Annotated in this window: 63 protein-coding genes, 3 tRNA genes, 1 pseudogene and 1 riboswitch (1 of these 68 only partly in view); of the genes and pseudogenes, 5 read left to right on the top strand and 62 right to left on the bottom strand. The window is 68.3% G+C overall.

Annotation, left to right across the window (positions count from 1 at the left end; genetic code table 11):
* The 59 genes from thiO to B118_RS0100050 all read right to left on the bottom strand — a co-directional run.
* Positions 1–123, bottom strand: partial view of a glycine oxidase ThiO gene (gene thiO, locus B118_RS0100355; RefSeq protein WP_018222601.1) — the start only. It extends 1074 nt beyond the left edge of the window; 123 of the gene's 1197 nt are visible here — the first part of the coding sequence; it begins with the start codon at positions 121–123; its stop codon lies off the left edge, out of view.
* Positions 117–743 (bottom strand): thiamine phosphate synthase, encoded by a 627-nt coding sequence (locus B118_RS0100350; RefSeq protein ID WP_026185690.1) that lies wholly within the window; start codon positions 741–743, stop codon positions 117–119. The genes thiO and B118_RS0100350 overlap by 7 nt, the downstream gene beginning before the upstream one ends.
* Positions 738–847: riboswitch (TPP riboswitch) on the bottom strand. It overlaps the preceding gene by 6 nt.
* Before the next feature lie 142 nt (positions 848–989).
* Entirely contained in the window at positions 990–1958 is a 969-nt protein-coding gene (locus B118_RS0100345) for an aldo/keto reductase (RefSeq protein ID WP_018810191.1), read from the bottom strand.
* Between the two features lie 16 nt (positions 1959–1974).
* Positions 1975–3654, bottom strand: a complete 1680-nt coding sequence (locus B118_RS0100340) for an ABC-F family ATP-binding cassette domain-containing protein (protein ID WP_018222598.1) — start codon at positions 3652–3654, stop codon at positions 1975–1977.
* Between the two features lie 77 nt (positions 3655–3731).
* Positions 3732–4337 carry a class I SAM-dependent methyltransferase gene (locus B118_RS0100335; protein ID WP_018810192.1) on the bottom strand — a complete coding sequence of 202 codons (606 nt, stop codon included), beginning with the start codon at positions 4335–4337 and terminating at the stop codon, positions 3732–3734.
* A 38-nt stretch (positions 4338–4375) separates the two neighbouring features.
* Positions 4376–5206, bottom strand: a complete 831-nt coding sequence (gene truA / locus B118_RS0100330; RefSeq protein ID WP_018810193.1) for a tRNA pseudouridine(38-40) synthase TruA — start codon at positions 5204–5206, stop codon at positions 4376–4378.
* A gap of 68 nt (positions 5207–5274) precedes the next feature.
* Positions 5275–5847, bottom strand: coding sequence for a 50S ribosomal protein L17 (rplQ, locus tag B118_RS0100325; RefSeq protein WP_018222595.1), 573 nt, complete (start codon positions 5845–5847; stop codon positions 5275–5277).
* A gap of 32 nt (positions 5848–5879) precedes the next feature.
* Positions 5880–6902, bottom strand: coding sequence for a DNA-directed RNA polymerase subunit alpha (locus tag B118_RS0100320; protein ID WP_018217041.1), 1023 nt, complete (start codon positions 6900–6902; stop codon positions 5880–5882).
* Positions 6903–7000: 98 nt separating this feature from the next.
* Positions 7001–7627: a 30S ribosomal protein S4 gene (rpsD, locus tag B118_RS0100315; RefSeq protein WP_018222594.1), complete on the bottom strand. Its 627-nt coding sequence runs from the start codon at positions 7625–7627 to the stop codon at positions 7001–7003.
* 13 nt (positions 7628–7640) lie between these two features.
* Positions 7641–8048 carry a 30S ribosomal protein S11 gene (rpsK, locus tag B118_RS0100310; RefSeq protein ID WP_012015102.1) on the bottom strand — a complete coding sequence of 136 codons (408 nt, stop codon included), beginning with the start codon at positions 8046–8048 and terminating at the stop codon, positions 7641–7643.
* An 18-nt stretch (positions 8049–8066) separates the two neighbouring features.
* Entirely contained in the window at positions 8067–8447 is a 381-nt protein-coding gene (rpsM, locus tag B118_RS0100305; RefSeq protein WP_018222593.1) for a 30S ribosomal protein S13, read from the bottom strand.
* A 265-nt stretch (positions 8448–8712) separates the two neighbouring features.
* The gene (gene rpmJ, locus B118_RS0100300) at positions 8713–8826 is read right to left on the bottom strand and encodes a 50S ribosomal protein L36 (protein WP_012184307.1); all 114 of its coding nucleotides are present in this window, start codon (positions 8824–8826) and stop codon (positions 8713–8715) included.
* Between the two features lie 91 nt (positions 8827–8917).
* Positions 8918–9139, bottom strand: a complete 222-nt coding sequence (gene infA / locus B118_RS0100295; RefSeq protein WP_007073013.1) for a translation initiation factor IF-1 — start codon at positions 9137–9139, stop codon at positions 8918–8920.
* Between the two features lie 527 nt (positions 9140–9666).
* Positions 9667–10512, bottom strand: coding sequence for a type I methionyl aminopeptidase (map, locus tag B118_RS0100285; protein ID WP_018222591.1), 846 nt, complete (start codon positions 10510–10512; stop codon positions 9667–9669).
* Between the two features lie 79 nt (positions 10513–10591).
* On the bottom strand, positions 10592–11245 hold the full coding sequence (locus tag B118_RS0100280) for an adenylate kinase (protein WP_018222590.1): 654 nt from the start codon (positions 11243–11245) through the stop codon (positions 10592–10594).
* On the bottom strand, positions 11246–12571 hold the full coding sequence (gene secY / locus B118_RS0100275; protein WP_018810194.1) for a preprotein translocase subunit SecY: 1326 nt from the start codon (positions 12569–12571) through the stop codon (positions 11246–11248).
* A gap of 923 nt (positions 12572–13494) precedes the next feature.
* Complete coding sequence (rplO, locus tag B118_RS0100270; protein WP_018217048.1) at positions 13495–13938, bottom strand: 50S ribosomal protein L15; 444 nt, start codon at positions 13936–13938, stop codon at positions 13495–13497.
* On the bottom strand, positions 13938–14120 hold the full coding sequence (gene rpmD / locus B118_RS0100265; RefSeq protein ID WP_012015110.1) for a 50S ribosomal protein L30: 183 nt from the start codon (positions 14118–14120) through the stop codon (positions 13938–13940). The genes rplO and rpmD overlap by 1 nt, the downstream gene beginning before the upstream one ends.
* Positions 14120–14734 carry a 30S ribosomal protein S5 gene (gene rpsE, locus B118_RS0100260; RefSeq protein WP_018217050.1) on the bottom strand — a complete coding sequence of 205 codons (615 nt, stop codon included), beginning with the start codon at positions 14732–14734 and terminating at the stop codon, positions 14120–14122. Before rpsE ends, rpmD begins: the two co-directional genes overlap by 1 nt.
* A gap of 34 nt (positions 14735–14768) precedes the next feature.
* Positions 14769–15158, bottom strand: coding sequence for a 50S ribosomal protein L18 (rplR, locus tag B118_RS0100255; protein WP_018217051.1), 390 nt, complete (start codon positions 15156–15158; stop codon positions 14769–14771).
* Positions 15155–15697 carry a 50S ribosomal protein L6 gene (rplF, locus tag B118_RS0100250; protein ID WP_018222588.1) on the bottom strand — a complete coding sequence of 181 codons (543 nt, stop codon included), beginning with the start codon at positions 15695–15697 and terminating at the stop codon, positions 15155–15157. The genes rplR and rplF overlap by 4 nt, the downstream gene beginning before the upstream one ends.
* A gap of 16 nt (positions 15698–15713) precedes the next feature.
* Entirely contained in the window at positions 15714–16121 is a 408-nt protein-coding gene (rpsH, locus tag B118_RS0100245) for a 30S ribosomal protein S8 (protein WP_018217053.1), read from the bottom strand.
* Between the two features lie 93 nt (positions 16122–16214).
* On the bottom strand, positions 16215–16400 hold the full coding sequence (locus tag B118_RS0100240; RefSeq protein WP_007073023.1) for a type Z 30S ribosomal protein S14: 186 nt from the start codon (positions 16398–16400) through the stop codon (positions 16215–16217).
* 1 nt (position 16401) lies between these two features.
* Entirely contained in the window at positions 16402–16971 is a 570-nt protein-coding gene (rplE, locus tag B118_RS0100235) for a 50S ribosomal protein L5 (RefSeq protein ID WP_028192241.1), read from the bottom strand.
* Positions 16971–17291, bottom strand: coding sequence for a 50S ribosomal protein L24 (rplX, locus tag B118_RS0100230; protein ID WP_013288626.1), 321 nt, complete (start codon positions 17289–17291; stop codon positions 16971–16973). Before rplX ends, rplE begins: the two co-directional genes overlap by 1 nt.
* Entirely contained in the window at positions 17288–17656 is a 369-nt protein-coding gene (rplN, locus tag B118_RS0100225; protein ID WP_007073026.1) for a 50S ribosomal protein L14, read from the bottom strand. The genes rplX and rplN overlap by 4 nt, the downstream gene beginning before the upstream one ends.
* Positions 17657–17753: 97 nt before the next feature.
* Positions 17754–18029 carry a 30S ribosomal protein S17 gene (rpsQ, locus tag B118_RS0100220; RefSeq protein ID WP_012015117.1) on the bottom strand — a complete coding sequence of 92 codons (276 nt, stop codon included), beginning with the start codon at positions 18027–18029 and terminating at the stop codon, positions 17754–17756.
* Positions 18026–18262, bottom strand: a complete 237-nt coding sequence (gene rpmC, locus B118_RS0100215; RefSeq protein WP_012015118.1) for a 50S ribosomal protein L29 — start codon at positions 18260–18262, stop codon at positions 18026–18028. Before rpmC ends, rpsQ begins: the two co-directional genes overlap by 4 nt.
* Positions 18262–18687, bottom strand: coding sequence for a 50S ribosomal protein L16 (gene rplP / locus B118_RS0100210; RefSeq protein WP_007465292.1), 426 nt, complete (start codon positions 18685–18687; stop codon positions 18262–18264). The genes rpmC and rplP overlap by 1 nt, the downstream gene beginning before the upstream one ends.
* Positions 18688–18690: 3 nt before the next feature.
* On the bottom strand, positions 18691–19557 hold the full coding sequence (gene rpsC, locus B118_RS0100205; RefSeq protein WP_018810195.1) for a 30S ribosomal protein S3: 867 nt from the start codon (positions 19555–19557) through the stop codon (positions 18691–18693).
* Entirely contained in the window at positions 19557–20015 is a 459-nt protein-coding gene (rplV, locus tag B118_RS0100200) for a 50S ribosomal protein L22 (protein ID WP_018222585.1), read from the bottom strand. Before rplV ends, rpsC begins: the two co-directional genes overlap by 1 nt.
* A 40-nt stretch (positions 20016–20055) precedes the next feature.
* Positions 20056–20337: a 30S ribosomal protein S19 gene (gene rpsS, locus B118_RS0100195; protein ID WP_018222584.1), complete on the bottom strand. Its 282-nt coding sequence runs from the start codon at positions 20335–20337 to the stop codon at positions 20056–20058.
* A gap of 12 nt (positions 20338–20349) precedes the next feature.
* Positions 20350–21189 (bottom strand): 50S ribosomal protein L2, encoded by an 840-nt coding sequence (gene rplB, locus B118_RS0100190; RefSeq protein WP_018222583.1) that lies wholly within the window; start codon positions 21187–21189, stop codon positions 20350–20352.
* Between the two features lie 12 nt (positions 21190–21201).
* Positions 21202–21504, bottom strand: coding sequence for a 50S ribosomal protein L23 (rplW, locus tag B118_RS0100185; RefSeq protein ID WP_012015123.1), 303 nt, complete (start codon positions 21502–21504; stop codon positions 21202–21204).
* The gene (gene rplD, locus B118_RS0100180; protein ID WP_018222582.1) at positions 21501–22151 is read right to left on the bottom strand and encodes a 50S ribosomal protein L4; all 651 of its coding nucleotides are present in this window, start codon (positions 22149–22151) and stop codon (positions 21501–21503) included. The genes rplW and rplD overlap by 4 nt, the downstream gene beginning before the upstream one ends.
* Positions 22148–22807, bottom strand: a complete 660-nt coding sequence (rplC, locus tag B118_RS0100175; protein ID WP_018222581.1) for a 50S ribosomal protein L3 — start codon at positions 22805–22807, stop codon at positions 22148–22150. Before rplC ends, rplD begins: the two co-directional genes overlap by 4 nt.
* Positions 22808–22818: 11 nt before the next feature.
* Positions 22819–23127, bottom strand: a complete 309-nt coding sequence (gene rpsJ / locus B118_RS0100170) for a 30S ribosomal protein S10 (RefSeq protein WP_007073037.1) — start codon at positions 23125–23127, stop codon at positions 22819–22821.
* Between the two features lie 348 nt (positions 23128–23475).
* Entirely contained in the window at positions 23476–24669 is a 1194-nt protein-coding gene (gene tuf / locus B118_RS0100165) for an elongation factor Tu (RefSeq protein WP_018222580.1), read from the bottom strand.
* Positions 24670–24889: 220 nt separating this feature from the next.
* Positions 24890–26986: an elongation factor G gene (gene fusA / locus B118_RS0100160; RefSeq protein ID WP_018222579.1), complete on the bottom strand. Its 2097-nt coding sequence runs from the start codon at positions 26984–26986 to the stop codon at positions 24890–24892.
* 74 nt (positions 26987–27060) lie between these two features.
* Positions 27061–27531 (bottom strand): 30S ribosomal protein S7, encoded by a 471-nt coding sequence (gene rpsG, locus B118_RS0100155; protein WP_012015128.1) that lies wholly within the window; start codon positions 27529–27531, stop codon positions 27061–27063.
* Position 27532: 1 nt separating this feature from the next.
* Positions 27533–27907 (bottom strand): 30S ribosomal protein S12, encoded by a 375-nt coding sequence (rpsL, locus tag B118_RS0100150; protein WP_007465318.1) that lies wholly within the window; start codon positions 27905–27907, stop codon positions 27533–27535.
* A 472-nt stretch (positions 27908–28379) separates the two neighbouring features.
* Complete coding sequence (locus B118_RS0100145) at positions 28380–28751, bottom strand: hypothetical protein (RefSeq protein ID WP_026270435.1); 372 nt, start codon at positions 28749–28751, stop codon at positions 28380–28382.
* 348 nt (positions 28752–29099) lie between these two features.
* The gene (locus B118_RS0100140) at positions 29100–29471 is read right to left on the bottom strand and encodes a hypothetical protein (protein WP_018222577.1); all 372 of its coding nucleotides are present in this window, start codon (positions 29469–29471) and stop codon (positions 29100–29102) included.
* Positions 29468–29839 (bottom strand): VOC family protein, encoded by a 372-nt coding sequence (locus B118_RS0100135; RefSeq protein ID WP_018222576.1) that lies wholly within the window; start codon positions 29837–29839, stop codon positions 29468–29470. The genes B118_RS0100140 and B118_RS0100135 overlap by 4 nt, the downstream gene beginning before the upstream one ends.
* Positions 29840–29953: 114 nt before the next feature.
* A complete protein-coding gene (locus tag B118_RS0100120; RefSeq protein ID WP_018222574.1) occupies positions 29954–33847 on the bottom strand; it encodes a DNA-directed RNA polymerase subunit beta' in 3894 nt (1297 codons plus the stop codon).
* Between the two features lie 80 nt (positions 33848–33927).
* The gene (rpoB, locus tag B118_RS0100115; protein WP_026185688.1) at positions 33928–37359 is read right to left on the bottom strand and encodes a DNA-directed RNA polymerase subunit beta; all 3432 of its coding nucleotides are present in this window, start codon (positions 37357–37359) and stop codon (positions 33928–33930) included.
* A 579-nt stretch (positions 37360–37938) separates the two neighbouring features.
* Positions 37939–38325, bottom strand: a complete 387-nt coding sequence (gene rplL / locus B118_RS0100110) for a 50S ribosomal protein L7/L12 (RefSeq protein ID WP_018222572.1) — start codon at positions 38323–38325, stop codon at positions 37939–37941.
* A 55-nt stretch (positions 38326–38380) separates the two neighbouring features.
* Entirely contained in the window at positions 38381–38926 is a 546-nt protein-coding gene (gene rplJ / locus B118_RS0100105) for a 50S ribosomal protein L10 (protein WP_018222571.1), read from the bottom strand.
* A gap of 405 nt (positions 38927–39331) precedes the next feature.
* Entirely contained in the window at positions 39332–40048 is a 717-nt protein-coding gene (rplA, locus tag B118_RS0100100) for a 50S ribosomal protein L1 (protein WP_018222570.1), read from the bottom strand.
* A gap of 80 nt (positions 40049–40128) precedes the next feature.
* Complete coding sequence (rplK, locus tag B118_RS0100095; protein WP_018222569.1) at positions 40129–40560, bottom strand: 50S ribosomal protein L11; 432 nt, start codon at positions 40558–40560, stop codon at positions 40129–40131.
* 193 nt (positions 40561–40753) lie between these two features.
* Complete coding sequence (gene nusG / locus B118_RS0100090) at positions 40754–41482, bottom strand: transcription termination/antitermination protein NusG (protein ID WP_018217074.1); 729 nt, start codon at positions 41480–41482, stop codon at positions 40754–40756.
* A 38-nt stretch (positions 41483–41520) separates the two neighbouring features.
* Positions 41521–41898: a preprotein translocase subunit SecE gene (gene secE, locus B118_RS0100085; protein ID WP_028192240.1), complete on the bottom strand. Its 378-nt coding sequence runs from the start codon at positions 41896–41898 to the stop codon at positions 41521–41523.
* A gap of 210 nt (positions 41899–42108) precedes the next feature.
* Positions 42109–42181, bottom strand: a tRNA-Trp gene (locus tag B118_RS0100080).
* 125 nt (positions 42182–42306) lie between these two features.
* Complete coding sequence (locus tag B118_RS0100075; protein ID WP_018222567.1) at positions 42307–42699, bottom strand: MaoC family dehydratase; 393 nt, start codon at positions 42697–42699, stop codon at positions 42307–42309.
* 1 nt (position 42700) lies between these two features.
* Positions 42701–43147, bottom strand: coding sequence for a MaoC family dehydratase N-terminal domain-containing protein (locus B118_RS0100070; protein ID WP_018222566.1), 447 nt, complete (start codon positions 43145–43147; stop codon positions 42701–42703).
* A 112-nt stretch (positions 43148–43259) separates the two neighbouring features.
* Positions 43260–43427: a 50S ribosomal protein L33 gene (gene rpmG, locus B118_RS0100065; protein WP_012184342.1), complete on the bottom strand. Its 168-nt coding sequence runs from the start codon at positions 43425–43427 to the stop codon at positions 43260–43262.
* Between the two features lie 133 nt (positions 43428–43560).
* A tRNA-Met gene (locus B118_RS0100060) sits at positions 43561–43633 on the bottom strand.
* A gap of 24 nt (positions 43634–43657) precedes the next feature.
* Positions 43658–43730 (bottom strand) — tRNA-Thr (locus B118_RS0100055).
* 92 nt (positions 43731–43822) lie between these two features.
* The gene (locus B118_RS0100050) at positions 43823–46351 is read right to left on the bottom strand and encodes a putative bifunctional diguanylate cyclase/phosphodiesterase (RefSeq protein ID WP_027645719.1); all 2529 of its coding nucleotides are present in this window, start codon (positions 46349–46351) and stop codon (positions 43823–43825) included.
* Positions 46352–46754: 403 nt separating this feature from the next.
* Here B118_RS0100050 and B118_RS0100045 point away from each other — a divergent pair, with 403 nt between their 5' ends.
* Entirely contained in the window at positions 46755–47207 is a 453-nt protein-coding gene (locus B118_RS0100045) for a hypothetical protein (protein WP_027645718.1), read from the top strand.
* Positions 47208–47248: 41 nt separating this feature from the next.
* On the opposite strand, the gene B118_RS0100040 is transcribed toward B118_RS0100045, so the two are convergent.
* On the bottom strand, positions 47249–48502 hold the full coding sequence (locus B118_RS0100040) for an MFS transporter (RefSeq protein WP_018222563.1): 1254 nt from the start codon (positions 48500–48502) through the stop codon (positions 47249–47251).
* Positions 48503–48569: 67 nt separating this feature from the next.
* Here B118_RS0100040 and B118_RS0100035 point away from each other — a divergent pair, with 67 nt between their 5' ends.
* A complete protein-coding gene (locus B118_RS0100035) occupies positions 48570–49463 on the top strand; it encodes a 1,4-dihydroxy-6-naphtoate synthase (protein ID WP_027645716.1) in 894 nt (297 codons plus the stop codon).
* Here B118_RS0100035 and B118_RS0100030 read toward each other — a convergent pair.
* On the bottom strand, positions 49424–49810 hold the full coding sequence (locus B118_RS0100030; RefSeq protein WP_026184694.1) for a cold-shock protein: 387 nt from the start codon (positions 49808–49810) through the stop codon (positions 49424–49426). The two genes, B118_RS0100035 and B118_RS0100030, sit on opposite strands and share 40 nt — an antisense overlap.
* A gap of 208 nt (positions 49811–50018) precedes the next feature.
* On the opposite strand from B118_RS0100030, the gene B118_RS0100025 reads away from it, so the two are divergent.
* Positions 50019–52481, top strand: coding sequence for a helicase-associated domain-containing protein (locus tag B118_RS0100025; protein WP_028192239.1), 2463 nt, complete (start codon positions 50019–50021; stop codon positions 52479–52481).
* A gap of 46 nt (positions 52482–52527) precedes the next feature.
* Here the strand turns inward: B118_RS0100025 and B118_RS0100020 are convergent, their stop codons facing one another.
* A complete protein-coding gene (locus B118_RS0100020) occupies positions 52528–52764 on the bottom strand; it encodes a hypothetical protein (RefSeq protein ID WP_018222559.1) in 237 nt (78 codons plus the stop codon).
* Between the two features lie 421 nt (positions 52765–53185).
* Here B118_RS0100020 and B118_RS0100010 point away from each other — a divergent pair, with 421 nt between their 5' ends.
* Positions 53186–54865 (top strand): DNA repair helicase XPB, encoded by a 1680-nt coding sequence (locus tag B118_RS0100010; RefSeq protein ID WP_026185685.1) that lies wholly within the window; start codon positions 53186–53188, stop codon positions 54863–54865.
* A gap of 344 nt (positions 54866–55209) precedes the next feature.
* Positions 55210–55908: pseudogene (locus B118_RS0100005) on the top strand (hypothetical protein); the annotation flags it as partial.

Raw genomic sequence — 55908 nt, 5'->3', positions numbered from 1 at the left:
GCGGGCCGCGCACCGCCAGGCGATGGCCAGGCCGATCGGCCCGGCCCCGACCACCGCGACGTCGGGGGTGGACAGCGAGTTCCGGTTGCCGCCCCGGGGGGTACCCGGCAGTTTGCTCACCACGTCAGCGCCTTGATCAGTTCGGCGGTGGTCCGGGCGGGGTCGGCGGCGTGCGAGAGCGCGCCGATCACCGCCACTCCGTACGCGCCCGCGGCCCGCAGGGCCGGCACGTCCGCTGCGGTCACCGCCCCGATGGCGATCACCGGCACGCTGACCGCGGCGGCAACCGCCCGTACCCCCGCCACGCCGATCGCGGGCGGCAGGCCGTCCTTTGAGGTGGTGGAGTGGACCGGCCCGACCCCGAGGTAACTGGCCCCGGCGACGACCGCCTCGACAGCGGTGTCCGCGTACCGGGCGGTGGCGCCGAGGACAGCGGCGGAGCCGAGCACCGCGCGGGCCGCCCCGACGGGCAGGTCGTCGGCGCCCACGTGTCCACCGGCGGCACCAACCGCCAGGGCCACGTGTAGCCGATCGTTCACCAGGCAGGTCGCACCGTACGGGGCGCAGAGCGCGGTCACCTGGCGGGCCAGGTCGTACGCCTGCCGGTCGGTCGCGTCGTCGGTCACGCGGACCTGGACGACCAGTTCGGTACGGGCCACCGACAAGGCGGCCCGCACCACGGTGAGCGGGTTGCGCCCAGGTCTGGTGTCGGTAATCAGATGTAGACGCCCAAGGGACGACACGGCAACTCTCCTCCCTGCGCCGGCACTACCCGGATCAGGTTCAACGGTCGGGGGCTCTCAGCCCCCCTCTCAGCCCGGTTTACCGGGCTCCCGTGGGTTACTACCCACCACCGTACGGCAGGCGCCGTGTGGCTGCCAAGACGGCGTCCTCGGCGCAAGTGTGCGGACCGGCCGCTGCCGGAGCCGGCCCGGACACGAATCGGCCTCCCACCATTGAGACGATGGGAGGCCGAGATTCTCCACTCGCTAGCTGTCGAGTACCGCCCGCAGGGCGGCCAGGTCGTCGGCGTCGGGCACCCAGGCACCCGCCGCCGCGTTGGCCCGTACCTGGTCGGGGGTGGTGGCACCGGCGATCACCGAGGCCACCGCGGGCTGGGCGGCGAGCCCGCCGATGGCGACCTGAAGCAGGCTGAGGCCGCGCTCGGCCGCGTAGGCCTCGAGCGCCTCGATGGTGTCCCAGTCGGCGGCGGCCAGCCGGGCCGCGTACCGGCCGCCACCGGCGAGGCGACTGCCCGACGGCGCGGCCTCGCCGCGCTTGTACTTGCCGGTGAGCAGGCCGTTGGCGAGGGGAAAGAAGGGCAGCAGGCCCAGCCCGAACCGCTCACACGCCGGGACAACCTCGGCCTCGACACCCCGTTGGAGCAGCGAGTAGTGGTTCTGGGCGGAGATGAACCGGGTCGACCCGCGCGAGCTGGCGGTCCAGTCCGCGTCGGCGATCTGCCAGCCGTCGAAGTTGGAGTTACCCAGGTAACGCACCTTGCCGGCGGTGACCAGATCGTCCAGTGCGGCCAGCGTCTCGTCGATCGGGGTGCCGGGGTCCGGCTCGTGCAGCTGGTACAGGTCAATGTGGTCGGTCTGCAGCCGACGCAGCGAAGCCTCCACCGCCCGCATGACATAGCGACGGGCACCGCGGGCACCGTAGTCCGGTCCGTTATGGCCGTCCATGTCCATGCCGAACTTGGTGGCGATCACCACATCGTCCCGGCCTCCCTTGAGTACCTGGCCGAGGAGTTCCTCGGAGCCACCCGGCGGAGCACCATAGATGTCGGCGGTGTCGAAGAAGTTGATCCCGGAATCGAGGGCGGCCGCCACCACCGCCCGGGTCCCGTCCAGGTCGACCCGGCGGCCAAAGTTGTTGCAGCCGATGCCGACCGCGGACACCACGAGCCCGGAGTCGCCCAACCGGCGGTACGTCATCTCAGTCACGAAATCCACCCTATGCCGCCCGCGCTCAGGCCACCTCCCAGACCGGCTCGGCGGCCTCCACCACCTCGCCGTCCCCTTGGAACAGCAAGAATCGATCAAACGAACGGGTGAACCATCGATCATGCGTCACCGCCACCACCGTCCCGGCGAACGCGGCCAGCCCCGATTCGAGCGCCTCCGCCGAGGCCAGGTCCAGGTTGTCGGTCGGCTCGTCAAGCAGCAGCAAAGTCGCCCCGGACAACTCCAGCAGCAGCACCAGGAACCGAGCCTGCTGGCCGCCGGAGAGCGTACCGAACCGCTGGTCCCCCTGCCCGGCCAGCTCGTACCGGGACAGCGCGGCCATCGCCGCGTGCCGATCCATGCCGGCGCGGTGTTCGTCGCCCCGCCAGAGGATGTCGACCAGCGTCCGCTCCATCAGCTCCGGCCGGTCGTGGGTCTGGGAGAAGTGGCCGGGCCGGACCCGGGCACCGAGTCGGGCCACCCCGTCATGCCCGACGGGTGTGAGCCGCGTACCGCCGTCAACCGGCTGATTCGCCGGATCGGGGTCGGTTCCGCCCCGGGCGATCAGGCGGAGGAAGTGCGACTTCCCGGTCCCGTTGGCACCGAGCACGGCGACCCGGTCGCCGTACCAGAGCTCCAGGTCAAAGGGGTAGGTCAGGTCATCGAGCGCCAACTGCTCGCAGATCAGGGCACGCTTACCGGTGCGGCCGCCGGCCAGCCGCATCCGGATGTCCTGCTCCTTCGGGGGTACGGGCGGCGGCCCGGCCTCCTCGAACTTCCGCAACCGGGTCTGGGCGGCCTGGTAGCGGGAGGCCATACCCGAGTTGTACGCGGCCTTCTGCTTGTACATCAGCATCAGTTCCCGCAGCTTCTGGTGTTCCTCGTCCCACCGCCGACGCTGCTCGTCGAGACGGTCGTGCCGGGCGACGCGGGCCTCGTGCCAGCTGGCGAAGCCACCCGGGTGCACCCACGCGCCACCGCCCTCGACCGCCACCACCCGGTCCGCGGTGCGGGCCAGCAACTCACGGTCGTGCGAGACGTACAGCACCGACTTGCCGGACTCCCGCAGCCGCGCCTCCAACCAGCGCTTCCCGGGCACGTCGAGGAAGTTGTCCGGCTCGTCGAGCAGGAGCACCTCTTCCGGACCACGCAGGAGCAGCTCCAGGGCGAAGCGCTTCTGCTGGCCGCCGGAGAGCGTCCGGACCGGACGGTGCCGCGCCGTGTCCCACGGCAGGTCGAGCACGATCGTGGTCACCGTGTCGAAGAGCACCTCCGCGTCGTACCCGCCCGCCTCCCCCCAGGCGGCGAGCGCGTCCGCGTACGCGAGCTGGGCCTTTCCGGCGGCGGTGCTGTACTTGCCGCGCACCTCAGCCGCCCGCATCGCCGACTCCGTCCCGGCGACCCGCCTACCCGCCTCGCGCAGCCGGGGCGGGGCGAGGGAGAGGGCCAGGTCGGCGAGGGTTGACTCGTCGCCGATCATCCCGATGAACTGACGCATCACCCCCAGCCCACCGGCCCGGGTGACCACGCCGCGCTGCACCGGCAGGTCGCCGGCGACCATGCGCAGCAGCGTCGTCTTGCCTGCGCCGTTCGGCCCGACCAGGGCGATCTTGGCACCATCACCGACCCGGAACGACACATCGCCGAAGAGCTGTCGCCCGTCGGGCAGCCAGTGCCCAACGGCTGCCACATCCACGTAACCCACGTTGGCATCCTGCCGGGCCAGCCCGGCCGGGCCAACCCGTTTTACCGGACCAACGCGCGCTAGGGGACCAACCCGTCCTACCTGGTCACCCGCAGCACCCGGTAGCCCTTCTGGCTCGCCGGCCGCGCCACCTGCCAGCCCCGCTCGGACAGCCAGCGGTGTAGCGAGTCACCACCAAGGTGCCGGGCGACAACCAGCCAGGCCACCCCGTCCGGCGCCAGCCGGGGCAGCCAGCGCAGCAGGAGCTGGTGCAGCTCGTTCTTGCCGATCCGGATCGGCGGATTCGACCAGATCTGATCGAACGTCACCGCCGCTGGCACCGCGTCCGGCGGGGCGACCCGGACCCGGGCCGCCGCCCCGACCCGCGCGGCGTTGGCCGTGGTCAGCTCACGAGCCCGCTCGTTGACGTCGACGGCCCAGACGGTGGCCGACGGCACCGAGGTGGCGAGCACACAGGTGATCGGTCCGAAGCCGCAGCCGAGGTCGAGCAGGTGACCGGTGCTCTCCGGCGCCGGTAGCTCGGCCTTCCGCAGCAGCACCGCCGTCCCCGGATCAAGCCGCCCGGCGGAGAAGACACCGCCGGCGGAGGCCAGCGTGTAGTCGCGGCCGGCCGCGGCGAAGACCACCTCCCGGGGTTGGGCGGCAGTCGCCGGTTCAGTGGTGAAGTAGTGGTCGCCGGTCACACCGTTGATTCTCGCACCGGCCCCGCCGGCGCCCCGCCTCAGGCCGGGGGCGGCACCCGCAACCGGCGGGTCCGGGTGGCCCGCCGGCCGTACTCGGCCGGGTCATCCGGGTAACCCACCTCGACCAGGGTCAAGCCGTGTGCCGGGGCGACGTTCACCTCACTGGCGCGCTCCCGACGGGCGAGCAGCCCGGCCGGCCAGTCAGCGGGGCGGCGGCCATCCCCGACGGCCAGCATCGCACCGACCAGACTGCGCACCATCGCCTGGCAGAAGGCGTCGGCCTGCACGGTCGCCACGAGAATCCCGTCCGGGGCACGCCGCCAGTCCAGCCGGGTCACCTCCCGCAACGTCGTCGCGTTCTCCTTACGCCGGCAGTACGCGGCGAAGTCGTGCTCCCCCACCAGCCCGTCGGCGGCGGTGTTCAGCGCCGCCAGGTCGAGCCGGCTCGGCCAGGGCAGGGTGTCGTGGCGCCGCAACGGCTCCGCCCCCCAGGGCGCGTCTGTGACGCGGTACTCGTACCGCCGGAAGGTCGCCGAAAAACGGGCGTCGAAGTCGGCCGGCGCTCCCGTCATCGCCCGAACCCGGACGTCGGTGGGGAGCAGCCGGGCCAGCCGCCGCAGCAGGGTGTGCTCGTGCTGGTGCCACAGCTCGGTCCGCAGGTCGACGTGGCAGACCTGCCCGGTGGCGTGGACGCCGGCGTCGGTCCGACCGGCGACGGTCAGCCCGGTCGCCGCGCCGGCACCGAGCACCAGGTCAAGCGCCGCCACGAGGGCACCAGCGACCGTACGTCGCTGCGGCTGGACCGCCCAGCCGGAGAAGTCGGTGCCGTCATACGAGACATCCAGCCGTACCCGGGTGCGCTCCTGCACTCGTGTCCCCTTCCGCGCGTCGGGCCCGACACCCGGGTGGGTGTCGGGCCCGACGGGAGCCTGGCCGATCAGGCCTTGTTCTGCTCGTTGTTCTCCTCGACAGCGAGGTCGCTGTCCGCGCGGGCCGCAGCGGTGTCACCCGAGACCGAGACGGGCGCCTCGGCATCCTGGTCGCCGCTGCTCGGCGCCGGGGCCTCCGCGGCTGGGGCGAGGGCCTCGACCTTGTCCTGCTGCGCGGCCTTGCGGCCGGCGGTCTTCTTGTTCGCCTTCGGCTGCGCGACCGCCAGCTCCTCGACCAGCTCGATGATCGCCATCGGGGCGGCGTCACCCTTACGCGGACCGGTCTTCACGATCCGGGTGTAGCCACCGTTGCGGTTGGCGTACCGGGGCGCGATCTGGTCGAACAGGGTGTAGACCACGTCCTTGTCCTTGACAACCCCGAGCACCCGACGCCGGGCGGCCAGGTCACCGCGCTTCGCCTTGGTGATCAGCTGCTCCGCGAGCGGGCGCAGCCGCCGGGCCTTGGTCTCGGTGGTCTGAATCTTGCCGTGCTGGAACAGCGACATGGCCAGGTTGGCCAGCATCAACCGCTCGTGCGCCGGGCTACCGCCGAGGCGGGCACCCTTGGTGGGCGTGGGCATTCTCGGTGCTCCTCGTCAATCCTCAGCCGCGCTTACAGCTGCTCAGTCTCGCGGTAGTCCTCGGTGTCGTAGTCGGCCTCACCGAAGGCGTCCACGACGTTCGCCGGGTCGAAGTTCGGGGCCGAGTCCTTCAGCCCCAAGCCCATCCCGGCGAGCTTCATCTTGACCTCGTCGATCGACTTCTGGCCGAAGTTCCGGATGTCGAGGAGGTCAGCCTCGGTACGCCCAATGAGCTCACCAACGGTGTTGATGCCCTCGCGCTTGAGGCAGTTGTAGGAGCGGACGGTGAGGTCCAGCTCCTCGATCGGCAGCGCCAGATCCGCTGCCAGCTGGGCGTCCTGCGGGGACGGCCCGATGTCGATGCCCTCCGCGGTCTCGTCCAGCTCCCGGGCCAGGCCAAAGAGCTCGACCAGCGTGGAACCGGCCGAGGCCAGGGCAGTGCGGGGCCCCATCGACGGCTTCGACTCGACGTCGATGATCAGCCGATCGAAGTCGGTCCGCTGCTCGACCCGGGTCGCCTCGACCCGGTAGGTGACCCGGAGCACCGGCGAGTAGATCGAGTCGACCGGGATCCGACCGATCTCGGCACCCGCCTGCTTGTTCTGTGCCGCGGTGACGTAGCCACGGCCCCGCTCGACGGTCAGCTCCATGTCGAGCCGGCCCTTGCCGTTGAGGGTGGCGAGCTTCAGATCCGGGTTGTGCACCGAGACGCCAGCCGGGGGCTGGATGTCACCGGCGGTCACGTCGCCCGGGCCCTGCTTACGCAGGTACATGCTGACCGGCTCGTCATGCTCGGAGCTGACGCAGAGCTCCTTGATGTTCATGACGAGCTCGACCACATCCTCCTTGACCCCGGGGATCGTGGTGAACTCGTGCAGCACACCATCGATCTTGATCGAGGTCACCGCCGCACCGGGGATGGACGACAGCAGCGTCCGGCGCAGCGAGTTACCCAGGGTGTAGCCGAAGCCGGGCTCCAGCGGCTCGATGGTGAACCGGGACCGGGTCTCGTTGATCGACTCCTCGGAGAGCGAGGGCCGCTGGGAGATGAGCATCTCTTCTCTTTTCTTCCGGGGCGCCCGCCATATGACGCCCACGACACACACCGTTGTGGTGGCCCGCCCCGGGAGGGGGCGGACCACCACCCGAGCACCTACTTGGAGTAGAGCTCGACGATCAGCTGCTCCTGGACCTGGGTGTCGATCACCTGGCGGCTCGGGAGCGAGTGCACGAGCACCTTCATCTGGCTCGGAATGGCCTCCAGCCACGCCGGCACGCTCTTGGAGCCGGCCTCGGCCTGCGCCACCAGGAACGGGGTGAGCTCCTTGCTCTTGCCCCGGACCTCGATGATGTCGTGCTCCTTGACGCGGTACGACGGAATGTCGACCTTCTTGCCGTTCACCGTGAAGTGACCGTGCTTGACCAGCTGCCGGGCCATGTCCCGGGACTTGGCGTAGCCGGCCCGGTAGACCACGTTGTCCAGCCGCGACTCGAGGATCTGCAGGAGGACCTCACCGGTCTTGGCCTGCTTCGCCACGGCCTCGTCGTAGTAGCCGCGGAACTGCTTCTCCAGCACGCCGTAAACCCGGCGGGCCTTCTGCTTCTCGCGGTGCTGGAGCAGGTACTCCGTCTCCTTCGTGCGGCCACGGCCGTGCTGCCCGGGCGGGAACGGCCGGGACTCGAACGGGCACTTCGGGCCATCGCACTTGCTGCCCTTGAGGAACAGCTTCATCTTCTCCCGCCGGCAACGGCGGCAGTCAGCACCGGTGTAACGAGCCATCTCTTCCTACCTCTCAGACCCGGCGACGCTTCGGCGGACGGCACCCGTTGTGCGGCTGCGGGGTCACGTCGGAGATCTGACCGACCTCCAGGCCGACGGCCTGCAGCGAACGGATGGCGGTCTCCCGGCCGGAGCCGGGGCCCTTGACGAACACGTCGACCTTGCGCATGCCGTGCTCCATCGCGCGACGCGCGGCGGCCTCGGCGGCCAGCTGCGCGGCGAACGGAGTCGACTTGCGGGAGCCCTTGAAGCCAACCTGGCCGGCGGAGGCCCAGGAGATGACCGCACCGGTCGGGTCCGTGACGGACACGATGGTGTTGTTGAAGGTGCTCTTGATGTGCGCCTGGCCGTGGGCGACGTTCTTGCGTTCCTTGCGCCGGACCTTCTTGACGGCGGCTCCGGCACGAGCCTTCGGTGGCATAAGTCTTCTGCGCTCCTATTACTTCCTGCCGGGCTTCTTCTTGCCGGCGACGGTCCGCTTCGGGCCCTTGCGGCTGCGGGCGTTGGTCCGCGTCCGCTGACCACGAACCGGTAGACCCCGGCGGTGCCGGATACCGGCGTAGCAGCCGATCTCGACCTTGCGACGGATGTCCGCGGCGACCTCGCGGCGCAGGTCGCCCTCGACCTTGTAGTTGGCCTCGATGTGGTCGCGGAGCTGCACGAGCTCCTCGTCCGTGAGGTCCCGGGCGCGCTTGTCCGGCGAGATGCCGGTGGCGGCGAGCGTCTCCAGGGCGCGGGTGCGACCCACGCCGAAGATGTAGGTGAGCGCAATCTCCAACCGCTTCTCGCGGGGGAGATCCACGCCGACTAGCCGTGCCATGTGCGGGCGTACTCCTCGTGGTTTCTGGCGGAGGTGTGGTCCCGTCCCATCCCGCTACCGACCTCCCCGTCTCCGACGCCGATACCGACGCCGGCGACCGGTTCGGTCGCTGCCCGAGCGGGCCCCGGCCTCCGACCGGGGGTTAACCACGACGAGGTACGCGCTGCGCACTCCCTGCGGCTGGAACGAGCATGTGCTGTGTTGTGACGGAATCTGCGGCCGGGGCCGGTGTCGACCGGTCGCGTTGTCACGACCGGCCGGACAGTCAGCCCTGGCGCTGCTTGTGGCGCGGGTCGGTGCAAATGACCATGACCCGGCCGTGCCGGCGGATCACCCGGCACTTGTTGCAGATCCGCTTGACGCTCGGCTTGACCTTCACGGTTGCCTTACTTCCGATCTGGCCCGGCGACGCGACAGGCGCGACTCCGGGCGACGATGACGGACACGGGATCACCCGGCCGCCGTCAGGCTTACTTGTAGCGGTAGACGATGCGCCCTCGGGTCAGGTCGTACGGCGAAAGTTCGACGACGACCCGGTCCTCCGGCAGGATGCGGATGTAGTGCTGCCGCATCTTGCCGCTGATGTGAGCCAGCACCTTGTGCCCGTTGGCGAGCTCCACCCGGAACATGGCGTTCGGCAGGGGCTCGATAACCCGGCCCTCGATCTCGATGGCTCCGTCTTTTTTCGGCATGTCCTCCGCTGTCCTGACGTCGGTTGCTCCGGACGGCCCACAACGTCTTTCACGGGATGACTGATCGAAATCAGGTGACCCGCGCCAGCCGCGGCTCCAGCACCCGCCGAAGCGCGGGCGGGCATGCCGGAGTGGACGCTGTGCGCCGATCAGAAAGTGTACGCCGGCCCGTACGCCGTCGCCAAACCGACCACCCGACCGGGCAGTTGACCTCATCGAACCGGACGATCGAACAGTCATCGCCCCCGTCGGAGTGCTGGAAGGCGAGCCGCACCAACCCGTCACCCCCACCGGAGGCCCAGGCCGTCACGAGTCTGGACCGCGGCGGCGGCGTGGTCAATGCCCGCCAGGGCCCCGATGAAGATGCCGCCGCCCGCCGCGACGCCGAGCGCGTCGGCAACCCGAGGCCGGGCAACTCCTCGGCCGAGCCGGCCGCTCCCGGGCTGGCGCCACGCTGCCCACGGGCTGTCCCGGGCTGCTCGCGGTCAGCTGGCTGCTCGCGGGCCTGAGCTGGGTGGTCTCGGGCTTCAGCCGGCAACCGCTGGTTGCCGCGCGGTCACCAGGTCACCGAGGCGCTCCCGCCCTCCGTCAACCGCGGTGAGCACCCACACCCCGTCCGGCAACAGTGCCATGCTGTGCTCCACGTGCACCGCCCGGGAGCCGTCCCGCGTCACCACCGTCCAGCCATCGGCCAGCTCTGCCGTCCGGGGCGAGCCCAGCGTGATCATCGGCTCGATGGCCAGCGCCATCCCCGGCACCAACCGGGGGCCCCTACCCGGGCGGCCGTGGTTGAGCACGTGCGGATCCTGGTGCATCTCGGTGCCGATTCCATGACCGCCATACCCGTCGACGATGCCGTACCGCCCGCCCTTGCGGACCGCCGTTTCGACGGCGTGGGAGATGTCGGTGAGCCGTCCCTTGCCACTGGCAGCGCCGCGGGCGGCCGCGGCGATGCCGGCCCACATCGCGTCCTCGGCGACCGCGGCCATCCTCAGTAACGCCGGCTCCACGTCGCCCACCGCGACGGTGATGGCCGCGTCCCCGTGCCAACCGTCCAGCACCGCACCGCAGTCGAGGGAGATGATGTCTCCGTCCCGGAGCACCTGGGTGGGGGCCGGAATACCGTGCACAACCTGCTCGTTCACCGATGCGCAGATCGAGGCCGGGAAGCCGTGGTAGCCCTGGAAGGACGGGGTCGCCCCCGCCGCCCGGATCGTCGACTCGGCGATCGCGTCCAACTCCGCGGTGCTGACCCCGGGAGCCACCGCCTCCCGCATCCGGCGCAACGCCTCCGCCACCACCAGCCCGGCGGCGCGCATCTTCTCGATCTGGTCCGGGGTCTTCAGCTGGATATCCAGCTGGGGACGACGCATCGGGGTAAACCTCTCTCACCGAAAAGCGGGCACGCCGCCACGTACCCCGCTACCGGGGCTCTATCCGCGGTGCTGGGACTCAGCCGCCGTAGGACCGCAGAGCATCGATTGCCCGAACGGTGACATCCTCGACCGGGCCGGTGGCGTCGATACCCACAAGCTTGCTCTGGGCACCGTAGTAATCCACCAATGGCGCGGTCTTGTCCGTATACTCCCGCAACCGGGTGGCGATGGTCTCCGGCTTGTCGTCGTCGCGCTGGAACAGCTCGGCGCCACACCGGTCGCAGCGCCCCTCCTGACTGGGGGCGTCGAACTCGACGTGCCAGACCTTGCCGCAGCCCCGGCAGGTACGCCGGCCGGAGAGCCGCCGAATGACCTCGTCGTCGTCAACCACCAATTCCAGCACCAGGTCCAGCGCGGCGCCCAGGTCAACGAGGAGCTTGTCCAGCGCGACCGCCTGTGGGGTGGTCCGCGGGAAGCCGTCGAGAAGGAACCCCGCACCGGCGTCCGGTTCGGCGAGCCGGTCCCGGACCATGCTGATGGTCACCTCATCCGGCACCAACTCGCCGGCGTCCATATACCGCTTGGCCTGGACCCCGAGGGGCGTGCCCTGCGAGACGTTGGACCGGAAGATGTCCCCGGTCGAGATCTTCGGCACCGCGAGGTGCGCGGCGACGAACTCTGCCTGCGTGCCCTTGCCCGCGCCCGGCGGGCCAACCAGAACGAGTCTCATCTACCGCAGGAACCCTTCGTAGTTCCGCTGCATCAGTTGGCTCTCGATCTGCTTGGTGGTCTCAAGGCCGACACCAACCATGATCAGCACTGCGGTACCGCCGAACGGGAAGTTCAGGTACTGCTGACGGTCGAGCCAGATGAAGAAGAAGTTCGGCAGGATCGAGACGACGGCCAGGTAGAGCGCGCCCGGCAGGGTGATCCGGCTGAGGATGAAGTCCAGGTAGTCGGCGGTCGGCTTGCCCGGACGGATGCCCGGAACGAAACCGCCGTACTTCTTCATGTTGTCCGCGACCTCGGTCGGGTTGAAGGTGATCGAGACGTAGAAGTACGTGAAGAAGATGATCAGCAGGAAGTAGACCACGATGTAGATCGGGCTGGTCGGGTCGACCAGGTTGTTCTGGATCCACACCTGGGTCCGGCCCGGGTTGTTCTGGTCGAAGAACTGCAGGGCCAACTGCGGCAGGTAGAGCAGCGACGAACCGAAGATGACCGGGATGACACCAGCCTGGTTCACCTTCAACGGGATGTAGGTGGACGTGCCGCCGTACATCCGCCGGCCGATCATGCGCTTGGCGTACTGCACCGGGATCCGGCGCTGCGACTGCTCGATGAAGGTAACCGCGGTGATGATGACCAGCACCAGGGCGATGACGAGCAGGAACTTGGCCCAGCCCTGACTCTCCTTGATCGTCCAGCCCTCGGCGGGGAGCCGCGCCGCGATCGAGGTGAAGATCAGCACGGACATGCCGTTGCCGACACCGCGGCCAGTGATCAGCTCGCCGAGCCACATCACCACACCGGTGCCCGCGGTCATCGTCATGACCAGGATGCTCAGAGTCAGCCAGTCCGGGATTCCGGTGTTTTCCGGGATGATCGGGAACTGGTCGCACTGGTTCTGGAAGAGCTGGCCCGAGCGGGCGAGCGCGACGAACGCCGACGCCTGCAGAACGCCGAGCCCAAGGGTCAGGTAGCGGGTGTACTGCGTGATCTTCGCCTGGCCGGCCTGGCCCTCCTTACGGAGCTGCTCCAGCCGAGGGATCACCACGGTCAACAGCTGCAGGATGATCGACGCGGTGATGTAGGGCATGATGCCCAGCGCGAAGACCGAGAGCTGCAGCAGCGCCCCACCGGAGAAGAGGTTGAGCAGGTTCAGTACGCCGGTGCTGCCCTGGGTCGCGTCGATGCACTTCTGCACGTTGGTGTACGACACACCGGGGCTGGGCAGCGCGGCACCGAGGCGGTAGATCGCAATGATGCCGATCGTGAACAGCAGCTTCTTGCGCAGGTCAGGCGTACGGAACGCACTGAGAAAGGCAGACAGCAAGTTCTTCCTCCTGCGCGAAGGCCGCGTGGCCTTTCGCCAACACGGGCACCATCAGACTGGCGACCTAGACGACGCCGAAGTCACACCTTAACAGGCTTGCCCAACACCACACCACTGGGTGCCTACATGTCTCGTTCCGTCAGGCCGCGGCATACGCACCTGACAGACGAGGGAGCGAACCTCCACGGCCTCCCACATCGGGGCCCGGAGCAGCTTGCGCGCCCATCCGACGACCAGAGAGCGACGCGCCGATTTATCGAGCCTATAAGCTTCTATTGACCCCGGCACCACCCGTACGCTAGCGTGCAGAATTGTTGAAAACTATAGCGAACGGCTACCGGCGGCTCCCGCGCACCCCGACCTGACTCCGACCTCGATCCCCTGATCTGGGTCTCGGCCTCGGTCCGGGTCTCAGGCTCGGTCTCGCCACCGCCGTCACGCTGGTGCTCGCCACAGTCCAACCGGACCTCAGCCACGCCTCCACCCTGGCCGGTGAAGTCCGCGTCAGGTGCGCCACGCGAGCACGAAAGTGGTATCGCTGACCATTCCCGCATCAGGGCTTCGAGTCCGCCGGACCGTAACGCGGCAGCACCTGGAAAGAGGGTTACCCAGCCCGTCGGTCAATTCGAAATATTTCTACCGCGACCAACCCGGCCACATTTCTCGAAGCTACCGCAGGCGTAGCGAACGCGGGCCACAAGACCACGGTCTCACTCTTTCGGGAAACAAACCCGAAAGCGGTCGCGGTCGGCATTACCAAAACGCGGTGCGACTCACTGGTCATTCAATCGGCCAATCACAGGGCAGCGGGTTCAGGACGCTTCACGTTTCCCACGAACCAGGCCCACACCACATAACGACGGCCAACGAGTCGCGGCGGGGGCATGGTCGGTTTCCCCAACCATGCCCCCGCCGCAGACCTCTTACAGCTCGGTGATCGAACCACCGGCGGCAGTGATCTTCTCCTTGGCCGACGCGCTGAACGCCTGCGCCGAGACCTGGAGGGTAACGCCACCGAGGTCACCGGTCCCGAGGACCTTGATCGGCTGCCCCTTGCGCACCGCACCGGCATCAACCAGCTCGGCCGGGCCAACCTGGCCACCGTTCGGGAACAGCTCGGCGAGCCGCTCCAGGTTGACGACCTGGAAGGTCACCTTGAACTTGTTCTTGAAGCCCTTCATCTTCGGCAACCGCATGTGGATAGGCATCTGCCCACCCTCGAACGCTGCCGAGATGTTCTTCCGGGCCTTCGACCCCTTGGTACCGCGACCGGCGGTCTTGCCCTTGGAGCCCTCACCACGACCCACCCGGGTCTTGGCGACCTTGGCACCCGGCGCCGGACGCAGGTGGTGGACCTTGATCGTCATTACTCGACCTCCTCGACCTTCACGAGGTGGTTGACCGTGAAGATCATGCCGCGAATCTCCGGACGGTCTTCCTTGACCACCACGTCGTTGATCCGCTTGAGCCCGAGCGAACGCAGCGAGTCCCGCTGGTTCTGCTTGGTCCCAATCTCGGACCGGACCTGGGTGACCTTCAGGCGAGCCATCAGGACGCCACCTCCGCCCGCGACGCCAGCATGGCCGCCGGCGCGACGTCCTCAACCGGCAGGCCCCGCCGGGAGGCGACGGCCTCAGGGGACTCAAGCCCCTTCAGCGCCGCCAACGTGGCGTGCACGATGTTGATCGGGTTGGACGACCCGAGGCTCTTCGAGAGCACATCGTGAATGCCGGCGCACTCCAGCACGGCACGGACCGGGCCACCGGCGATGACACCGGTACCGGCCGAAGCCGGCTTCAGCAGCACGACACCGGCGGCGTCCTCGCCCTGCACCGGGTGCGGGATGGACTGACCGATCCGCGGCACCTTGAAGAAGTGCTTCTTGGCCTCCTCGACACCCTTGGCGATCGCCGCGGGCACCTCCTTGGCCTTTCCGTAGCCCACACCGACGGTGCCGTCGCCGTCGCCCACGATCACCAGGGCGGTGAAGCTGAAGCGACGACCACCCTTCACGACCTTTGCGACGCGGTTGATTGCGACGACCCGCTCGAGGTGCGGGGTCTTCTCGACGGGCGCGTTTCCGCGGCCGCCCTCACGGCGGTTGTCGCGGCGACCACCCTCGTTGCCACCGGACCCGCCGCCACGGCGCTGTTGACCTGGCATCAGCAGCCTTCCTTCTCTCTCGTGACGGGGTTTGTCAGAACTCGAGCCCGGCTTCGCGGGCGGCGTCGGCCAGCGCGGCGACCCGCCCCGCGTACCGGTTGCCACCGCGGTCGAAGACGACCTTGGCGATACCAGCGGCCTTCGCCCGCTCGGCGAGCAGAACGCCGACCTTGCCGGCCAGAACACTCTTGTCGCCCTCGGTGCCCCGCAGCGAGGCATCCAGGGTCGAGGCCGACACCAGGGTGTGCCCCTTGGTGTCGTCCACGATCTGGGCGACGATGTGCCGCAGCGAACGGGTGACCACCAGGCGGGGACGCGCGGGCGTCCCACTGACCTGCCGCCGGACCCGGAAGTGCCGGCGCGCCCGCCCGACGGCGCGCTTGGCGGCGACACCGCGGCGACGCTTGAGCAGCGTGGCGCTCACTTCTTACCTGCCTTTCCGGCCTTACGGCGGATCACTTCACCCTGGTACTTCACGCCCTTGCCCTTGTAGGGCTCCGGCGGACGGATCTTCCGGATGTTCGCGGCGACCTCACCGACCAGCTGTTTGTTGATGCCGGCCACGTGGAACAGCGTGGGCTTCTCCACCGAGAAGGTGATGCCTTCCGGCGCCACCACGGTGACCGGGTGCGAGAACCCGAGCGCAAACTCGAGGTCCTTGCCCTTCGCGGTTACCCGGTAACCGGTGCCCGCGATCTCCAGACTCTTCCGGTAGCCCTCGGTCACACCGACGATCATGTTGGCGACCAGGGTACGGCTCAGTCCGTGCAGTTCCTTGGCCGTGCGCTCGTCATTCGGGCGAGCCACGTTCAGCTGCCCGTCCTCCGCCCGCTCGATCGTGATCGGCTCGGCGACGGTGTGCGAGAGTTCGCCCTTGGGGCCCTTGACCGTGACGGTCTGGCCGGCGATCGTGACGTCAACGCCGGCTGGCACCGGGATCGACTTACGTCCAATACGCGACATTTCTACCTGTCTCCCGTTACCAGACGAAGGCGAGGACTTCCCCGCCAACGCTCCGCTTGCGGGCCTGCCGATCGGTGAGCAGCCCCTGGGACGTCGAAATGATCGCCACGCCAAGCCCGCCGAGCACCCGCGGGAGCTCACCCGACTTGGCGTACACCCGGAGGCCGGGCTTGGACACGCGCTTGATGCCGGCCAGGCTCCGCTCGCGGTTCTGGCCGTACTTCAGCTCGACGACCAGTCGCTTGCCGACGGCGCTCTCCTCGGGCTCCTCGACCAACCAGGTGCTGATGTACCCCTCGGACTTGAGGACCTCGGCGATATTCGCCTTGATCTTCGAGTAGGGCATCGTCACCCGGTCGTGGTACGCCTGGTTGGCGTTACGCAGACGCGTGAGCATGTCTGCGATCGGGTCGGTCATCGTCATTAAACTCGTCAACCTTTCTCGCCGGGGTTCCCGGGCGATCCCGGGCCTACGGCGAAGAGACAGTGCAGCTGACGCGCGGAGCGCGCCGGGCTATTACCAGGAAGCCTTGGACACGCCGGGCAGCTCACCGCGGTGGGCCATCTCCCGGATGCAGACCCGGCAGAGACCGAACTTGCGGTAGACCGCCTTCGGACGCCCGCACCGCTGGCAGCGGGTGTACGCGCGAACCGAGAACTTCGGCTTCGCGGCCGCCTTGAGGATCAGCGCCTTCTTGGCCATCTCAGTTCTCCTTGAACGGGAAGCCCAGGAACTTGAGCAGCGCCCGGCCCTCATCGTCGGTCGTGGCGGTGGTGACCACCGTGATGTCCATGCCCCGCTGGCGATCGATCTTGTCCTGGTCGATCTCGTGGAACACCGACTGCTCGGTCAGACCGAACGTGTAGTTACCGTTCCCGTCGAGCTTGCGCCCGTCGAGACCGCGGAAGTCACGGATACGCGGCAGCGCGATGGAGAGCAGCCGGTCCAGGAACTCCCACATCCGGTCGCCGCGCAGCGTGACCTTCGCGCCGATCGGCATGCCCTCCCGCAGCTTGAACTGCGCGATGGACTTGGTGGCCCGCCTAACCTGCGGCTTCTGGCCGGTGATGGTGGCCAGATCGCGGACGGCGCCGTCGATCAACTTGGCATCCCGGGCGGCCTCGCCGACACCCATGTTGACGACGATCTTGACCAGACGCGGCACCTGCATCGGGTTGCCGTACTTGTACTGCTCCCGCAGCTGGCCCACGATCTCGTTACGGTACCGCTCCTTGAGGCGCGGCATGTTCTTGGTTTCGGTAGCCGTGGTCATCACAGGTCCTTACCGGTGCTACGCGCGATGCGGACCTTCTGGCCATTGTCATCGATCCGGTAACCGACTCGGGTCGGCTTGCCGTCGGAGTCCAAGACCATCACGTTCGAGACGTGGATCGGAGCCTCCTGGGTGACGATGCCACCGGTCTTCGCGCCACGCTGGGTGGTGCTGATGCGGGTGTGCTTCTTGACCCGGTTCACGCCCTCGACCAGGACCTTGTCCTGCCGCGGGTAGGCCGCGATGACCTTACCCTTGGCACCCTTGTCCTTGCCGGCGATGACGACGACCGTGTCGCCCTTCTTGACCTTCACGGTCACAACACCTCCGGCGCGAGAGAAATAATCTTCATGAACCGCTTGTCCCGCAGCTCCCGGCCAACCGGGCCGAAGATACGGGTGCCACGCGGATCCCCACCGTCCTTGATGATGACGGCGGCGTTCTCGTCGAAGCGGATGTACGAGCCGTCCGGCCGCCGCTTCTCCTTGGCGGTACGAACGACGACCGCCTTCACGACATCGCCCTTCTTGACACCGGCGCCCGGGATCGCGTCCTTGACGGTGGCCACGATGACGTCGCCGATGCTCGCGTAGCGCCGACCGGAGCCACCGAGCACCCGGATGCACAGGATCTCCCGGGCACCCGTGTTGTCGGCGACGCGCAGTCGCGACTCCTGCTGAATCACGTCTATCTCCTATGTCTGCCGGTTCTCCGGCCGCACACGGCGGCCGGAGCCTGGCGGAACCTGCGCCCGACCGGAACCGGCCGAGCTCGAGCCTTCGCTACTTGGCCTTCTCGAGGATCTCCACGAGCCGCCACCGCTTGGTGGCAGACAACGGCCGGGTCTCCATGATCAGGACCCGGTCGCCGATGCCGGCCGAGTTCTGCTCGTCGTGGACCTTCAGCTTGCTGGTGCGGCGCATGATCTTGCCGTACAGCCCGTGCTTGACGCGGTCCTCGACCTCGACGACAACGGTCTTGTCCATCTTGTCGCTGACCACGAGGCCCTCACGAACCTTCCGGCGGGCCCGCGTGGTCGCGGTGGTGTTCTCGCTCATCCTGCAGTCACCTCAGTCGGCGCGGCCGAGAGCCCCAGCTCGCGTTCACGCATGATCGTGTAGATCCGGGCGATCTCCCGACGAATGACCTGCAGCCGCCGGTTGTTGTCCAGCTGCCCGGTTGCGGCCTGCACGCGGAGGTTGAACAGCTCCGCCTTAGCCTCGCGCAGCTTCGTGACCAACTCCTCCTCGGAGAGCTCACGCAGCTCGGCGGCCTTAACGCCCGCTGCCATCAGGATTCACCCACTTCGCGTGTAACAATCCGGCACTTCATCGGGAGCTTGTGAATCGCGCGACGCATCGCCTCACGCGCGATCTGCTCGTTGGGGAAGGACATCTCGAAGAGAACCCGCCCCGGCTTCACATTCGCGACCCACCACTCGGGAGAGCCCTTACCGGAACCCATCCGGGTCTCCGCCGGCTTCTTGGTGAGCGCCTGGTCCGGGAAGATCGTGATCCAGACCTTGCCACCACGCTTGATGTGCCGGGTCATCGCGATACGCGCCGACTCGATCTGGCGGTTGGTCACGTAGGCCGGCTCGAGAGCCTGGATCCCGAACTCGCCGAACACCACCCGGTTACCGCCCTTGGACGCGCCACTGCGGTCCGGGTGGTGCGGCTTGCGGAAGCCCTTCGGGGGCTTGCGCGGCATCAGCATCTGTCAGCCCTCCTGCTGCGTTTCTGCCGGCTGGGTGGCGGCCGACGCGATCGCGCCAGCGTCCACCGACTCGCCGCTCGGCGTCTCGGCCGCCTGCGCGATGGTGGTCGCGGCGGCGCGGCCGGCCTCGGTGCCACCAGCGGTGGTGCCGGACGAACCAGACCTACCCCGACGCGGACGCTCCGAGCGGTCGCCGCGCTCCCGGCGCGGACGCGACGGAGCCTCGGCCGGGGTCTCCCGGCCCGGCACCGCGTCGCCCTTGTAGATCCAAACCTTCACACCGATCCGGCCGAAGGTGGTCCGGGCCTCAAAGAAGCCGTACTCGATGTTGGCCCGTAGCGTGTGCAGCGGGACCCGGCCCTCGCGGTAGAACTCGGTCCGGCTCATCTCGGCACCACCGAGCCGCCCCGAGACCTGCACCCGGATGCCCTTGCAGACCGGGTTCTTCATCGCCGACTGCATGGCCTTGCGCATCGCCCGACGGAAGCTGACCCGGCTGGACAACTGCTCGGCCACGCCCTGCGCGACGAGCTGCGCGTCCGACTCGGGGCTCTTCACCTCGATGATGTTGAGCTGGACCTGCTTGCCGGTCAGCTTCTCCAGCTCGCCGCGGATCCGGTCGGCCTCAGCACCCTTACGGCCGATCACGATGCCCGGTCGGGCGGTGTGGATGTCGACGCGGACCCGGTCCCGGGTGCGCTCGATGTCAACCTTGGAGATTCCCGCCCGCTCCAGGCCCTTGGACATCATCCGCCGGATCTTGACATCCTCGCCGACGTAGTCCTTGTAGAGCTTGTCCGCGAACCAGCGCGACTTCCAGTCGGTCGAGATGCCGAGCCGGAACCCGTGCGGGTGAACCTTCTGACCCATTACTCGGCACCCTCCGTCTTGCTCTCGGTCGCAGCTGGCGTGGTCTCCTTCGCCGGGGCCGCCTTCTTCGCCGCCGCCTTCTTGGGCGCAGCCGGCGCGACCGCCTCAACCACCACCGTGATGTGACAGGTGCGCTTCCGGATCCGGTACGCCCGGCCCTGGGCGCGCGGCTGGAACCGCTTCATCGTCGGGCCCTCGTCCACGTACGCCTCGCGGACGAGCAGCGCATCGGGGTCCAGCCGCTCGTTGTTCTCCGCGTTGGCGATCGCGCTCGCGAGTACCTTGTACACCTGCTCGCTCGCGGCCTGTGGCGCGAACTGCAGCACCGTGAGCGCCTCCTTCGCGGGCAGGCCGCGGACGAGGTTGACCACCCGGCGCGCCTTCATCGGCGAGATGCGCACGTACCGCGCAACCGCCCGCGCGCCCGGAAGCACCGGAGCGTCGCCCTTTCCTGGCATCGCTGTAACCCCTTGTTCCTCTATCCGTATGCCCGCGGCGTCAGCGCCGACGGCTCTTCCGGTCGTCCTTCTCGTGACCCTTGAACGTGCGGGTCTGCGCGAACTCGCCGAGCTTGTGCCCGACCATCGCCTCGGTCACGAACACCGGGACGTGCTTGCGTCCGTCGTGCACAGCGATCGTGTGACCCAGCATCTCCGGGATGATCGTCGAGCGCCGCGACCAGGTCTTGATGACGTTCTTGGTGCCCTTGTCGTTCTGCGTCTCCACCTTCTTGAGCAGGTGGTCGTCGATGAACGGGCCCTTCTTCAGGCTGCGAGGCATCTCTTATCTCCCTCAGCCGCGCTTACGCGTGGCGTAGCGACGGCGGACGATCAGCCGGTCACTCGGCTGGCCCTTACGGCGGGTACGGCCCTCGGGCTTACCCTGCGGGTTGACCGGGTGCCGGCCACCAGAGGTCTTACCCTCACCACCACCGTGCGGGTGGTCGACCGGGTTCATGGCCACACCACGGACGGTCGGGCGCTTGCCCTTCCACCGCATCCGGCCGGCCTTGCCCCAGTTGATGTTTGACTGGTCGGCGTTGCCGATCTCACCGATGCTGGCCCGGCAGCGCACGTCAACGCGGCGGATTTCACCGGAGGGCATCCGCAGGGTCGCGTAGGCGCCCTCCCGGCCGAGCAGCTGGATTCCGGTCCCCGCGGAGCGGGCCAGCTTGGCGCCGCCCCCCGGACGCAGTTCCACGTTGTGGATCGTCAGACCGACCGGGATGTTCCGCAGCGGCAGGTTGTTGCCCGGCTTGATGTCGGCGCCCGGACCCGACTCGACGATGTCGCCCTGCTTCAGGTCCTTCGGCGCGAGGATGTACCGCTTCTCGCCGTCCAGGAAGTGCAGCAGCGCGATCCGCGCGGTGCGGTTCGGGTCGTACTCGATGTGCGCGACCTTCGCCGGCACGCCGTCCTTGTCGACTCGCTTGAAGTCGATGATCCGGTACTGGCGCTTGTGGCCGCCACCCTGGTGCCGGGCGGTGATCCGGCCGTGGGCGTTCCGCCCACCCTTCTTCGGCAGCGGAGCCAGTAGCGACTTCTCCGGCGTGGACCGGGTGATCTCGGCGAAGTCGGCGACACTCGAGCCACGCCGGCCCGGCGTCGTCGGCTTGTACTTACGGATAGCCATTGTCTACACCCCTCAGCTGACCGGGCCGCCGAAGGCCTCGATGCGGTCACCGTCAGCCAGCTTCACCATCGCCCGCTTGGTGTCCTTGCGCTTGCCGAACCCGGTCCGGGTCCGCTTGCGCTTGCCCACGCGGTTGAGCGTGTTGACCGTCAGGACGCGGACGTTGAAGATCTGCTCAATGGCGATCTTGATCGCGGTCTTGTTCGCGTCCGGGTGCACCAGGAACGTGTACCAGTTGCGGTTCAGCTCGCTGTAGCTCTTCTCCGAGACGACCGGCGCAATGATGATGTCGCGCGGGTCGGCGATCGTGCTCACTTGCCACCCTCCTCGGTGGTCTCAGCGGGAACGCCCAGGAACTCCTCCAGGGCCTCCTTGGTGAAGACCACGTCGTCGGCCAGCAGCACGTCGTACGTGTTGAGCTGGCCGGACTCGATCAGGTGCACCCGCGGCTCGTTGCGCAGCGACACCCAGTTCACCTCATCGGTGCTGCTCAGCACCACCAGCACCCGGCGTGCGTCGGTCAGCTTCGCCAAGGTGGTCAGAGCCGCCTTCGTTGACGGCTTCTCACCGGCGACGAACGCCTCGACGACATGCACCTTCTCCGCGCGGGCCCGGTCCGAGAGGGCACCCCGCAGCGCGGCGGCCTTCATCTTCTTCGGGGTGCGCTGGCTGTAGTCGCGCGGCACCGGGCCGTGTACCACGCCGCCCCCGGCGAACTGCGGAGCGCGGATCGAGCCCTGGCGGGCCCGGCCGGTGCCCTTCTGCTTGTAGGGCTTCTTGCCGCCGCCGGCGACCTCGCCCCGCGTCTTGGTCTTGTGCGTGCCCTGTCGAGCCGCCGCGAGCTGAGCCACCACGACCTGGTGCATCAGCGGGATGTTGGCCTGCGCGTCGAAGATGTCAGCGGGCAGCTCAACGGAGCCGGCCTTGGTACCTTCGACGGTGAGGACATCAACGGTGGTCACTTGGCTGCCCCACCCTTCTTCGCCTTGGCCGCGGTGCGGACCAGGACCAGCGCGCCCTTGGGGCCAGGGATGGCACCCCGGACGAGCAGGAGATTGTTCTCGGTGTCAACCGCCTGGACGGTGAGGTTCTGGACGGTGTAACGCACGCCACCCATCCGGCCGGCCATCCGGGTGCCCTTGAAGACACGTCCCGGCGTGGCGCAGCCGCCGATCGAACCCGGCGAGCGGTGCTTGCGCTCGACACCGTGACTGGCGCGCAGGCCGTGGAAGCCGTGCCGCTTCATCGGGCCGGCGTAGCCCTTGCCCTTGGTCTTTCCGGTCACGTCGACCGAGATCCCGGCCGGGAACTCCTCGACCGTGACCTCCTGGCCGAGCGAGTACTCGGTGGCGTCGGTGGTGCGCAGCTCGACGATGTGTCGGCGCGGCGCGACTTCGGCCTTCGCGTAGTGGCCGCTGATCGGCTTCTTGACCTTGCGCGGGTCGATGGCGCCATACGCCAACTGAACGGCCGCGTAGCCGTCCTTTTCCTGGCTACGGACCTGGCTGACGACACACGGGCCGGCCTGCACCACAGTCACCGGGACAACACGGTTGTTGTCCCAGACCTGGGTCATGCCGAGCTTCGCGCCCAGGATCCCCTTGACTTGCCTGTCCATTTGTCCGATCCCTACAGCTTGATCTCGATGTCGACGCCAGCCGGCAGGTCGAGGCGCATGAGCGAGTCGACCGTCTTCGGGGTCGGGTCGATGATGTCGATCAGCCGCTTGTGCGTGCGCATCTCGAAGTGCTCGCGCGAGTCCTTGTACTTGTGCGGCGAGCGGATAACGCAGAAACGGTTGATCTCCGTGGGCAGCGGCACCGGCCCTGCGACCTGCGCCCCGGTGCGCGTCACCGTCTCGACGATCTTCCGAGCCGAGGAGTCGACGACCTCGTGGTCATAGGCCTTGAGCCGGATGCGGATCTTCTGTCCCGCCATAGTGGCTTCTGTTCCTTCTCTCGATGCCGCTGTGTTGCGGACGCCCGTGCCGAGTGGCACCGGGCCCGCTTCGCCGACCCCCGCGGTCGGGCGTGTCGCGCCCTTGGTTCAGAGTCCGCCCCGGGATTCCGGAGCGATTCTGCCGCGGTGGGTCATCACGTCAATCGCACTATGGCGACCTAGACGCCGCGCGAGGGTGGTCAGCGAAGAATCGCCGACCACCCTGCGCCCGACTGGTTCCCCCGCCCGGAGGTTCGGCACTGCCGAACGCAAACGGGCGAACCATCGTTACGCAACCTGACTAGTATGCCGCACGAGCGGCGGCACACCTAATCGGGGTTACCTAGCTCACTGAATGATCTTGGTGACGCGACCCGCGCCAACCGTGCGGCCACCCTCGCGGATCGCGAACTTGAGGTTCTCCTCCATCGCGACGGGCTGGATCAGCTTCACGGTCATCGTGGTGTTGTCGCCCGGCATGACCATCTCGGTGCCCTCGGGGAGGGTAACAACGCCGGTAACGTCCGTGGTCCGGAAGTAGAACTGCGGACGGTAGTTCTGGAAGAACGGCGTGTGGCGGCCACCCTCCTCCTTGGAGAGGATGTAGACCGTCGCCTCGAACTCGGTGTGCGGGGTGGCGGTGCCCGGCTTGATGACGACCATGCCGCGCTCGACGTCCTCGCGCTTCACGCCACGCAGCAGCAGACCGACGTTCTCACCCGCACGCGCCTCGTCCAGCAGCTTGCGGAACATCTCGATGCCGGTGCAGGTGGTCTTCGTCGACTTCTCGCGGATGCCGACGAGCTCCACCTCCTCGTTCGGCTTCAGCACGCCACGCTCGGCGCGACCGGTGACGACCGTGCCCCGGCCGGTGATCGTGAAGACGTCCTCGATCGGCATCAGGAACGGCTTCTCGGTCTCGCGCTCCGGCTGCGGGATCGAGGTGTCGACCGCGGTCATCAGCTCCATGAGCTTGCCGGCCCACTCCGGGTCGCCCTCAAGGGCCTTCAGCGCGGACACCCGCACGACCGGCAGGTCGTCACCCGGGTACTCCTGCGAGGAGAGCAGCTCACGGACCTCGAGCTCGACGAGCTCAAGGAGCTCCTCGTCGTCAACCATGTCGCTCTTGTTGAGCGCCACGACGATGTACGGCACGCCGACCTGGCGGGCCAGCAGCACGTGCTCGCGGGTCTGCGGCATCGGGCCGTCGGTCGCCGCGACCACGAGGATCGCGCCGTCCATCTGTGCCGCACCGGTGATCATGTTCTTGATGTAGTCGGCGTGCCCGGGGCAGTCGACGTGCGCGTAGTGCCGCGCCTCGGTCTGGTACTCGACGTGCGCGATCGAGATCGTGATACCGCGGGCCTTCTCCTCCGGCGCCTTGTCGATCTCGTCGAACGGCATGTACGGGTTCAGGTCCGGGTACTGGTCGTGCAGGACCTTGGTGATGGCCGCCGTCAGCGTCGTCTTACCGTGGTCGATGTGACCAATGGTGCCGATGTTGACGTGCGGCTTAGTCCGCTCGAACTTCGCCTTCGCCACTGGTGTCCTCCTGTGGACTTTCTTGGTTCGTTCGCCCCGGCGCGCCGGTCGGCGCTTAGGACTCTGTCGACAGCCTTTCCGGCCTGACGGCCGGGAAGCCATTTGTGAGCTCTGCGGCGATGAAGCCTACAGGCCCAGATTCATGCCCTCCGACCGAGGTGGTCACGGGCGGGAGACCCTCCCGCGACCGCCCCGGCTCATCAACCGGCTCAGGCGAGTGTCACTCGCCGGTCGCCTTGGCGATGATCTCCTTCGCCACCGAGGCCGGGACCTCGGCGTAGGAGTCGAACTGCATGCTGTAGCTAGCCCGGCCCTGGGTCTTCGACCGCAGGTCGCCGACGTAGCCGAACATCTCCGACAACGGCACCAGGGCACGGACGACGCGGGCACCGCCGCGATCCTCCATCGCCTGGATTATGCCTCGACGGGAGTTAATATCACCGACGACGTCACCCATGTTCTCCTCTGGAGTGGTGACCTCAACGGCCATCATCGGCTCGAGCAGTGCCGGATCGGCCTTGCGGGCCGCGTCCTTCAGCACCATCGAACCGGCGATCTTGAACGCCATCTCAGACGAGTCGACCTCGTGGTACTGACCGTCCACCAGCGTCAGCTTCACCCCGACCAGCGGGAAGCCGGCCAGAATGCCGTACTGCATGGCATCCTGCGCACCCGCGTCCACCGAGGGGATGAACTCCCGGGGGATGCGACCACCGGTGACGGCGTTGGCGAACTCGTAGGTTGGAGCGTCGTTGTCCAGGGGCAACGGCTCCAGACTGATGATCACCCGGGCGTACTGGCCGGAGCCACCGGTCTGCTTCTTGTGGGTGTACTCAACCTTCTCCACCTTGCGGCGGATGGTCTCGCGGTACGCCACCTGCGGCTTACCGATGTTCGCCTCGACGTTGAACTCGCGGCGCATCCGGTCCACCAGGATGTCCAGGTGCAGCTCACCCATGCCGGAGATGACCGTCTGCCCGGTCTCGTCGTCCAGCTTGACGCGGAAGGTCGGGTCCTCCTCGGCCAGCCGCTGGATGGCGGTGCTCAGCTTCTCCTGGTCGGCCTTGGTCTTCGGCTCGATGGCCACCTCGATGACCGGCTCCGGGAAGGTCATCGACTCAAGGATGACCGGGTTCGCCGGGTCGCAGAGGGTGTCACCGGTGGTGGTCTGCTTGAGGCCCTGAACCGCGATGATGTCGCCAGCCTTGGCGGAGCCGCGCTCCTCCCGCTTGTTGGCGTGCATCTGGTAGATCTTGCCGATCCGCTCCTTGCGGTCCTTGGTGGAGTTGACCACCTGCGAACCGGTCTCGACCACACCGGAGTAGACCCGGACGTAGGTCAGCTTCCCAAGGTGCTTGTCGGTCTGGATCTTGAAGGCGAGACCGGAGAACGGCTCCGAGGTGGACGGCTTCCGCAGCAGCGGGGTCTCACCGTCGGTCGCGGTGCCCTCGATCGCCGGGACATCCAGCGGCGACGGCAGGTAGTCGACCACGGCGTCGAGCATCGGCTGGACGCCCTTGTTCTTGAAGGCGGAGCCGCAGAGGACCGGGTTGGCCTTACCGGCGATGGTCGCCCGGCGGATGGCAGCCTTGATCTCCTCGATGGAGAAGTCCTCGCCCTCCAGGTACTTCTCCATCACCGCGTCGTCGACGTCGGCCAGCGTCTCCATCAGCTTCTCGCGCCACTCGGTGGCGACGTCGGTCAACTCGGCCGGGATCTCCTCGACCGCGTAGTCCTCGCCCTTCTGGGTTTCCCCACGCCAGGTGAGGGCACGCATGCCGATCAGGTCAACGACGCCGATGTGCTCGGACTCGAGCCCAATCGGGACCTGAAGCACCAACGGGGTGGCGTTGAGCCGGTCCACCATCATCTGGACGCAGCGGAAGAAGTCTGCACCGGTCCGGTCGAGCTTGTTGACGAAGCACATCCGCGGGACGTTGTACTTGTCGGCCTGACGCCAGACGTTCTCCGTCTGCGGCTCCACGCCGGCGACTCCGTCGTAGACCGCGACCGCACCATCCAGAACCCGCAGCGACCGCTCGACCTCGACCGTGAAGTCGACGTGGCCGGGCGTATCGATGATCTGAATCGTGTGGCCCTTCCACTCGCACTTCGTGGCGGCGGAAGTGATCGTGATACCGCGCTCCTGCTCCTGCGCCATCCAGTCCATGACGGCAGCGCCCTCATGAACCTCACCGATCTTGTAGGTGATACCGGTGTAGAACAGGATTCGCTCGGTGGTAGTGGTCTTACCGGCATCGATGTGCGCCATGATGCCGATGTTGCGTACGTTGGCGAGCGCGTCTGCGGCGGCCACTTCAATCCCTACTTATCGTCGTCTCGACACAACTGGTGTGGTTCCGGCGCCGAGACGGCGCCGGAACCCGGGTGTTACCAGCGGTAGTGCGCGAAGGCCTTGTTGGACTCGGCCATCTTGTGGGTGTCCTCGCGCCGCTTGACGGCGGCGCCGAGGCCGTTGCTCGCGTCCAGCAGCTCGTTCATCAGCCGCTCAACCATGGTCTTCTCGCGCCGGGCACGGGCGTAGGTAACCAGCCAGCGCAGGCCCAGGGTGGTGGCGCGGGCCGGACGAACCTCGACCGGCACCTGGTAGGTGGCGCCACCAACCCGACGGCTACGCACCTCGAGCGTCGGCTTGACGTTGTCCATCGCCCGCTTGAGGGTGACCACGGGGTCGGTGCCGGACTTCTCCCGGCAACCCTCCAGCGCCGCGTAGACGAGGGTCTCGGCGAGCTGGCGCTTGCCGCGCAGCAGGATCTTGTTTACCAGCTGGGTGACCAGCGGCGAGTTGTACACCGGGTCAGCGACCAGTGGCCGCCGCGGAGCGGGTCCCTTACGCGGCATGTCAGCTCTTCTCCTTCTTCGCGCCGTAGCGGCTACGCGCCTGCTTGCGGTTGCGGACACCCTGGGTGTCCAGCGAGCCACGCACGATCTTGTACCGCACACCGGGGAGGTCCTTCACCCGGCCACCGCGGACCAGCACGATCGAGTGCTCCTGGAGGTTGTGACCGACGCCCGGAATGTAGGCGGTCACCTCGATCTGGCTGCTGAGCTTGACCCGAGCGACCTTACGCAGCGCCGAGTTCGGCTTCTTCGGGGTGGTGGTGTACACCCGGGTGCACACGCCCCGCCGCTGCGGGGACCCCTTCAGGGCGGGGGTTTTCGTCTTGGTCGTCTTGGCCTGACGGCCCTTTCGGACCAGCTGCTGAATGGTGGGCACCGGGTTTCTCCGCTCCCTTCGGTCGCCAGCAGGCAACCGCGCCGTCTGCTTCTAGCCGGCCGGATGGACGGCTCTCCTACACTCCAACCAGGGCCACCTGCCGGGGTCCCAGCACCCGCGGTCGGGCGTGTCGCCGATTCGCGGTTTCCCGGTCGTCACTCACGGGCGAAAACCGGGTTTGGTCACCGGCGCGAGGTGGCCGGATCTCTGGTTGTCGTCGTGCACCGTGAGAACACCCACGAAGCGAGATCACAGCGCACGCACGAACTGCCCAGGCATGCCTGGGCACAAGAAGAAAGGGTACCTACCACAACCGCGCAGGTCAAAACCGGGCGGCCAGCGGGCTCACCCACCGGTCGAGACCGTTCGGCCTGCGCGCCCGTGCCGGGCACCCACCGAGTGTACCGGCTGCACCCGGCGACGATTCCGCGGCCCTCGGTTCCCCACGCCCCGCGCAATCAGCCCTAAACGATCAGGACAACCCCACGAGCAGTGCCAACCCAAGCCCACCCAGGTTGAGCAGCAGCCCGGCACCACCGCAGCTCACTCCGGCCCAGGCCAATCCCCGCCCGGAGAACCGGACCGCCGGCGGCGGCATCGGCCGACGGATCTGCCGCAGCCCGAACAAGCCGACACCAACAGCGCCCGCCCCGGTAAGGACGCCCAACATGGCGAAGGCTCCCGCAGCCCACGCACCGTCCCCACCCGCCCCAATCACGCCGAAACCGACCACCGGCAACGAGACCAGAATCGAAACAATCCCCACGACCAGGGACCCCACCGCGAGACCGGAGGTGACCGCCGGCACGTCGAGGTGCACAACCCCGAACGGCGTACCCGGCACCGGATGAATCTGACTCGGCCGACCCAGCGCCTCCCGCGGTGGCGGCGGAGACACCACCGGCAGGGGGCCCCAACCGGGCGTTGCGGTCGGTGGCGTGCCCGCCGGACCGGACGGCGCTGGTGGCCGGGCCCACGGGTCTGGCGTCGGCGCCCGCAGCGGTGATGGCGGGGGCGCCCCCTCGACTGGCCCCTGCGGCCCGCCGGGTGCCGTCGGGTCGGTGCCCTGTGGGCGTGCCGGATCGGTCACAGGTCCTCCAGGTCGGCAGTCGACGCCCAAGCGCCGAACATCGGTCAGGCTACCGCTGCGCGGCCCGCGGGCGGTGCCCGACTTGGTCAACGCTGCCAACGGTCAGTCCATGTTCGGGGCGAAATCCTGGCCGTAGGGAGCCTCCGCCAGCCGAATGACACCCATCACCACCAGGACGGTCAGCACAACCATGGTCAGCACCAGGCCGGTCCAGGCCAGTCGCTCCCCCCGTCGCAGCCACGCCGCTCCGGTGAGAAACCCCCCAGACCGGTACGCCTCACGACGCGCCTGTCGCGCCAACACGAGTGCCACGGTGGCCGGCACCACTCCCCCGACGAACAGGCCGGTCAGGGCCCCGAACAGCCCGAGCGCGAAGACCGCCCGCGCCTTGGTTGACCGCACCGGCTCGGGGTCCTGCGGGTGCCGGGGCAGCCCCAGCAGGGCGACCGGGGTGGGCTCGGCAGCGGTGCTCATGCCCCCATCATGCCCGGACCTGGATAGGAACAGACCTCGAGCCGGTTACCCAGCGGATCACGAAACCAGAACCAGATCACTGGCTGGTCCGGGGCCTGATTCAGCTCACCGACCTCGGCCCCCCGCTCGATCAGCCACCGCCGGGCGGCGACGGCGTCGGGGGCGTGAAAGTTGAAACCGGACCACTCGCCTCCCGCCGGGTTGATCAGAGTCACCGGCGGGCCCTCGGGGGCCTGGAGCACCACGATGTGCGAGGTGCGGAAGCGCTCGGGCCAGCCCAGGGTCTCCTGGTACCACTGCGCCACGGCATGTGGATCATCAACCTTGACGAAGACGGTGTCTACCCTACGCAGCGGACTGTCGGACATGCCGAGGACGGTAGCGGCCGGCACCGACACCGACACCGACACCGACACCGACACCGACACCACCGAACACGACGCGGCCCCCGGCAACGCCGGGGGCCGCGTCCAGCACGGGGTCTAGCGGTACGACCCGAAGTCGAAGTCGTCCAGCGGGACCGCCTGGCCACTGGCCGGCCCGAAGCCGTAATCGGTCTCCGGGTAGCCGGTCATCGAGTAGACCTTGGCCTTCGCCTCCTCGGTCGGCTCGACCCGGACGTTGCGGTACTTGCTGATGCCAGTACCAGCCGGGATGAGCTTACCGATGATCACGTTCTCCTTGAGACCGATCAGCGAGTCGCTGCGGGCGTGGATCGCCGCGTCCGTCAGCACCCGGGTGGTCTCCTGGAAGGAGGCCGCCGAGAGCCAGGAGTCGGTGGCCAGGGAGGCCTTGGTGATACCCATCAGCACCGGACGGCCAGCGGCAGGCTCGCCGCCCTCGGAGACGAGCCGGCGGTTCTCCGACTCGAACAGCGCCCGGTCCACGAGTACGCCCGGCAGGAACTCGGTCGAGCCGGAGTCGATCACCGTCACCCGCTTGAGCATCTGCCGGATGATGATCTCGATGTGCTTGTCGTGGATGAGCACACCCTGCGAGCGGTAGACCTCCTGGACCTCCTGGGTCAGGTGGACCTGGACCGCACGCGGACCGAGGATGCGAAGCAGCTCGTGCGGGTCGATCGTGCCGACCGTGAGCTTCTCGCCGACCTCGACGTGGTCGCCGTCGTTGGCCAGCAGTCGCACCCGCTTCGAGATCTTGTCGTAGGCGATCTCGTCGCTGCCGTCGTCCGGCACCACAATGATCTTCCGGGACCGCTCGCCATCCTCGATCCGGACCCGACCAGGGGTGTCCGCGATCGGAGCCTTGCCCTTCGGGATACGAGCCTCGAAGATCTCCTGGACCCGGGGCAGACCCTGGGTGATGTCCTCCCCAGCGACACCGCCGGTGTGGAAGGTACGCATCGTCAGCTGCGTACCCGGCTCACCGATCGACTGGGCGGCGATGATGCCAACCGCCTCGCCGACGTCCACGGTCTTGCCGGTCGGAAGCGAACGGCCGTAGCAAGCCCCGCAGACGCCCAGCTTCGACTCACAGGTGAGCACGCTGCGGACTCGGACGGACTCCACTCCGGCGGCGACGATCTTGTCCACCAGAATCGAGTTGATGTCCGCGCCCCGCTCGGCGACGACGGTGCCGTCCGGCCCCTTGATGTCGTCAGCCAACGTGCGGGCGTGCACGCTGGTCTCCGCGTGCTCGTGCACGGCCAGCGAACCGGCGTCGCCGGCGTGCTGGCCCACCTGCATCGGAATAGCCCGGTCGGTGCCGCAGTCCTCCTCGCGGATGATCACATCCTGCGAGACATCCACCAGACGACGGGTCAGGTAGCCCGAGTCGGCGGTACGCAGGGCGGTGTCCGCCAGACCCTTACGGGCACCGTGCGTGGAGATGAAGTACTCCAGCACCGACAGGCCCTCCCGGTAGGAGGCCTTGATCGGACGCGGAATGATCTCACCCTTCGGGTTCGCCACCAGGCCACGGATCGCGGCGATCTGCCGGAGCTGAAGCAGGTTACCGCGGGCCCCCGAGTTGATCATCTTCCAGAGCGGGTTCTCCTGCGGTAGCGCGGTGTCCATCTCCTTGGCGACCTCGTTGGTCGCCTTGGTCCAGATCTCGATGAGCTCACCGCGACGTTCCTCGGCGGTCATCAGACCACGCTGGTACTGCTTGTCGATCCGGTCGGCTTCCTTCTCGTACCGACCAAGGATCTCCCGCTTACGCGGCGGCGCGAGGACGTCCTCCATCCCGATGGTCACGCCGGACCAGGTGGCCCAGTGGAAACCGGCTTCCTTGAGACCATCCAGGGTGGCCGCGAGGGCGACCTTCGGGAACCGCTCGGCGAGGTCGTTGACGATCGCGGAGAGCTGCCCCTTGCGGATCTCGTAGTTCACGAACCGGTAGCCCGGCGGCAGGGTCTCGTTGAACAGAACCCGGCCGAGCGTCGTCTCCACCGTGATCGGGTCGCCCTCGACCCAGCCCTCCGGCGCGGTCCACGGCTCGGCACCGGGGCCACTCTCGACCCCGACGAGGCCCCGCAGCCGAATCTTCACCGGCGCCTGCAGGTGCAGTTCACCGTTGTCGAACGCCATCCGGGCCTCGGCGTCCGAGCTGAACGCCCGGCCCTCGCCCCGCTCACCCGGAGTGAGGTGGGTGAGGTGGTAGAGACCGATGATCATGTCCTGGGTGGGCATGGTCACCGGCTTGCCGTCAGCCGGCTTGAGGATGTTGTTGGACGAGAGCATCAGGATCCGCGCCTCGGCCTGCGCCTCGGCGGACAGCGGCACGTGGACCGCCATCTGGTCACCGTCGAAGTCAGCGTTGAACGCGGTGCAGACCAGCGGGTGGATCTGGATCGCCTTGCCCTCGACCAGCTGCGGCTCGAACGCCTGGATACCCAGTCGGTGCAGGGTCGGCGCCCGGTTGAGCAGCACCGGGTGCTCGCCGATGACCTCCTCGAGCACATCCCAGACGACCGGCCGCTGCCGCTCGACCATCCGCTTGGCGGACTTGATGTTCTGGGCGTGGTTGAGGTCCACCAGCCGCTTCATCACGAACGGCTTGAACAGCTCCAACGCCATCTGCTTGGGCAGGCCGCACTGGTGCAGCTTGAGCTTCGGACCGACCACGATAACCGATCGGCCCGAGTAGTCGACCCGCTTGCCGAGCAGGTTCTGCCGGAACCGGCCCTGCTTGCCCTTGAGCATGTCGGACAACGACTTGAGCGGACGGTTACCCGGACCGGTGACCGGTCGACCACGACGGCCGTTGTCGAACAACGCGTCAACGGCCTCCTGGAGCATCCGCTTCTCGTTGTTCACGATGATCTCGGGAGCACCGAGATCGATCAGCCGCTTAAGCCGGTTGTTCCGGTTGATCACCCGGCGGTAGAGGTCGTTCAGGTCGGAGGTCGCGAAGCGGCCACCGTCGAGCTGCACCATCGGGCGCAGGTCCGGCGGGATGACCGGGACGCAGTCCAGCACCATGCCGAGCGGCGAGTTGCTGGTGTTCAGGAACGCGGCGACCACCTTGAGCCGCTTGAGCGCCCGAATCTTCCGCTGGCCCTTACCGGTGCGGATGGTCTCCCGCAGGCTCTCCGCCTCGGTGTCGAGGTCCATGTTCTGGACCAGGGCCTTGATCGCCTCGGCCCCCATCCCGCCGGTGAAGTACTCGCCGAACCGGTCGCGCAGCTCCCGGTAGAGCAGCTCGTCGGTGACCAGCTGCTTCGGCTCCAGCTTGCGGAAGGTTTCCAGCACCTCGTCCAGGCGGTCGATCTCGCGCTGGGCCCGGTCGCGGATCTGGCGCATCTCGCGCTCTCCGCCTTCCTTGACCTTGCGCCGGACGTCCGCCTTGGCGCCCTCGGCCTCCAGCTCGGCGAGGTCGGCCTCCAGCTTGCCCGCCCGCTTCTCGATCTCCGAATCCCGGCTGTTCTCGGACTGCCGCTTCTCGGCGAGAATCTCGTTCTCGATCGTGGCCAGATCCCGGTGACGCGCGTCGGCGTCCACACTCGTCACCACGTACGAGGCGAAGTAGATAATCTTCTCGAGGTCCTTGGGGGCAAGATCCAGCAGGTAGCCCAGCCGGCTCGGCACGCCCTTGAAGTACCAGATGTGGGTCACCGAGGCAGCGAGCTCGATGTGCCCCATCCGCTCCCGGCGGACCTTGGACCGAGTCACCTCAACGCCGCAGCGCTCACAGATGATGCCCTTGAAACGGACTCGCTTGTACTTACCGCAGTAGCACTCCCAGTCCCGCTGAGGACCAAAGATCTTCTCGCAGAAAAGCCCGTCCTTCTCCGGCTTGAGAGTGCGGTAGTTGATCGTCTCCGGCTTCTTGACCTCGCCGTGGGACCACTGCCGGATGTCGTCGGCGGTGGCGAGGCCGATGCGCAGCTCGTCGAAGAAGTTGACGTCGAGCACGTTATATCCCTCGTGTCGTGTCTGATCTCTAGCTAGCTCTCGGCGGGGTTGCGGGCCGGCCGGCCCGCAACCCTCGCCACTCACACCTCTTCGACCGAGCTCGGCTCACGCCGGGACAGGTCGATGCCCAGCTCCTCCGCGGCCCGGAACACCTCGTCGTCGGTCTCCCGCATCTCCAGGGCCACACCGTCGCTGGAGAGCACCTCGACATTGAGGCAGAGCGACTGAAGCTCCTTGAGTAGCACCTTGAACGACTCCGGAATGCCCGGCTCCGGGATGTTCTCGCCCTTGACGATCGCCTCGTAGACCTTCACCCGGCCGAGGACGTCATCGGACTTGATGGTCAGCAGCTCCTGCAGTGCGTACGCGGCACCGTACGCCTGCATCGCCCAGCACTCCATCTCACCGAAGCGCTGGCCACCGAACTGCGCCTTACCACCCAGCGGCTGCTGCGTGATCATCGAGTACGGACCGGTCGACCGCGCGTGAATCTTGTCGTCGACCAGGTGGTTGAGCTTCAGGATGTAGATGTAGCCGACCGCGATCGGGTCCGGCAGCGGCTCACCGGAGCGACCGTCGAAGAGTTGGGCCTTACCGGACGAACCGATCAGCTGCTTGCCATCCCGGTTGGCCCGGGTGGACGCGAGCAGCCCGGAGATCTCCTCTTCGCGGGCACCGTCGAAGACCGGGGTGGCCACGTTGCTGTCCGGCTCGGACTCGTCGGCACTGATCGCCTGGAGCTGCCGCTTCCACTCGGCGTCGTCACCCTCGACCTTCCACCCGGTCTTGGCCACCCAACCGAGGTGCGTCTCCAGCACCTGGCCGATGTTCATCCGGGATGGCACACCGAGCGGGTTCAGCACGATGTCGACCGGGGTTCCGTCCTCAAGGAACGGCATGTCCTCCACCGGCAGGATCTTGGAAATGACACCCTTGTTGCCGTGCCGGCCGGCGAGCTTGTCGCCGTCCTGGATCTTCCGCTTCTGAGCGACGTAGACCCGGACCAGCTCGTTGACGCCCGGCGGCAGCTCGTCGCCGTCCTCGCGGGAGAAGGTACGCACCCCGATGACCGTGCCGGTCTCGCCGTGCGGCACCTTCAGCGAGGTGTCCCGGACCTCGCGCGCCTTCTCGCCGAAGATCGCGCGGAGCAGCCGCTCCTCGGGGGTCAACTCGGTCTCACCCTTGGGCGTGACCTTACCGACCAGGACATCGCCGGGGACGACCTCGGCACCGATCCGGATGATGCCCCGCTCATCGAGGTCGGCGAGCATCTCCTCGCTGACGTTCGGGATGTCGCGGGTGATCTCTTCCGGCCCAAGCTTGGTGTCCCGGGCGTCAACCTCGTGCTCCTCGATGTGAATCGAGGTCAACACGTCCTGCTGCACGAGGCGCTGCGACAGGATGATCGCGTCCTCGTAGTTGTGGCCCTCCCAGGTCATGAACGCCACGAGCAGGTTGCGCCCGAGCGCCATCTCGCCGTCGTCGGTACACGGACCGTCGGCGATCACCTGGCCGGCCTCGACCCGGTCCCCCTCGAACACGACCGGCTTCTGGTTGACGCAGGAGCCGGCGTTGGAACGGCGGAACTTGTGCAGCAGGTAGGTGCGGCGGTGGCCGTCGTCCTGGTGCACGGTGATGTAGTCGGCGCAGAGGTCCTCGACGACACCGCCGAACTCGGCGACCACCACGTCACCGGCGTCCACCGCGGCCCGGTACTCCATGCCGGTACCGACCAGCGGCGCCTCGGCCTTGACCAGCGGCACCGCCTGACGCTGCATGTTCGCGCCCATCAGCGCGCGGTTGGCGTCGTCGTGCTCGAGGAACGGGATCATCGCGGTCGCGACCGAGGTCATCTGTCGCGGCGACACGTCCATGTAGTCCACGGCCGCCGGGGCCACGTCCTCGGTCTCGCCACCCTTACGACGGACCAGGACGCGATCCTCGGCGAACGAGCCGTCCGCCCGCAGCGGTGCGTTGGCCTGCGCCTTGACGAAGCGGTCTTCCTCGTCCGCGGTCAGGTAGTCGATCTGGTCGGTGACCCGACCGTCAACGACCTTCCGGTACGGCGTCTCGATGAAGCCGAACGGGTTGACCCGGGCAAAGGTGGACAGCGCGCCGATCAGCCCGATGTTCGGGCCTTCCGGCGTCTCGATCGGGCACATCCGACCGTAGTGCGACGGGTGTACGTCGCGGACCTCGAATCCGGCCCGCTCCCGGGACAGACCACCGGGGCCGAGAGCACTCAGCCGACGCCGGTGGGTGAGGCCCGCCAGCGGGTTGGTCTGGTCCATGAACTGGGACAGCTGCGACGTGCCGAAGAACTCCTTGATCGCCGCCACCACCGGACGGATGTTGATCAGAGTCTGCGGCGTGATCGCCTCGACGTCCTGCGTGGTCATCCGCTCCCGAACGACCCGCTCCATCCGGGACAGGCCGACCCGGACCTGGTTCTGGATCAACTCACCCACGGTACGTAGCCGACGGTTACCGAAGTGATCGATGTCGTCGGCCTCGTAGCCCTCCTCCCCGGCGTGCAGCCGGCAGAGGTACTCGACGGTGGCGACGATGTCGTCCTGGGTGAGCACCCCGGTGTCGATCGACAGGTCCAGTTCGAGCTTCTTGTTGAACTTGTACCGGCCGACCTTGGCGACGTCATACCGCTTCGGGTTGAAGAAGAGGTTGTCGAGCAGGGTCTGGGCGTTCTCCCGGGTCGGCGGCTCACCCGGACGCAGCTTGCGGTAGATGTCCAGCAGCGCCTCGTCCTGGCTGGCGATGTGGTCCTTCTCGAGCGTGGTCATCATCAGCTCGGACCAGCCGAACCGCTCGCGGATCTGCTCCGCCGTCCAACCGATCGCCTTGAGCAGCACGGTGACGGCCTGCCGACGCTTACGGTCGATGCGCACCCCGACCGTCTCGCGCTTGTCGATGTCGAACTCCAGCCAGGCACCCCGACTGGGGATGACCTTCACGCTGGAGAGGTCGCGGTCGGAGGTCTTGTCCGGCTGCTTGTCGAAGTAGACACCCGGCGACCGGACGAGTTGGCTGACGACGACGCGCTCGGTACCGTTGATGATGAAGGTGCCCTTCGGCGTCATCATCGGGAAGTCACCCATGAACACCGTCTGGCTCTTGATCTCGCCGGTGGTGTTGTTGGTGAACTCCGCGGTCACGAAGAGCGGGGCGCAGTAGGTGAGATCCTTCTCCTTGCACTCCTCGATCGAGGCCTTGACCTCGTCGAAGCGTGGGGCCGAGAAGGAGAGTGACATAGTGCCGGAGAAGTCCTCAATGGGACTGATCTCGTCGAGAATCTCCGCGAGACCCGAGCGCGCGTGCGGATCGTCCGCCGACCGGCCCTGCCACGCCTCGTTGCCAACCAACCAGTCAAAAGACTCGGTCTGAATGGCAAGGAGGTTGGGGACCTCGAGGTGTTCGGTAATCCGACCGAAAGAAACTCGGCGGGGAGCGAAAGCGCTCGACGTACGACTGGTCTTCGCAGGGCGGGAAGCTGCCAAGATGCGTCCTTCCGAGGACCGGTGCTGCAGAACGGCTGGTACGCGCGCACTCCAATAACCCCACCAGAAATATCCACAATCGGACATTTCCGAGCAGGGGTAAATTCGGAAGGCAGCGCAAACTAGCAGTGTAGCCGAGAGGCTGGCCGCTGTCCAGCCAACCCCGCAGGTCATCGCGGAACGCGCCTCGGAACCTCATGCCGGGCCGCTCGGAACGCGACACTCCCACCGGGCCACCTTGCGGCCGTCGGGCGACTCGCCGAGCCCGCACCCACGTGGCGACCGTTGCAAGCGCGGAAAGTCTTGCTGGTTTCAGCGTGCCTGCCGGGCCCGGCCGCGTCAAGAGCCGGCTACCGCCAGCTGCGACCCACCGCTCCCCGTCGGCGCCGGAGACCCGGCGCAGCTGCGTGGGCGGACCGACAGGCCAGGCTCCAACCAACCGCGCCTACCGCCCAGCTCGGCTGGGCGGTAGGCCACCAACACGGGCGGGCGGCGATCCGCTGACCGGATCGCCGCCCGTCGTGCCGCAGGGTGCCCCGGCACACGTACACCAGACACCCCACCGGGGTTAGCACAAGGTCACTTGAGGGTGACCTTGGCGCCCTCGCCCTCGAGCTTGGCCTTGGCCTTGTCGGCGGTCTCCTTGTTGGCCTTCTCCAGGATCGCCTTCGGCGCGGACTCAACCAGGTCCTTGGCCTCCTTGAGGCCCAGGCCGGTCAGCTCACGCACGACCTTGATGACCTGAATCTTCTTGCCACCGTCGGCCTCGAGGATGACGTCGAACTCGTCCTGCTCCTCCTCGACCGGGGCAGCAGCACCGGCGGCCGGGGCGCCAGCGGCCACGGCGACCGGAGCCGCGGCGGTGACCTCGAAGGTCTCCTCGAACTGCTTCACGAACTCAGAGAGCTCGATCAGCGTCATCTCCTTGAACGCGTCGAGCAGCTCGTCGGTGCTGAGCTTCGCCATGTCTGGCGTCCTTTCTCAAGTGGTGTTGCTAAGAATCGTGTGCACCGGGGCAGCCTCAGGCCGCCTCGGCGCCTTCCTTCTCGCGCTTGTCCTGCAGGGCAGCCGCCAGGCGGGCCGTCTTGGCCATCGGCGCCTGGAACAGCGACGCGGCCTTGCTCAGGTTGCCCTTCATGGCACCGGCCAGCTTGGCCAGCAGCACCTCGCGGGACTCCAGGTCGGCGAGCTTCGTGACCTCGGCCGCAGTGATGGCCTTGCCCTCGAAAACACCGCCCTTGATGACCAGCTTCGGGTTGGTCTTCGCGAAATCGCGAAGACCCTTGGCCGCCTCGACGACGTCGCCCGAAACGAAAGTCAGCGCGGTAGGACCGGTGAACAGCTCATCGAGCCCGGAGATACCCGCGTCCGCCGCGGCACGCTTGGCCAGCGTGTTCTTGGCGATCGTGTAGGTGGTCTCCGTGCCGAGCGAGCGCCGCAGCTGGGTGAGCTGGGAGACCGTCAGACCACGGTACTCGGTCAGCACGGTCGCGCCCGCGTTGCGGAAGCTCTCGGTCAGCTCGACGACGGCCGTGGCCTTGTCGGCCCGGATCGGCTTGTCCGCCATGTCCCTCCTCTCTCGTTACTCCAGGCTGGTCACCGTCATCGGCGGTAGCCGACGGCGGATCCGGAGGAACACCGCAACGAGAAAAGCCCCGGCGCAGGGCGCACGGGGCGAAAGGCTGGGCCTGGAACCACAGTCGGCGGACCGTGGGAGACAACCTGTTTTCGCTTGCCGCCCTGCGCGGGTCGCCCGTCATCGCGGAACCTTCGACCGTGCCGAGGCACGGTGACCAGCGGTCTCTGGGTGGAACTTCGCGACAAGAATACGCGATCCCCGCCGGGGCCGCCACACCGCCCCACCCGGCCTGCCCCAGCCCCCACACGTCAAGGTCCTCGGTGGCGACAAGTCAGCCAGAAAGCCGAACGGGGCCCCACCAGCTGGCAGGGCCCCGTTCGAACGCAGTCGTGCTCAGCCCTCGGCGGAGCCCTCCTGCAGGTTCTTCACCACGTTCGGGTCGACCGGAACACCCGGGCCCATCGTGGTGGTGAGGGTGACCTTCCGCAGGTACTTACCCTTGGCCGCGGACGGCTTCACCCGCAGGATCTCGTCGAGGACCGCCGCGTAGTTCTCCACCAGCTGGCCCTCGGAGAACGAGGCCTTCCCGATGATCAGGTGCAGGTTGGAGTGCTTGTCCACCCGGAAAGCGATCTTACCGCCCTTGATGTCCGCGACCGCCTTGGCGACATTCATCGTCACCGTGCCGGTCTTCGGGTTCGGCATGAGACCGCGCGGGCCCAGGATCCGCGCGATCCGACCAATCTTGGCCATCTGGTCCGGCGTGGCGATCGCCGCATCGAAGTCGAGCCAGCCGCCCTGGATCCGGGCGACCAGCTCGTCCGTGCCCACCTCGTCGGCGCCGGCGGCAACGGCCTCCTCGGCCTTCGCACCGGCGGCGAACACGATCACACGCGCGGTCTTACCAGTGCCGTGCGGCAGGTTGACCGTGCCGCGAACCATCTGGTCCGCCTTGCGCGGGTCGACGCCGAGGCGCATCGCGACCTCGACCGTGGCGTCGAACTTGACGGAGGTGCTCTCCTTGGCCAGCTTGACGGCCTCGGCGGGGGTGTACAGCTTCGACCGGTCGATGGCCGCAGCCGCCTTACGGTAGTTCTTGCTGTGCTGCATCTGTGGTTACTCCTGTGGTCTCTGGCGGGCCGCGGTGCTCGCGAGCCCTCCCACAAACGGGATCGGCGGGTCGGCGTGGGTCAGTCGACGACGTTCAGGCCCATCGACCGGGCGGTACCGGCGATGATCTTCTCGGCCTGGTCGAGGTCCTTGGCGTTGAGGTCAGCCATCTTCTTCTCGGCGATCTCCCGCAGCTGAGCGCGGCTGACCTGGCCGACCTTCTCCAGGTGCGGGACGCCCGAGCCCTTCGCCACACCAGCGGCCTTGATCAGCAGTCGGGCGGCGGGCGGGGTCTTCAGCACGAAGGTGAACGTGCGGTCCTCGTAGACGCTGATCTCGGCGGGGACGATGTCGCCCCGCTGGGACTCGGTCTGGGCGTTGTAGGACTTGCAGAACTCCATGATGTTCACACCGTGCTGACCCAGCGCGGGGCCAACCGGCGGCGCCGGGGTGGCCTGGCCCGCCGGCAGCTGAAGCGTGAACGTCTTGACGAGCTTCTTCTTCGGAGGCATGTCACTTCCTGGGACGTGAAACGGGAATTCGCACCGCCAGTCGGGGCATGCACGGTCAGCATGCCGCGTAGACGGCGACGTTCTAGGGTAGCGCACGCCGACTGCCGGCCTTCCGGGGTCCGGCTGCCAGCCGCCCTGGCCAGAAACGAGTACGTCGGCGGTGGGTAGCTACCCACCGCCGACGTACTGAAGATCAGATCTTGGCGACCTGGTTGAAGTTCAGCTCCACCGGCGTCTCTCGACCGAAGATCGACACCAACACCTTGAGCTTCTGCTGGTCGGCGTTGATCTCGCTGATCGTCGCCGGCAGGGAGGCGAAGGCACCGTCGGTGACGGTGACCGAGTCGCCGACCTCGAAGTCGAGGACCTTGACCTCGGGCTTCGCCTTCTTCTCCACGGCCTCGACCGCTGGCGCCAGCCACTTCAACACCTCGTCGAGGCTCAGCGGCGCCGGCCGGTCGGCCCGGTCGGTGGCGCCCACGAAGCCGGTCACCCCAGGCGTGTTCCGCACGCAGGAGTACGACTCCGCGGTGAGCTCCATTCGCACCAGGATGTAGCCGGGGAAGACCTTGGCCTGGATCTGGGAACGCTTGCCGTTCTTGACCTCGACCTCATCCCGGGTCGGCACCTCGACCTGGTAGATGTAGTCCTCCATGTCGAGGGAGGTGATCCGGGTCTCAAGGTTGGTCTTGACCTTGTTCTCGTAGCCGGCGTACGAGTGCACCACATACCAGTCGCCCGGCGCGTAGCGCAGCTTCTGCCGCAGCTCGGCGACCGGGTCGAACTCGTTCTCCTCGGCCGGCTCGCTGGCGCTGGCGGAGAGCTCCGGCTCGCTGGCGGCCTCAACCGACATGTCACCAGCCGCCGTCGCGACCGTGGACTGCTCGTCCACAGGCTCGGCGGTCTCGTCGTACTCAGGCACGCTTGCTCACTTCCGTCACTATCAGCACAGTCAGCCGGTCAGCTGGGGTTACCGAAGACCCACAGCACACCCTCGGCGAAGGCGAGGTCCAGGCCAGCCACGATCGCCAGCATCACGGCGACGAACACGATCACCACGGAGGCGTAGGTCAACAGCTCCTTGCGCGTCGGCCAGATGACCTTACGCAGCTCAGCCACGACCTCGCGGATGAATCGCGCAACTCGACCGATCGGGCCAACCCTGTCACCCTGGGCACGGCTCTTCGGCCGGTCAACCGACTCGGCCCGAGACGAGCCGCTCGCGCTCTCACCCCGGGAGGCCGACTCATCGTCGGCGCCGGCATCGCCGGTAGCGTCGAGCTCGCCGTCCAGACGCTCGTCGTCGGCATCCTCGCCGCGCCGCTTGTTGTCGGCCACATCGCCCTCCGTCGCGGGATGTCGGTTCGCACGCCGTCACAGCATACGCGGCGTCTGGTCACGCCGGCCGGCCCGACCGTCCGCGACGGGCCGTAGCCAGCGGTCCGAACTTGGGGCCCGAGTGCCTCGGAGCCGCCCTGCCGATACCACCACCACGGGCCGGACGCCGCCGGCGACGACGCGACCCACGAAACGATCAGGCCTGAGGCGCAGGGGTGACAGGACTTGAACCTGCAGCCTGCGGTTTTGGAGACCGCTGCTCTGCCAATTGAGCTACACCCCTATGCGGCGGACGTCACCTCACCCCGCCAAAACGGCCGGGCAGGGTCACGTGCCCCACGGCGGACCAGTGTACGGGTAGTGGCACGACTTTCCCAACCGGTCCGCCCCCGGCACGTCAAAGATCGGTCAGCCGGACGTCCGGATGGTCGCCCTCGCCTGCGACAACACCTTCTCCCCGCCGCAGGTCGCGGTGATGTCGATCCTGGTCAAGCCCGCATCGGTGACCTCCCGAACCGCCGCCGTCACCTCGATCTCGGTGCCCTGCTCATCGTCTGGGACAACGACCGGCCGGGTGAATCGGACCCCGTAGTCGACCACCGCGTCGGCAGCGCCGGCCCACTCGGCGACGGCCCGGCCCACCAACGCCATCGTGAACATCCCGTGGGCGATCACGCCGGGCAGCCCGACCGAGGTCGCGATCCGGTCGCTCCAATGGATCGGGTTGAAGTCTCCCGAGGCGCCCGCGTAGCGGATCAGGTCCGCCCGGGTTACCTGGAATGTCTTGGTCGGCAGCTCCATCTCAGCCCTCCCCCCGTACGACAATCTTCGACCAGACGGTGACCACCGACTCACCTTCCGGCGTGGTGACCTCGGTGCGGGTGGTCAGGAACCCGTGCCCGCCGCGGGTGCGGACCTCCTCGATGGTGTTGACGCAGACCAGCTCGTCCCCCGCCACAACCGGGCGGGTGTAGGCGAAGCGCTGATCACCGTGGACGACCCGGCTGTAGTCGACGCCGAGGTCCGGATCCGCCACGATCTGATGGGTGGCGGCCATGGTGACCACGACCGGAAAGGTCGGCGGGGCGACCACGTCCGGATGGCCGAGCGCACGAGCGGCGATCGGGTCGTGATGGGCCGGTTCGGTAGCGCCGATCGCGGTCGCGAACTCACGAATCTTCTCTCGGCCCACCTGATAGGGGGCGGTCGGCGGGTAGGTCCGGCCGACGAAGGAGGGGTCCAGGGACATGCCGCGAACCTACACGCAGAACACGGCCGCCGACCCACCCGACCGGCGGCGGTAGAGCCACACGGGTCGGCGGATCGGCGACCGTGGATAGATCAGCGGCGGACCGCCAGGATCAGCGGGTCTCGCGGTGGATCGTGTGCCGGCCGTCCCGCGGGCAGAACTTCTTCAGCTCGATACGGTCCGGGTCGTTACGCCGGTTCTTGCGCGTGATGTAGTTGCGCTCCTTGCACTCCACACACGCCAAAGTGATCTTCGGCCGGACATCGGTCGCCTTCGCCACGGCGGAGTGCCTTCCTCGTAAATGGGTGACAACTACGGACGCATCAGCCTACGCGCTAAGCACGTGGACATGCAAAGCGGGCGCCGAAGGCGCCCGTCCTATCATCCGCCGGGTGAGGCCCGATGGACGAAAGTAGCGGTGGCCGGACTTGAACCGGCGACACAGCGATTATGAGCCGCTTGCTCTGCCACCTGAGCTACACCGCCGGGTGGGTCCAGCCGGACCCTCTGAGCCCCCTTACGGAATCGAACCGTAGACCTTCTCCTTACCATGGAGACGCTCTGCCGACTGAGCTAAGGGGGCCTGCGCGACCACTCGGTGGCCGTGCAGAGGTAAGCGTACACGGCGGGATCGCGGAGCTGAAATCGGATCCCCCGGTGGCCGGTGAGCCCAGCTCACGGCACGACCCGCAGCCGCGGCGGCTCCCCCGCGGCCGCTGTTCCCGACTCCAGTTGGGCGCCGAACCACGCCTCCAGCCGCTCATAGGGCAACGGACGGCTGAACAGGAACCCCTGCCCGTACTCACACCCGATGTCCTGGAGAAGCTCCAGGGTCAACTCGCTCTCCACCCCCTCGGCCACCACGGCGAGGCCGAACTGCTGGGAGAGCGTCACCACCGCGTTGACGATGGCCAGGTCACCTGGGTCGGTCGCCATCCCCTGCACAAACCGGTGATCAACCTTCACCTCGTGCACGGGGAGCCGGCGCAGGTGGGCAAGCGACGAGTTACCCGTACCGAAGTCATCCACCGACAGGCGGACGCCCAGATCACGCAGGCGCCGCAGGGTCGGAATGGGGCGGTCGGTGCCGTCCAGCACCCCGGACTCCCGGATCTCCAACGTGAGCCGCTGCGGCGGCACCCCGTACTCCCCGAGCAGTTCCCGCACCCGCTCCGGGAAGTGCTGGTCGGTCAGCGTACGCGGGGAGAGGTTGACCGCGACGGAGAGCGGGTGACCCCCGGGCGCCCAGTCACGGCTAAGCCGTAGCCCCTCCCGGAGCACAAACTCGGTGAGCCGCCCCAGCTGACCGGTGTACTCCGCAACCGCCACGAAGTCCTCCGGCGAGACCGCCCCGTGGGCCCGGTCCTCCCAGCGGGCAAGGCACTCGACGCCCACCAACCGCCGGTCGGGCAGGGTGACCTTGGGCTGGAAATACACCTCCAGCTCCCCGTTGGCCAGGGCCCGCCGCAGGTCGCCGGCGAGACCGAGCCGCCGCAGCGACCGGGACTCCAACGCCGGGTGGAACAGCTGGACGTTCCCGGGCGCGGACTGGGCTGCCCGTACGGCCAGGTCGACCCGTTGCAGCAGCGCGGCAGACCCCTCGCCATGTTCCGGGTGCACGGCGACACCCACCGCCGTATCCACGTCGAGGGTCAGCCCGTCAAAGGTCACCACGGCCCGGATCTGCTCCCGCATCCGCGCCGCCAGTTCCAGGGCCGCAGTCGACCCCGCCAGCCGAAGGGTCACCAGAAACGCGTCCCCGCCGACCCGTCCCACCAGTGCCGAGGACGGCGCGCAGGACCGAAGCCGCGCGGCGACCTGGACCAACACCTTGTCCCCGGCAGCCCGCCCGAGAGACTCGTTGACCTCCCGGAGTCGATCAACCGAGAAGAGCAGCAGCGCCACCACCTCACCCGGCGCCCGGATCTTCACCGCCTCGTCCAGCGCCTCGGTGACCCGCCGCCGGTTGGGCAGCTTGGTAAGCGTGTCGTGGTAGGCGTCGTGCCGCAGTCGGTCAACCAGCCGGGAATTCTCGAGCGCGACCGCGGTGTGCGCGGCGACGGTCTCGAAGACAGGGACATCATCCGGCGTAAAGAAAACTCCTTCGCTGAGCCGATTGACGACCTCCAGTGTGCCGATCACCGCCGGACCCGACCGTAACGGGACGACGATCACGTCCTTCACCCCGTGGCCGGTCAGGTCTCCCCAAGCGTCAGCGGAGTCCGGGAGGGCTCGCCCGACGGCAAGGGTCACACCGGATTCCCGGACCTGTTCCCGCAGGTCTGCTGGGGTGGGCGCAACATCGAGCAGACCCCGGTCGCCCATCCGAGCGCTGAGCAGCACCTCGGGAAACCGCCCCTGCGCGGGGAGCCACAGGGTCGCGTACTCGGCCTGCATCAGGGCTCGGATCCGGCCCAACAGCTGGTCGGCGACGGCGCCCTCCCGACCGCCCTCGGTCATCGCCCGAGTCAGCTCGTACATGCTGCTCAAGGTGCGGTGCTGCCGGAGGAACTGCGCATACGAGCGGTAGACCACCACCATCGCAACGGCCAGCACCGCAATCAACAGCACTGACCACCAGGTCGACTCCAGCGCCAGCAACAGGATCAGGCTGATCGCCACGTTGATGGAGTTGACCACCAGCGGCACCGGGGACCTGCGGAACAGCTCCCAGCCCGCCTGCCAGCCGTGGAGCAGACTCACGACACCACTGATCGCGGTCAGGGAGACAACCGAGTTCACGGTGACCGCGGCGAACAGGACCGCCCAGGTCCGGGGCCCTACTCCGTCCACTCCCGAGAGCCCGACCAGGACCACGCCGCCCAGCGAGGCCGCCGCGCCCTTGCAGGCCACGTTGAACCAGACCTTCACCGCGCCGAGCCGACGCCAGAGCAGCCCGACCAGGGTGGACAGCACGATGAGCGCCACAACCGTAAAGGGCGGCAGGTAGTAGAACGCCAGCACGAGTGGGATCTCGGTGACGACCACCTCGAGCGCCTCCCGGCGCACGACGATCTGCAGGACCCCGGCACCAGCCGCGATCATCACGACGAGCAGGGCGGCGGCGATAGCCAGGTCACCGGGGGGCGGCTCGGCTGCGAGCGCCAGGAAGATACTCCCAAAGACCGCGACCATCGCCAGCGGGGCGATGATCAGCCAGACCTGCTCGGTGGTCCTACGCACCGGCAGTGGACTGCCTGACATTCCGCCCCCTGGTTGACGGTGCGGACGCTACCTGCCTACTGCGATGCCAGCCTCCACGGCTAGACCCAAATAAAGTCGGCGAGCTGCACCCCCGAGTCCAAGGCCAGGAGGCCACCGAGCGCGGCCAATACCGCGAAGGTGAGGGCACTTCGCCAGCGACGTGACAGTCCAGACATCGGTGAACTCCTGCCGGGAGGGGATCCGCGAATGTTGCCGGTGTCACGATGGTGCCATACGTGAATCCGCCGGCAAAGCCGACGGGGGACGGATCTAGAAAACGACAGATCTGGGCAAAAGCATCCTTTTGCCGCTACAGAAGGAATGATCCTGACCTACCTTGATCTGCCACGAATCTCGACGCAGCAACTGGGTACGGTTCCACCGTTCGTGGGTAATCGATCACATGTCAAACAAGGACAGATCGGTAGACGCGGAACACGCTCGGCCAGCAGGGGTCGATGACGCCACCGTCGAAGCACTGGGCGGCTTGAGCGAGGCGTTGGAGACAGTCCACCGGGCACGTGGTCACCTGTATTCGGCACACCAGCTCATCGGGGAAGCAGATCTCACCCTCGACCGGGTGGTACGGCTGCTCCGCGAGGCCGGGCACGACGACACGGCCGACCGGGTCGAGCACGAGCTGCTGGGCCGCAACGTGCTACCCGGACGATGGACATTCCAGGTCGTGGAGGAGTTCGACGACGGCTACCACGCCACGTTCCAGGAGATCGAGCGGGACGCACGGGAGCGCCTGGCCGGTGGGCGGCGGCACATCTACGAGGCGGAGATGAAGCAGCGGCGCCGTACCCACGGGTTGCGGGGGCACGAGGCCACGCCGGAGGCGGGAACTCCGTAACGTGGCCTGGTAGCGCGGCTCGGGCAGCGCCACGCGATCATTCATCGATCGACCGGGACCGTCGTGAGCCCGACCCGAGTGGTGCGTAGCGGCGCGGACCGGAGCGCCAGCAGCCCGGCGCCGCTGGTGGCCACCGCGCAGATCACCACCGCCACCACCGCACCACGGTGTTCGACGACGGTGCCGAGCACGTTGAGCATGACCAACGAGGCCAGGCTCTGCACCAGGGTCAGCAGGGCCTGAATACGGGACAGGTGCGTCTCCGGGGTCGTCCCCAGGATCAGGGGCCCGATGTGCGCGGCGAAGAGACCACTCCCGAGTCCCAGCACCACCGCCGCGCCGAGGGCTACAGCGGCGGTCGGTGCGAGCGCCAACCCGAGCACGCCAACGCTCGCTGTCAACAGGCCCCAGGCGGAGAGGAGACCGGGCCGGCCGAGCGGGCCTCGGCGCGCGACAGCCAAGGTGACGACCAGCATGCCGACGCTCTGCGCCCCAAGGATGAGACCGGCAGCCTCCGCTCCCCAGCCTTCCGCCCGCGCGAGCAGCGGGACCAGTAACGACAGCACCGGGAGCAGGAACGCCGCCGCGGCCCCGGTCATCGTCAACCCGGGACGCAGGAGCGGATCCCGGAAGCCGACGCGGAGGCTGTCGAAGGCGTCGCGGACAACCCCGCTGCCCGCCGGCGGTGGCGGGCCACCGTACCGCGGCCGGATGACGATCAGCAGCATCAGTACCGCGGCGAAGGTCACCGCGTTGACCAGGGCGGCCCCCGCCAGCCCGGCCAACCCGACGAGAACCCCGCCGAGCGGACCGCCGCCCACGGCCACCAGCTGACCGCCGGCCTGGCGTAGCGCCAGGGCCCGCGGCAGTTGGTCCGGGTTGACCAGCCGTCGCGGCATCGAACCGGACGCTGGCAGATAGAAGGCGTCGGCGACCCCCACAGCAACCCCGGCGGTGAGCAACAACCAGGGCGGCGCGCCAAGATGGTAGGCCGCTGCCGCCAGGGCGACCGAGAAGACGAGCATCGCCGCATCGCCGGCGATGAGCACTCGGCGTGCGCTCACCCGATCCCCGACCGCCCCACCGATCAGGAGCAGCAGCACCCGCGGCAGCGTGATGGCGGTGAGCACCAGACCGGCGATGGCACCGCCATGCGCACTCGCCTGCCAACCGAGGGCAAAGTAGAACAACGAGTTACCCAGCAGCGAGGCGAGGATCCCGACGAGCCAGAGCAGGTACGAGGTGGGCAGTTGGGGCCTCCGGCGGCGAGGACGCGGATCTGGACCACCGGACAATGCCGGATCTTGGCCGTTGCCACAAGGCCGGCCAGGAACGGCCGTACCGCGGGGCTACCGTAGGTGCGTGACGCTCTCGCTGGCGATCTCGCCCTGCCCCAACGACACGTTCGTCTTCCACTCGCTGGTGCACGGGCAGGTCCCCGGCGCCCCCGCGGTCACGGTGACCTACGCCGACGTGGACGTGACCAACACGGCCGCCGAGCGGGGCGCCTTCGACCTGGTGAAGGTGAGCTACGCGGCGCTACCGTGGCTGCTCGACGACTACCACCTCTTGCCCTGCGGTGGAGCACTCGGCCGGGGATGCGGACCCCTGGTGCTGACCCGACCCGACCCGACGCTCGCCCCTGCTGCGGCACCCGAGGGCTCAGGCAGCCGGGTGACCGGGGCCCCGGACCGGGCCGACCTCACCGGGGCCACGGTTGCGGTACCCGGTGACCGGACCACGGCCTACCTGCTCTTCCGGCTCTGGTCAGCCGGGCGGCCACCCGCCCGGATCGAGGTGGTGCCGTTCCACGAGATCATGCCGGGGGTCGCCGCCGGCCGATACGACGCCGGCCTGGTGATCCACGAGGCCCGGTTCACCTACCCCCGGCACGGGCTGACCGCCCTGGTCGACCTGGGCGAGTGGTGGGAGGCCGACACCGGCCTCCCGATCCCGCTCGGCGCGATTCTCGCCCGCCGCGGCAGCGTGGATCCCGAGGCCGCCACCGGATGGATCCGGGAGTCGGTCCACCGCGCCTGGGCGGACCCGGCGGCCAGCCACGACTATGTACTGAGGCACGCGCAGGAGATGGAGCCCGACGTGGTCAAGCAGCACATCGACCTCTACGTGAACGAGTTCACCGCCGACCTGGGCGCAGCCGGGTACGCCGCCGTCAACGCGCTGCTGGGCCGGGCCGCCGACGCCGGCCTGGTGCCTCAGACCTCCAACTCACGGGCGACCGCGTGGACCAGCTGAGCGATCTTCTGCGCGGTCTTCCGGTCCGGGAACCGGCCACGGCGTAGGTTCGGCTGCACCTTCGCCTCCAGAACTTTAATCATGTCTTCGACGAGGCCGTGCAGCTCCTCCGCCGGGCGACGACGCAGCTCCGCCACCGACTGTGGGGCCTCCAACAGCTTGACCCCCATCGCCTGGGTGCCCCGGCGGCTGTCGACCACGCTGAAGTCGACCCGCTGCCCACCCTTGAGGTCGGTGACACCTGCCGGAAGCGCCGCCTTGGGCAGGAACACGTCGCCGCCCTCGTCACTGGTGACGAACCCGTATCCCTTGGTCGCGTCGTACCACTTCACTCGACCCGTCGGCACTTGAAAACCTCTGCTTCACTCACGACGTCTACTGCTCTAAGGCTAGCCGGACCGCGGCGTTGGGCGCCGCTGGGAATCCAGTGAGATCATCGCGCACCGGCGCCACCCCGGCCGCGGCTGCCACGGGTACGGCGGTCACCGATGCGGTGGGGGCGACTGGCCGACCGAGGGGCGGAGCGGGCACCCGTCGGGCTAGCGTGGAAAGACGATGACCAACTCACTCGCCGACCACCTGCGTGCGCTGCCCGACCAGGCGCTCGCGGCCCTGCTCCAGCAGCGGCCGGACCTGGTCGTACCGGTCCCCACCGACCTCGCCGCGCTCGCCATCCGAGCCCAGTCCCGGGTATCGGTGGCCCGCGTGCTGGACAGCCTGGACCGGTTCACGCTTCAGGTCCTCGACGCCGCCCGGCTCACCCGCGACGCAGCGGCCGACACGACCAGCCTCGACGTGATCCTCGCCATGGCCGCGGCCAACGCCCGCCCGCCCGACCCGGCCGCCGTCCGCGAAGCGGTGCGACTACTCCGATCCCGTCTGCTGTTGTACGGACCCGACGAACACCTACATGTGATCGGCGGCATCGACGAAATCTCCCCGTACCCCGCGGGGCTGGGCCGACCGGCAGCGGAGCTGGACTCGCGGGCGGCGGCCCTCTGCGCGGACCCGGCGAAGCTGCGGCGCACCCTGCTCTCGGCCCCGCCGTCGGCGCGGGCCATCCTCGATCGGCTCGCCGCCGGTCCGCCGGTCGGCAGCGTGCCACCGGGGGCGTTGCAGGCCCCGCCCCTGGGCGCCGAGGATGTCCTGCCCCCGGACCCCACGAACGGCGGCCCACCCACCGGCTCACCGGTGCGCTGGCTGGTTGACCACCGGCTCCTGGTTTCGGTCACCACCGGTGGGGGTGGCCGGCCCGGGACTGTCGAGCTGCCCCGGGAGGTGGGGCTCCTGCTCCGCCGGGATACCGGCACGCTCGGACCCATGCCCACCGACCCGCCACAGGTCGCGGCCCCACCCCGGGAACCGAAGGCGGTCGACTCAGCCGGGGCCGGCCAGACCATGGAGGTGGTCCGCCAAGCCGAGGCGCTGCTGGAACAGCTCGCCGCGGAGCCGGCCTCGGTGCTTCGCTCCGGTGGCCTGGGCGTCCGCGACCTGCGCCGGCTGGCCCGCGCCCTCGGCCTGGACGAACCGACCGCCGCGCTGCTGCTGGAGACGGCGCACGCCGCCGGACTGACCGGGGAGCTGGAGGCGCCCGGGATCGCCGCGCCCCGGGCCGGCGCCGAGCAGCAGGTGCTGCCGAGCGCCGGATACGAGGCCTGGCGCGCCGGTTCGCTGGCGCAACGGTGGGAGCAGCTGGCCCGGGCCTGGCTGACGATGACCCGACAACCCGGGCTGGTCGGCAAACGCGACGACCGGGACCGCCCGATCACGGTGCTCTCCCCCGAGGCGGAACGCGCTGGGGCGCCGATCGGCCGGCAGACGGCGCTCGGTGTCCTCGCCGACCTGGAGCCGGCGACCGCACCCACCCCGGACGAGGTGTTGGAGCTGCTGGACTGGCGAGCGCCCCGGCGCAGCCGGGGACGGGAGGCGGCACACCGGGAGGTGCTGACCGAAGCGGCCACGCTGGGCGTGACCGGGCTGGGGGCGCTCACCTCGTACGGGCGGCTACTGCTCGCCGCCACCGCCGGCGAGCAGCGGGACGCGGACGACCCGCTGGGCCTGCACGCCGACGGCGAGCCGTCAACGGCGGTACGGGCGCTGGACGGGCTGCTACCCGCCCCGGTTGACCACTTCCTGGTGCAGGCCGATCTGACCGTCGTCGTACCCGGACCGGCTGACCCGCCCCTCGCCGCCGAACTGGACGTGGTGGCCGAGCACGAGTCGGCCGGTGGGGCCAGCGTGCACCGGGTGACCCCGGCGAGTGTCCGGCGGGCGCTGGACGCCGGCTACTCGGCAGACGACCTACACGGGTTGTTCGCCCGGCGATCGCGGACCCCGGTGCCGCAGGGGCTCACCTACCTGGTCGACGACGTCGCCCGCCGGCACGGCGGGCTGCGGGTCGGCGCCACCGGGGCGTACCTACGCAGCGACGATGAGGCGCTGCTGGGCGAGGTACTCGCCGACCGCCGGTTGGAGGTGCTGGCGCTCCGCCGGCTCGCGCCGACCGTGCTCGTCACTCCGGGCCCGGTCAACCGGATGCTCGCCACGCTGCGCGAGGCTGGCTACGCGCCGGTGCCCGAGGACACCACCGGTGCGGCGGTACTCACCCGGCCCAGGACCCGCCGGGCGCCGGCGCGCTCGCCGGGCACCGCCGCCCGAATCGTTGACCCAGCCACCGCCCCGAGGCTCCCGATGCCCCGGCTCCTCGGCATGGTCGAGCAGATCCGGCGGGGCGACGCCGCCACCCGGGCCGCGCAGCGGGCACCGGCGTCGCTCCGCGGCCAGGAGGGCGCCGGAACCGCGCACCGCCACACCGACGCGCTGGCCGTACTCCAGCAGGCGGTTCGGGACAAGGCGCTGGTCTGGGTGGGGTATGTCGACGCACACGGGGCGACCGCCTCCCGGCTGGTCCGTCCGGTGTCGATCGGGGCGGGTTACCTACGGGCGGAAGACGAGCGAACCGAGATGCTGCACACCTTCGCCCTACACCGGGTGGCAGCAGCGGTGCTGGCGGACTGAACGCCGCGACGGGTCAGCGCCGGCCGCGCGGGAAGAGGACGACAGGTCAGCGCCGGTCACGGCGGAACGTGCCGACCACCGCGACCACCAGCAGCAGACCGAACGCCGTACCGGCGGTCTCGCCGACCGAGTCCACGAGGCCCTGCCGCTGCACCAGCAGACCAAACAGGAACCAACCGAACAGGAGCACCCCGCCAGCCACGTAGGCGACCATGGTGCCGGCGGAGACAGGCGGATCGGGTCTCCGCGGCGTCTCGGTCATCACGTCCTGGTCGACGGTCATTCCGCCCTCCCCGCCATCGACGAACCTGGAGGATCCAGGGTGACACTCACCGTGGCTGTGGGCCAGCACCACCACCGGCCGGTCCGGCCCGGGCGTTGCGCCCGCCCCCGTTGGCGGCTCCGCCGCCCCGACCGACGCGGGCCCCCGACCCCGCCGCCCTCGGCCGCGGATCGAACGCGTACGCACCGGCGCCGACCAGCGTGACGACCGTGCGGGCACGGTCCGGAAGGCGGCCCGGAAGCAGGAACGTGAGACCCACCCGCATTAGTCGTCACCCTGCAAGACGTACCAGTGCCCCGCCAGGTTGCATGCGCGCCCAAAAATCCTGCCTCCGGTGCGGGGCGTGTAACACTGGATGGTCGTCCCGTGGCCTTATGCCCGGCACGACGGCCGGCATCCGAAGATCAAGAGAGGCGCTCACGTGAGTGGTGGACCCCTGATCGTGCAGTCGGACAAGACCCTGCTGTTGGAGATCGAGCATCCCGATTCGCAGGCCTGCCGGTTGGCGATCGCGCCGTTCGCCGAGTTGGAACGCTCACCGGAGCACGTACACACGTACCGGCTGACCCCGCTGGGCCTGTGGAACGCCCGGGCTGCCGGGCACGACGCCGAGGGCGTCGTCAACGCGCTGATCACGTACAGCCGCTATCCGGTGCCACATGCCCTGCTGGTCGACGTGGCCGAGACGATGGACCGGTATGGCCGGCTGCAACTGATCAACGACCCGGCGCACGGCCTGGTGCTGCGGGCCGTGGATCGGGTGGTGCTGATCGAGGTCGCCAAGAGCAAGAAGCTCGCCGGGATGCTCGGCACGAAGCTCGACGACGACACCATCGCGGTGCATCCGTCCGAGCGCGGCCGGCTCAAGCAGGCGCTGCTCAAGCTCGGCTGGCCGGCCGAGGACCTGGCCGGGTACGTCAATGGTGAGGCCCACCCGATCGAGCTGGCCGAGGCTGGCGGGGACGGCGGAAAGCCGTGGACGCTGCGCTCCTACCAGCGGGAGGCGGTGGAGGCGTTCTGGGCCGGCGGGTCGGGCGTGGTGGTGTTGCCCTGCGGTGCGGGGAAGACCCTGGTCGGGGCGGCGGCGATGGCCGAGGCGAAGGCGACCACGCTGATCCTGGTGACGAATACGGTGGCGGGGCGGCAGTGGAAGCGGGAGTTGGTGGCCCGTACGTCGCTGACCGAGGCGGAGATCGGCGAGTACTCGGGTGAGCGCAAGGAGATCCGTCCGGTCACCATCGCCACGTACCAGGTGTTGACGTCCCGACGCGGTGGCGCCTTCACCCACCTGGACCTGTTCGGGGCACGCGACTGGGGTCTGGTCGTCTACGACGAGGTTCACCTGCTGCCCGCACCGATCTTCCGGTTCACCGCCGACCTGCAGGCCCGTCGCCGGCTGGGGCTGACCGCCACCCTGGTTCGCGAGGACGGTCGGGAGGGGGACGTGTTCAGCCTGATCGGTCCGAAGCGGTATGACGCACCGTGGAAGGACATCGAACAGCAGGGCTGGATCGCCCCGGCCCGGTGCACCGAGGTACGGGTGACGCTCACCGAGGCCGAGCGGATGGCGTACGCGACGGCGGAGGCCGAGGAGCGCTACCGGATGGCGGCGACCACCCGGACCAAGCTGCCGGTGGTGAAGGCGCTGCTCGACCGACACCCGGGCGAGCAGACCCTGGTGATTGGCGGGTACATCGACCAGCTGCACCAGCTGGGGGAATATCTGGACGCGCCGATCGTGCAGGGGTCAACCACGAACCGGGAGCGGGAGCGGCTCTTCGACGCGTTCCGCTCCGGTGAGCTGCGGACCCTGGTGATCTCGAAGGTGGGTAACTTCTCGATCGATCTGCCGGAGGCGGCGGTGGCGGTCCAGGTGTCGGGCACGTTCGGCTCCCGGCAGGAGGAGGCGCAGCGGCTCGGTCGGGTGCTCCGGCCCAAGGCCGACGGCCGGCAGGCGCACTTCTACACGGTGGTGTCCCGGGACACAATCGACACCGAGTACGCCGCCCACCGGCAACGCTTCCTCGCCGAGCAGGGGTACGCCTACACGATCGTGGACGCCGACGATGTCCTCGGCCCCTCGCTCCCCTCGGTCGACTGACCCACCCGATCAGGGCTCGACCACCACACCGTACGCCGACAAGGCCCTAAACTCCGCCCGGTCGGGCGGAGTTTAGGGCCTTGTCCATGTCGGAGCGAAACCGGCGGAGAAGGCACTCCTCCTCAGCCCAGATGTCGAGCATCAAGGCATAGCTCGACCGGAAAGTCCGCAATCTACCCTTGATGCGGCGCGACTCTAGCTATCGACCATCCGCGATCACGCTACTGGTTGACGAACCAGGTCATCGCCCCCGCCATGGGGCCCTACCACCCATTGCCGACGCAATCGACACACCTCTACACTTCACTCTTTATCGATATTCGTCGACAGTCGGGACCATGAACATGCGCAAGCGAAGTCTCGCCCTGGCCTCCGCCATGACGGTGATTGGCCTGACTCTACCCAGCACGACCGCAGTCGACAGTGCGGCTGGGCGCAGCTTGCCCATCCCCGTCGATCCCCGCGGTGTCGGACTACAGCCGTTCACGGTTCAGCCGGCCACAGCCCACCCCATCGACACCGCAGCGGTGCCGCGACATCCCTTCATGGCCGCCAACGGCACCAGCAACATGCATGGCGACGCCTACCAGACCGACGCGTACCACAATCCCGGCCCTTCTGGGCGCGACCTGACGGTGAGCAGCCGGTTGCAGGGCGGAGTGTGCCTTACGGTCACCTTCGACTCCAAGGGCCGGATCGTCACAGTCTGCATCACCCCGGGCCAGGCACCTCGGCTACTTCTCCTGGATCCGAACACCCTCGACACGATCACCGCCCTGAGCCTGCCTGGTGCCGCCAGCGCCAGCCCCACCGATGCCGTCGGTGGCGCGTACTTCTACCTCGACAACCACGACCAGGCGATCATCCCGACCAACACCGGCGAAATCCTGGTCGTCGCCGTCCAGGACGACCGCCTCGTACCCCAACGCAGCTACGACCTCACCCCCGCCATCGGCACCAGCGGCATCGTGTCGGCCCTGCCGGACTGGTCGGGACTGCTCTGGTTCGCTGCCAAGGACGGCACCGTCGGCACCCTTGACATG

The organism is Salinispora pacifica CNR114, assembly GCF_000514775.1.
GTDB classification, from domain to species: domain Bacteria; phylum Actinomycetota; class Actinomycetes; order Mycobacteriales; family Micromonosporaceae; genus Micromonospora; species Micromonospora pacifica.
Note: the sequence above shows the minus strand (reverse complement) of the source record. Positions and strands in the feature narration are given on the sequence as shown.

Excerpts from the sequence above, each read along its gene's own strand:
- rplP (WP_007465292.1), bottom strand. The coding sequence starts at position 18,687 with ATGCTGATGCCGCGCAAGCCCCCGAAGGGCTTCCGCAAGCCGCACCAC.
- rpsD (WP_018222594.1), bottom strand. The coding sequence starts at position 7,627 with ATGGCTCGTTACACCGGTGCTGACTGCCGCCGTTGCCGGCGGGAGAAG.
- rplV (WP_018222585.1), bottom strand. The coding sequence starts at position 20,015 with ATGCCAGGAAAGGGCGACGCTCCGGTGCTTCCGGGCGCGCGGGCGGTT.
- rpsJ (WP_007073037.1), bottom strand. The coding sequence starts at position 23,127 with ATGGCGGGACAGAAGATCCGCATCCGGCTCAAGGCCTATGACCACGAG.
- rpsH (WP_018217053.1), bottom strand. The coding sequence starts at position 16,121 with ATGACGATGACCGACCCGATCGCAGACATGCTCACGCGTCTGCGTAAC.
- map (WP_018222591.1), bottom strand. The coding sequence starts at position 10,512 with ATGCGTCGTCCCCAGCTGGATATCCAGCTGAAGACCCCGGACCAGATC.
- rpsG (WP_012015128.1), bottom strand. The coding sequence starts at position 27,531 with ATGCCGCGTAAGGGACCCGCTCCGCGGCGGCCACTGGTCGCTGACCCG.
- rpsM (WP_018222593.1), bottom strand. The coding sequence starts at position 8,447 with ATGGCACGGCTAGTCGGCGTGGATCTCCCCCGCGAGAAGCGGTTGGAG.
- rpmC (WP_012015118.1), bottom strand. The coding sequence starts at position 18,262 with ATGGCAGCGGGCGTTAAGGCCGCCGAGCTGCGTGAGCTCTCCGAGGAG.
- infA (WP_007073013.1), bottom strand. The coding sequence starts at position 9,139 with ATGCCGAAAAAAGACGGAGCCATCGAGATCGAGGGCCGGGTTATCGAG.
- B118_RS0100050 (WP_027645719.1), bottom strand. The coding sequence starts at position 46,351 with ATGTCAGGCAGTCCACTGCCGGTGCGTAGGACCACCGAGCAGGTCTGG.
- rplC (WP_018222581.1), bottom strand. The coding sequence starts at position 22,807 with ATGGACAGGCAAGTCAAGGGGATCCTGGGCGCGAAGCTCGGCATGACC.
- rplB (WP_018222583.1), bottom strand. The coding sequence starts at position 21,189 with ATGGCTATCCGTAAGTACAAGCCGACGACGCCGGGCCGGCGTGGCTCG.
- B118_RS0100075 (WP_018222567.1), bottom strand. The coding sequence starts at position 42,699 with ATGGAGCTGCCGACCAAGACATTCCAGGTAACCCGGGCGGACCTGATC.
- B118_RS0100045 (WP_027645718.1), top strand. The coding sequence starts at position 46,755 with ATGTCAAACAAGGACAGATCGGTAGACGCGGAACACGCTCGGCCAGCA.
- rpsS (WP_018222584.1), bottom strand. The coding sequence starts at position 20,337 with ATGCCTCGCAGCCTGAAGAAGGGCCCGTTCATCGACGACCACCTGCTC.
- B118_RS0100025 (WP_028192239.1), top strand. The coding sequence starts at position 50,019 with ATGACCAACTCACTCGCCGACCACCTGCGTGCGCTGCCCGACCAGGCG.
- rpsE (WP_018217050.1), bottom strand. The coding sequence starts at position 14,734 with ATGCCAGGTCAACAGCGCCGTGGCGGCGGGTCCGGTGGCAACGAGGGT.
- rplF (WP_018222588.1), bottom strand. The coding sequence starts at position 15,697 with ATGTCGCGTATTGGACGTAAGTCGATCCCGGTGCCAGCCGGCGTTGAC.
- B118_RS0100135 (WP_018222576.1), bottom strand. The coding sequence starts at position 29,839 with ATGTCCGACAGTCCGCTGCGTAGGGTAGACACCGTCTTCGTCAAGGTT.
- rplK (WP_018222569.1), bottom strand. The coding sequence starts at position 40,560 with ATGCCTCCGAAGAAGAAGCTCGTCAAGACGTTCACGCTTCAGCTGCCG.
- B118_RS0100240 (WP_007073023.1), bottom strand. The coding sequence starts at position 16,400 with ATGGCCAAGAAGGCGCTGATCCTCAAGGCGGCCGCGAAGCCGAAGTTC.
- rplJ (WP_018222571.1), bottom strand. The coding sequence starts at position 38,926 with ATGGCGGACAAGCCGATCCGGGCCGACAAGGCCACGGCCGTCGTCGAG.
- B118_RS0100140 (WP_018222577.1), bottom strand. The coding sequence starts at position 29,471 with ATGAGCACCGCTGCCGAGCCCACCCCGGTCGCCCTGCTGGGGCTGCCC.
- rplE (WP_028192241.1), bottom strand. The coding sequence starts at position 16,971 with ATGACCACGGCTACCGAAACCAAGAACATGCCGCGCCTCAAGGAGCGG.
- rpsK (WP_012015102.1), bottom strand. The coding sequence starts at position 8,048 with ATGCCACCGAAGGCTCGTGCCGGAGCCGCCGTCAAGAAGGTCCGGCGC.
- rplA (WP_018222570.1), bottom strand. The coding sequence starts at position 40,048 with ATGCAGCACAGCAAGAACTACCGTAAGGCGGCTGCGGCCATCGACCGG.
- B118_RS0100020 (WP_018222559.1), bottom strand. The coding sequence starts at position 52,764 with ATGACCGTCGACCAGGACGTGATGACCGAGACGCCGCGGAGACCCGAT.
- B118_RS0100320 (WP_018217041.1), bottom strand. The coding sequence starts at position 6,902 with ATGCTCATCTCCCAGCGGCCCTCGCTCTCCGAGGAGTCGATCAACGAG.
- rplL (WP_018222572.1), bottom strand. The coding sequence starts at position 38,325 with ATGGCGAAGCTCAGCACCGACGAGCTGCTCGACGCGTTCAAGGAGATG.
- rpsC (WP_018810195.1), bottom strand. The coding sequence starts at position 19,557 with ATGGGTCAGAAGGTTCACCCGCACGGGTTCCGGCTCGGCATCTCGACC.
- rpmD (WP_012015110.1), bottom strand. The coding sequence starts at position 14,120 with ATGGCTCGCCTGAAGGTCACCCAGGTCCGGTCCGAGATTGGGACCAAG.
- rplO (WP_018217048.1), bottom strand. The coding sequence starts at position 13,938 with ATGACGATCAAGGTCCACCACCTGCGTCCGGCGCCGGGTGCCAAGGTC.
- B118_RS0100280 (WP_018222590.1), bottom strand. The coding sequence starts at position 11,245 with ATGAGACTCGTTCTGGTTGGCCCGCCGGGCGCGGGCAAGGGCACGCAG.
- B118_RS0100070 (WP_018222566.1), bottom strand. The coding sequence starts at position 43,147 with ATGTCCCTGGACCCCTCCTTCGTCGGCCGGACCTACCCGCCGACCGCC.
- rplQ (WP_018222595.1), bottom strand. The coding sequence starts at position 5,847 with ATGCCCACGCCCACCAAGGGTGCCCGCCTCGGCGGTAGCCCGGCGCAC.
- rpsQ (WP_012015117.1), bottom strand. The coding sequence starts at position 18,029 with ATGAGCGAGAACACCACCGCGACCACGCGGGCCCGCCGGAAGGTTCGT.